This window comes from Pyxidicoccus sp. M6 (assembly GCF_055568925.1).
In genome coordinates, this window is sequence record NZ_CM145714.1 from 3352483 (window position 1) to 3410153 (window position 57671).

Here is a 57671-nt window from a genome sequence, read left to right on the forward strand (position 1 = left end):
GAGGCCCACTCCGGGCCCCTGCCGCCGGCGCACGACGCGGCCTTCCCGCCGTGTGTCGGGCGCATGAACAAAGATGGGACGGAAGTAGGGGGGCAGACCGTCTTCATGCCGCCGTTCGTCTGACCTTCGGACGCTCCGACGTTTTCGGATTCCGAAGAGAGGTCTGACGAATGAACCCCACCCCTGGTGTCATCCTCACCTTCGATGACGGCCCCATCGACGACAAGGGCACGGACTCGGCCCTGAAGACCACCCTGGACATCCTGGATGCGAATCGCGCCCAGGGCGTCTTCTACGTGCTGGGCGAAGAGGTGAAGAAGCAGCCGGCGCTGGTCAGGCTCATCGCCGAGCGCGGCCACATCCTCCAGAGCCACGCCTGGAGCCACGTGCCCCTTCCCAAGCTGCCCGAGGCGCAGCTCCGTCAGGATCTCCAGCGGACGCAGGACCTCATCTTCCAGACCGCGGGCGTACGCCCCAACCGGCTGCGGCCTCCGTACGGCGCGGGTTGGGTGGGCTCCAAGAGCCCGATGCTGCAGAAGGTGGCGGCCGAGCTGGGCCTCCAGCTCACCGGGTGGGACGTGGACACCAACGACTGGAAGGCCCCTCGCGGCCTCGTCGACACGCGCAAGTGCGAGCCCTCTCGCAGCCACTGGAAGGGGCTCTGCGGCAAGTGGGGCCGTCCGCTGGACATCCTCATGCACGTGAATCAGGCCACGGCCCACGACCTGAAGGACTTCATCCTCGGCCTCCATGCGGAGGGCTGGGAGCTCCGGACCTACGGAGACCCGCCGCAGCGGCCGTCCGTGTCTGTCGCCTGAATGGGTTCCCTCGCTTCACCTTTCACGAGGTCTTCCATGTCCACGTCCACGACGCCTGACGATTACAACACGCTTCGCAACACCCGCTTCGGCAACGAGCCCGAGCTGGCGCAGGTGTTCACGGGCCGGGCGATGCTCGGCCGCAATGCCCGGGGCCCGGCCGTGCTGGCCGTGCAGCAGGCCCTCATCGACATGGGCTTCAGCCTGCACGGTGGCGCGGATGGCGCCTTCGGTCCGCAGACGCTCAAGGCGGTCCGCAACTTCCAGGTGCACGCCCGCTCGGCATTCTCCGAGGTCCAGCCCACGGGCGTGGTGGAGGCCGCCACGCTGCGAGCCCTCGATGCGCTCGCGCCGCCCCCGAAGCAGCGTGGGCAGACGCTCAACCTCCCGGTGCCGCGCTACGACGGCAAGCCGCTGCGCGTGCTGGTGGTGAAGAACGAGCACCGGACGTTCCTCTTCGATGCGAAGGGCGGGCTGCAGGGCATCTTCGGCAACGCAGTGGGCGCGCGCGCCACGCCGACGAACACCGGCCTGAAGAAGGTGAACAAGAAGCTGGGCGCGGAGGATGCGCGGGAGCTGGGCCTGAAGCTCTGGGGTGGCCTCGTCTTCGGCCCGCGCATCATCGACCTGTCCTGGGCGGATGGTTCGCGCTCGGGCGAGGAGCTCCACGGCACCAATGCGCCGCCACGGCTGGGCGAGGACGTGTCGCACGGCTGCATCCGCCACGACAACGCCGCCATCCTCGTCCTCTACGATGCCGTGAAGGTGGGGGACTGGGTGGCCATCGTCGACAGCGTGCGTGATTCCCGCCTCGGTGTTCCGGCTTCCTCTCCTCGGGACGTTCCTGATGTCGCGGGTGCAGTGGCCTCGCGTTGAGGGGCCCCGCCGAACGCCTGTTGCGAGCCCGGGGCGCACGTCTCAGAACGTACCGAGGATGGGACGAAGGCCCGGACCATACCCAGCCGTGGCTGTCATTGCCCACGCGCGGCGCGCCATCGACTCGGAGTGAGTCCCATGACACCGGCAAGGTGTCACGGGACCCGTAGCTCACACCTGGCTCCGGTGCCTAATCGAGGGAGCAGGTGAACTCGCTGACGAGCTTCTGGTACTGCGTCACGGTGCCGCTGTCGATTCGCGGCTGCCAGCACCGGCACTGGATGTAACCGACGAGGGTGATGAGCTCGGGCTCGGCGTAGAAGTTCACCCGCCAGTTCTTGTCGCTACACCAGATGACCGCGTCCTCGCGGGTCGAAAGGTTGGCCTCTTCCTCCATGGCCATGTCGGCCTCGGTGCCGCCACAGCCGACCGCGAGGAGTCCTGCCGCGAGCATCACACCGCTGATGAGCTTCTTCGCCTGCATGTGTTTCTCCTGAGAGGGGGAACAGCCTCGCCAGGATAGCTCATCTCGCACGTGTTACCTGTTTCGCCCTTCGAGGCCCCTCCGGGGAGGTTCACTTCACGGTGAGCCAGGACACGAACCGCCGCAGCTCGTTGTCGACGCGCCGGGACGGAGTGCCCACCGTCCCGGACCGGAAGAGCGAGAGTCCCTCCATCAGGGAGACGAGCATCTCCGCTCGCACACGGGCCTCGGCGCGGGACAGTTCCGGCGCCGCCCTGGCGAGCAGCTCCGTCGCCATCTCGGTGTAGCGCGCGTAGAAGCCTCGGAGCTCCTCGGCGATGGCGGGCTCCCGTGCCGCCAGCGCCCACAGGTCATAGAAGAGCCGGTAGCTGTCAGGGTCCTTCTGGTCCTCCAGCAGGAACTCCAATGCATTGTCCAGCGCTCCGGCCGAGCCTCCCGCCGCACCCACCCGCGCCTCGAGCCGCGCAGTCGCCCGCTCCAGGACACGCGCGAGGAGCGCCCGCACCAGCTCCTCCCGGGTCGCGAAGTAGTACTGCAGGTTGCCCAGGCGGATGCCGCTGCGCTGGGCCACCCCGCGCAACGTGAGGGCCGCATGGCCCTCGTCCACGAGCAGCCGCTCCGCCGCTTCGAGGATGGCCTCGCTCCGCTCCTGTCCCTTGCGGGATGCGCCGCGCGTGCTCATGCCGCCCGTCGCTCCGCCGCCGCACCGGATTCCACTTCGAGCTCCACGCCCAGGGAGCGCAGCGCATCGAGCGCGCGCTCGGGAGCGCGGGTCTGCTCCGGGAAGGAGACACCCTGGGGAGGCGCGTCTCCATCCAGCCCCAGCGCGCGCTCCAGCGCCAGGGTGGCTCCTGCCGCGGTCAGGTGGGCCTGCCCGCGCGCATCCACGAGCGTGAGGGCGCGCGAGCCTTCGGGGGAGGAGACCTCGATGCGCACCACGGCCCGGCCTCCCTTGTTCGAGCCTCGCAGCATTGCGCGGCGCAGTCCGCGGAAGCGCTCGCCTCGGAGGAGGTGGAAGAGGCCCAGCCCCTGGAGCGCCTGGAGCGCGAGCGTCGCCGACTCGTCCGAGAAGCCAATGCGCGTGGAGACGGTCCGCGCCCCCAGGACGATGGGAAGCGTGAGCTGCTCGGGCGTGTCGAGCCGGACCACCCGGTGGCGCCGGCCCGCGAGCTCGACCCGGCGCGCCTCGGTCAGCGGCTCCACCACGCGGCGCCGTCCCTCCTCCGTCACCTCGAAGGAGACGTGCATGCGGTCCATGAACTCGATGGAGTCCTCGCCCGCGCGGTCGGCCAGGTCGTAGAGGATGGAGGTGTCGATGGAGGAGGCGCTCCCCAGCTCCCGCGCGAGCGCCGCGCCCACCAGCGGGATGACGCCGCCCATCCATCCGGAGGCGAGGACGACCGGGGCCCGAGGCGGCTCCACCGCCACCACCGCGAGCGCCTGCTGCACGCGAGCCGTCCAGCGGGTGATGTCCACGAAGGGGATGCCCGCGCGGAGGCAGCCACGCAGCAGGCGGTCCACCGGGTCATTCACCAGCGCGACGACGGCACGCGCGGAGAAGTCGAGCGGGGAGGGGCTCGAGAGGTCCATCACCTGAAGCGATGCACCCACTTCCGCGGCCAGGGCTTCGCCCCGTGAAGGTGTCCGGCCGGCCAGCACCAGCGGCAGCGAGGGATGACGGGCCCGGAACATCCGGGCGACTTCCGCGCCGACGACGCCATAGCCACCGGCGAGCACCACGGCTCCCTCGGGAGCGTGTTGGAGGGTGTCCTGAACGGACGATGTCTGAGAGGTCATGGCCCCAATATAGGTCACTTGACCTAAATGCGCATTTCGAAATGATGGAGGTACCCATCCGGCGGTGCGGGGCGCGTCCACATGACCGAGCAACGGTGAGCCGGCGCTCCCGACAACCCTCATGAAGTTTCGCTACCGCGAAGCCAAGAGGGGGAAATCCATGCAGATCCAGAACAAGACGCGTGTGCCCGTTGCCGTGACTTCACCTGCCCCGGCTCCCGCCAAGAGCCAGGCGCCGCAAGCGCCGAAGCCGCCCGCGCCCGCGCCTCAGTCCTTTGGCTCCAGCTTCGAGTCCTCGCGGCCCAGGCCGCTGGTCGCCCTGCAGCCGTCGAGCTTCTCCAACGTCGCGGCCCCGGCCATCCCCGGCAACCCATCGGCAGTGCTGGCGCAGACCGCGACGCCCGCGCCGACGCTCACGCCCACGTCCACGCCACCGCCGTCGCTCACCTACGACGAGGTGGAGGCGGAGTACCGCGAGCGCATCGGCGTCGCGGACCGGGAGCTCGAGGAGGTGGACATGGATGGTGACGGCACCACCGACTATCTCGTCGACGCCGAGACGGACCAGATTGTCGCCTCGGACCGGGACCACGACGGCAGCCTCAACCTGGCCACCGAGTTCGTGGACCTCGACGGCAGCGGCATGGCGGACACCGAGTTCGACCTGGATGGGGACGGCACGAACGAGCACGTCGTCGACTCCACCGGTGATGGCGTGGCCGAGCCCGAGAGCGCCACCATGGGCACCTACTCTGCGCTGACGGCGGAGCACCAGGAGCTGCTCCGGGAGGTGACGGCGGAGCTGGGCTGCTTCCCGCTCGGGCTGGAGAACCTGTCCGAGGACGAGCTGAAGAACCTGAAGGAGTGGCAGGACCGGGGCATCGTGCTGCAGTGGTCCGCCAACGTGCCGAGCGGTACGGGTGAGAACATCCAGGACCTGCTGACGGCCCTGGACCGCATGGAGGCGGTGTTCGGAGACCAGCTACCGGCCCTCCTCGGGCTCGATGGCACGACGACGCTGAACATCGAGATGATTCAGGGCACCAACTCTGGCGGGTTCTACTACCCGGATGGCTCCAATCGCATCCAGCTGTGGCTGCCGCCGGACGGCTCGCAGGCGTCCATCGAGACGATGATTCACGAGATGGCCCACGCCATCGACTTCCACGCGGCGCCAGCGGGAAGCACGCTGTGGTCCGAGGGCTCCGAATGGGACACGGGCAGCGGCTGGGGTGATGACAGCCTGGATTCCACCGAGTCGGCGGGCGCGGCCTCGGACTACGGCGCCACCAGCTCTCCAGACGACTTCGCGGAGTTCGTCGTCTGGTACGTGGAGACGGTGGCCGGAGACGGCACGCAGGGGGCCAGCAACCCGCGCACGCCGAATGATGGGCGGGTGGAGGCGTTCGAGACCTTCCTCGAGGACCGGGGAATCACTCCGGCCACGCTCCCGTAGCGTCGCCAGCCGGGGGGAGCGACTCCGCTCCCGCCCGGCCTCCGGGTCTACAGGTTGACGGCGATGGGGACGTTGAGGGTCGCCACGTAGCCGCTGGTGGTGTTGCCCGTCACGCTCGCCAGCTGGGTGGTCCAGCCGTCACGGAACACCATGTCGGTGGAGAGGGTGATGCGCGACAGGTTGGTGACGCTCGCCGAGTAGCCGGTGGTGGCGTACACCGCGTCGCAGGTGGCCTTCGGCAGCGCGAGCTGCGAGGTGGCAATCTTGTTCGCCGACGACGTCGCGGACGCGAGGCTCGGGTAGATTTCGAAGTGGATGTGCGGCCAGCGCCCCGCGTAGCAGCCGGGGAAGATGCCGGTGAAGGTCACCTGGCCCAGGGAGTTCGTCACCTGCACCCCGCGCAGGTAGTTCTGGTTCGTCGCCCCGGACGAGTAGAGCGAGTAGCGGCCCTCGCGGTCGCAGTACCACAGGTAGATGGCGTAACCGACGAGCGGCGCGCAGCTTCCCGCGGAGTTGATGAGGGTGAGGGTGGTGGTGAGCGGAATTCCTCCCGCGGTCCCCGAGTACGCGCCGAAGCTCGAGCGGATGTTGCTCCGCACGATGCCCGACTGCGTGAGGACGTTGGGGCCGTTGGAGCCGTCCGCCGGGTAGGGCCCCGCGGTCTCCGTCGGAATCGTGGTGCAGGAGGCGAAGTCCTCCTTGAGGCCCAGCACGTCCGTGGATTCGTCGCCGCCGCAGCCCACCAGAGGCAGCAGGCTCGCGCCCACCGCGAGGCGCAGGAGCGTCCGGCGCTCCATGGCCGTGTGGATGAGCTTCAGGTCCTGCTGCAGTCCGCCATCATCGTGCTCGTGATCATGCTCGTGCATCGTGAGTCCTCCCCGTTTGCCCGCCGTGGGCAATGGGAGGGCATTCAGCCCGGCAAATCTTAAGAAAGCCTTAAGAACTGTAATTCATGATTATACAGAATTACAGGCATGGCGAAGTCACGGCTGTTCCGGTAGCAGCAGTGCGTCACGGACCTCCGCGGGCGGATGCGCCGTGAGCGCCAGATAGATTTCGAACCACGCCAGGTTCGCGCGCCAGGAGGGGTTGCGCTGGTCGATGAGGGTCCGGTGCGCCTGGCCCATGCGCTGGGGCACGTCGAAGGGCATGGGCGTGTTGCCCTCCGCGTGCAGCTGCGCCGCGAACCACAGCGCGTCCATCTGCCCGGCTTCGACGGGGGCGTGGGTGCGCTCCCTCAGGGTGTCGGCGTGCGCCAGCGCCTGGCCCAGCCAGGAGGCCGCCCGCGCCGAATCCTTGCGGTCCACGGCGTTCTCGGCCAGCCGCAGCTCCACCAGCGTCGCCGCGCGGAGGTCCTCGTCCCGGTCCGAGTCGTCGAACTGCTCCAGGAACAGCGCCCTCCGCTGTTCGAGAGAGCGCGCGGCGGCGTCCAGGCGCCCGAGCCGCGTCTCCGCGTTGGCGCGCAGCCCCGCGGCGATGATGCGGTAGGAGCGCTGGACGTGCTCGGGCGTGGCGCGAAGCCAGCGCAGCGTGGCCTGCACGGCGGGAGTCGAGAGGTCCTTGTCCACGAGGTCCAGGTCGTCCAGCGCGCGCTGGGGCTGGTTCGCGCCCAGCGCCGCGGCGCAGCGGGCCAGTCGCACCACCAGCCGGTTGCGCAGCCCCTCCGCGTCGAGGGTGCCTGCTTCCAGGAGGGGCAGCTCGCGGTCATGGAGCGCCAACGCCCGCTCGAAGCGCCCCGCGGCGAGGTTGTAGAGCGCGGCGCGGTCCAACACGAGGGGGGTGAACTCCGCCAGCTTCGGGGAGGCCTCCACCATGGCCAGGGCCTTGTCCGCCGCCTGCGCGGAGTCCTGCTCGCGGCCGACGTGCAGCAGCGCCCGGGCGCGGGCCATGGACACCGCCAGCCCCGCGGCGTTGTCCACGTAGGGCAGCGCGTCCCGCTGCTCCAGATAGCCCAGGGCGATGTAGAAGTTGCCCACCTGCGTGTGCAGCAGCCCCAGCGCGCCGAGCAGCATCGCCTTGGAGCGGACGTTGTTGCGCACCAGGTCCAGGGCAATCAGGTAGTGCCGGTTGGCGCGCTCGGCGGCGGCGGAGTCCTGGGTCCGCAGGAAGGCCTCGTGGTGGATGGCGCCGTACAGGGCATGCACCGCGCGCTGGTTCTTCAGCTCCTTCCACGCGGCGCGCAGCTCCTTCACGGCCTGCTCCACCGTCTTCGCGTGGGCGTCGTCATCCAGCTCGGGCAACTGGCGCGCCAGCACGTAGGCCTTCACGAAGTGCGCGAGCGGCCGGGCCATGCTCGCGGAGGTGGTGGTGACTTCCTTCTCCACCACCTCGGGGCGGACGCCGGCCCGCAGCCGCAGGCTCATGGACTCGACGGCGCTCTCCAGCGAGCCCGTCCGCTGCGTCACGAGGTCGAAGTCCGCGCGGGCATCGTCCAGGCGCTCCCGCCCCATTCGGCGGTAGGCGCGGCCCATCAGCGCGCGGCGGAAGAGCCGCTCGGCCCGGCGGCGCTCCTCGGTGCCGGGCGGAGCGTCATCGACGTAGACGGTGGCCAGCGCCTCCAGCACACCGTCGGCGCCGAGGCCCGACGCGCGCTCGACGGCGTCCTGCACCAGCGCGCGCCGCCGGAGCGGGTCCTGCTGCTGACGGTAGAACGCGACCAGGGCGTCACGGACGGGGCGGGGCGGACGCTCCTCGTGCAACGCATTGACGTGCCGACCCATCTCCAGGGCAAACGCATACGCCGAGCCGGCAGGGGCGGACGCGAGCTCTTTGGCCATGACGGCATCCGCCTCGTCATAGGGGCGTCCCCGGTACAGGGCGCGGACGGCCGCACGCGCGAAGTCGAGCTGGTCGTCCGCCTTGAAGACCTTGTTCGCGGAGAGCTGGCGGCCGGCGTCGACCAGGGCCTCGCGGTCATCCAGCTTGCGGTACAGCGCGTCCGCGCGCTCGTGCCAGGCCTCCAGCACCGCGCGCGGCGTGGTGTCCGTGATTTGCGCCGCCTCCAATTCCTGACGCGCCAGCGTGAGGTTGCCGGCGTCATCCGCCAGCTCGCTGCGCACCACGTGCTGGAAGACGGCGGACGGAGGGCTGGGCGCGGCATCGGGTTGGAGCGAGGCCATGCGCTGTCGCTCAATCTCCGCCAGTTCGTCCACCATGCGGCCGCGCTCGCGCTCCTTCATGTCGCGCCGGTGCTGGATGAGGAGCTTCAGCGGCTCCGCCAACCCCGCGGTGGCGGGGTCGCTCACCTTGCACATGTGGTCGGCGTAGAACTCCGCCGCGTCGAAGTCCTCGAAGGTGAGGTGGAGCATGCTCAGGCGCATCATCAGCAGCCGGCGGGGCTTGGGCCGCTCCTCGCGCAGCAGGCGCTGACGGTAGAGCAGGAGGAGGTCCGCGCGCCGGCCGGCCATGCCCAGCTCCTCGTTGAGCCGCGGCACATCCCAATGGCTGGGGACCTGGCCATCCAGCGGCAACTGATACACGTCCAGCGAGCGGTCGCGGGAGCACGTCGTGATGAGGGACTCGGCCGAAGGGGACGGGTACTCGCAGTTCCAGGCCACGCTGGTGAGCTGGTCCGGGCTGGAGGTGGAGGCCAGCGCGGGCGCGTCGTCGCGCTCGGAGGCGAAGGGCACGCGGAACAGCACCCCGCTGTCGCTGGCGTCAATCACCCCGTCCGCATTCGAGTCGGTGAAGAACTGCACCACGTACAGCGAGCGCCCATCGAGCGCGAACACCGGCTGCCCCGTCTGTCCGGGCAAATCCAACGCCAGCGGGACGGGAGCCGCGCCGGGAACATCCAACCGGAGCGCCTCCAGGTGGGGCGCGGCGCGCGCGGCGAAGCCCGGGCCCACCTGCTGCACGGAGCGCTCGACGGGGACGTACACCAGCCAGCGCCCATCGGGTGAGAGGGTGGGGCTGGTCAGGTTGCGCTCGAGCAGGGGGCTCGCGCTCAGCTTCTTCTCCACCGTGACTCGCGACAGCCGCAGGTCGCCCTGGATGGTCGCCCGGCTCACCAGGGCGATGTGCGAGGCATCCATCCACTCCGCCTGCAGCGCGCTGGTCTCCTCTACGAGGCAGCGGCGGCCTTCCGCGTCCGGCAAGTCCCTCACGCACAGCTGCCCGCTGGCCTGTTCCCGGAACGAGATGTAGAGCAGGTGCTTGCCGTCGGGGCTGACGCGCGGCCACGTCACATCCGCGCCCTCGTCGAAGAGGCGGCGCTCGCGTCCCCCTTCCAGGTCCTGGTGGTAGATTTCCGTCGCGATGTTGCGGTTGGACGCGAAGACGAGCGTCTTCCCATCGGGCGTCACCTGCCCCAGGTAGTGGTCTCCCGCGCCCACGGTGAGCCGCGAGGGGGTGCGCATTCCCGTGTCGTTCTCGTCGTCCTGCGCACGGGCGCCGCTCGCGAGGAGCAGGGCCAGGGCCACGAAGCACCAGCCCCGGGGCGTCAGCACTCCTTCTCTCCCCAGGTGCCGTTGGCGGCTTCCACCCAGCCGCCGCAGACCACGCCCTCCGCGTGCACGCGGTGCCAGCTCTGGCGCAGTTGCTCCTCGGGCACACCGGGGCGCACCGTCCGCATCCACTGCCACAGGTGGTGCCGGGCCTGGTTCACCCGCTCAATCAAGTCCACGTCATCCGCCGACATGCGCCCGGCCAGGCATTGGCGCCGCGTGTTCACCAGCAGGCCGTCCTTCCCTTCGCCCACGCAGTGGCGCCGCAGCAACTCGTCGACGCGGTCCGCCTGCGTCCTCCCCAGGTTCTCGATGAGCGGCGCGGGCTGAAGGCCCAGGTCCTCCAGTTGGTTGGGCGTGAGCGGCACCGGCGTCGGGCTCATGCCCGCGCGCGCGAGCCGCCGCTCCACATCCTTGAACGAGCCCGAGGCCTGTTCCTCCAGCGCCGTCGCGCGGTCCACCATGACGATTTCCGGGGCACGGATGCACCCGGAAGCGGCCAGGGCGGCGAGCAGCAGCAACCCGCGGTGGTTCATGGCATGGCCTCCGGAAGGTAGAGCGAGTCGATGACACGGTCGACGATGGGACCCATGGTGATGCCCCGGATTTCGTCGATGCTGATGAGCCGGGCCAGGCCGCCCATGGCGATGCTGAGCCGGCCGAAGCCCTGGTTGAAGCTCACCCGCACGTGCTGCGGATAGCCCAGGCCCAGCGCGTAGCGGACGCGGTTGGTGGCGGGGTCGGCGTGGTGCGGGTCCGCGAGGTCCAGCAGGTCGAGCAGGTGGCGGTTGCCGATGCGCAGGATTTCCGCGCGGCCGTTGACGCTGCGGTCCTTGCCGGAGATGACCATGGCGGCATTGCCGTCGAAGGGCTCGCCCCGGGACGACTGCACGCCCGTCGCCCGCACGTGGGCCTCCAGGGAGGAGCCCTTCCCCTGCCAGTTCAGCGTGCACTGTCCGGTGACGTGCCCGCCCCGGACGCCCATCTCCAGCTGGCTCATGGAGAACACGTTCTGGCTGATGGCCAGGTTGCCCGCCAGCGGAGCGAGGGTGGCGTACGGCGTGCTGATGCGGCCCGCGGACACGAAACCGCTGCGCGAGAGCAGGGGGTGCTGGTCGGCGAAGCGCAGCATCGAATACGGGTTCACGTCGGCGTCGCTCAAGAGCCGCACGCCGTCCGGGGTGAGCTCCACGTTCTCCGTCACCGGCACGTTGCCATCGAGCGCCTGGACCTCGATGCCCGACAGCAGCATCCGCACATTCACGTCCCGGAGGAGGAAGTTGGAGACGGTCCGGAAGACCTTCATGTCGGTGGACGCCACGCGGAAATCCACCGAGGCCTTGCCGCTGCTCTCGAGCACGCCGGGCCGCGTGAGCTTGGACAGGTCCTGCTCCAGCTCACCCCGGACCGCCAGGCGGCGCCGGTGGTCGCCGAGGTCGAGCCGGCCTTCGACCTTCAATTCAGTCCCCGTGCCCGGATTGGACAGTCGCAGGTCGGGGACGTGGATGACGCCATCCGGCTTGCGCCGGGCGGAGAACGCGCCTTCCAAATCCTGGACCGGGTAGGGCAGCGCGGGCTTCTGCTCGAGCGAGCGGACCTTCAGGAGCTGTTTCAGCTCGCTCTCGTTCGTCTCCCACGCCTCGTTGAAGGTGGCGGTGGTGTCGCTGGACAGGCCGGCGAAGGACAGCCGGCGGTCGTACATGCCCACGTTGAGCTTCTCCACCGTCAGTTGACTGTGGATGTTTCGCCGGGGCCCATCGACGCGCGACTCGACCTGCCATTGCAGCGCGGGGATGTTGAGTGACTGGACATCCTTCCGCCAGCGGAAGCCGCGCGCGTCCACCGTGGCCTTTCCGTCGAAGCCGGCGGTCCGCAGCGGGTCGGGCGTCAGGCGCGGGACTCCGTTGGCGGTGATGTCCGTGAGCACGCCGGTCAGCGAGCCGTGCAGCTCGACATCCAGCGCGAGCTTCGAGACATCCAGCTCCGCGGGCACCTGGGCCTTGGCCAGGAGCGGTGCCACCGCGCCTCCGGGCTCGACGCTGCCCTTCACATCACAGCGAAGCGCGCGGGCCTTCCGGTCGAATGACACCGCGGCATCGAGCGTGAGCTTCGGCCCCGCGAGGGTGGTGACGCCCAGCCGGGCTGACGGCCGGCGGCGGTCCACGTCCAGCGTCAGCGTCTGGTGATGAGGGCCTATCTCCTTGTCCCCGACGCGCATCCCCTCGACGCGAACCTCCGCGTCGGCCTGGTGCCGCCAGAGGTCCCCCTTCGAGCGCACCACGACGGTGGCGCTGCTGGCCGACATGTCGTCCCAGCCTGGCCGCTGCAGGCGCAGCTCCGTCCGGTGCTCCTCCCGTGGCGAGGAGGAGAAGAGCGCCGCCAGCCTGCCCGAGGACGTCACGTCCACACCCAGGCGCTGCCAGGGAAGGCGCGCGGCGACGGAGTCCGGAAGGAAGGGCCGGGCGGCCGCGAGGTCCGGCGTCTGGAAGGTCAAGGCGTACGCCACATCGTCGGCTCCCTTGGTGGCGTCCAGCGATGCCTGCATCGCGCCCACGTCGAGCTTCATCCGGGCACGGCCCCGGCTGAGCCGAGGGTCCTCCGAATCAGGGAACACGTCCGAGGCATCGAGCTTCAGGTGCACGGGGCCCTTCAGCACCTCGCGCCCCTCCGCGGTGAGCACCTGGAGTGACTCCACGGGCACGTCCGCCTTCAACGCGAAGGGCGGCCTGCCCGCCAGCGCGGCCTGGAACTGGAACCCCAGCCGTTCCGCCGTCGCACGGAGCTCGGGAGTGCGGACCTCCAATGCGTCCACCTTGCCGGACAACGCGGCATCCCCCGCGACCCTGATGGGCGAGGAGAGGTCGGGCCGGAGCTGCTGACCCGTCAGCTCGCCGGAGACCTTCGGGGCCACCAGCGTGACGGGCCCGTCGATGCCCACCCCCTGGAGCGCGAACGTGAGTCGTGCCTCCAGGCCCGTCCGTGAGTCCGGTGTCGCCACCAGGGAGATGCGGCCATCGCCGAGCGCCACGCGAAGCGCGTCCTGCGAAAGCCGCAGGGTCGCGACGTCGACATCCAGTCCGAGTCGGCCCTGCGCGCCCAGTTGCGGCATGGCACTGAGGGTGACGTCCCGGGCGTCGAGATGCACCTTGCCGCGCTCGAGCGCGAACGGCCGCAGGTCCGCGGGCACCGCTTGCAGCAGCCTCCCGAGGTCCACCTCCGCGAGGGCCTGCGTCAGGACGGGTGGAATCTCCTCCGCATCCGGAAGCACCACCCGCGCCTGCACCTCGGCGCTGTCCGTCAGCCGGGTGCGGTCCAGCTCGACGGTGATGTGCCGCTTCTCGCCATCGAACTTCGCCGAGGCCGAGCCGTGCAGCAGGGAGCGCACGGAGAACCGCGGCTCGAAGGTCTGCTGCGTCACATCGAGGTCCACGCGCACGCGCGCGTCCGCTGCTCCGGCCTCCGCCGAGAGCGCCAGCTCGAGCCGGGCCATGGCCGACGGAAGGGAAGGGCCCTCACGGCCCAGCTCCAGTGGAAGCAGCGCTCCAGGCCGCCCCAGGCTCGCGAAGAGCTTCCATCCCCCGTCCTGCTGCTTCGCCTCGACAGCGAGCGCGAGCCCGCGTAGGGACCAGCGCTCAATCACCTCGCCGCTCCGGACGTGGATGTAGGTCAGCGACACGCCCGATAGCTCGACCATTCCGAAGGGCGGCGCCGAGGCCAGGAAGGCCGCGAGCTGTTGCGAGTTGCCGAGCGGCTCTTCCATGGGGGGCGGCTCGGGAGCCGGCGGCCCCATCACCCCGGAGATGGAGGTGGGCCCCGCCTCATCGGCCACCCAGGCGAGCGCAACGTCCCGCACCGCCACCCGCTCCACCCGAGGCGTGCGGCTCAACAGCTCGCCGGGAGACCACTGCACCTCCAGGGTGCCGACGCGCAGCAACTCGGGCGCGAGGTCCTGGAATGGCGGAGGAGTCCTCACCACCAGCCCTTCCAGGCGCAGGCCCGAGAGCACGGCGACGTGGGCCGTCTGGTAGTCCAGCTTCAGGCCCGTGGCCGCTTCCACCTCGGAGACGATGCGCTGCTTCAACCAGGGAGCGTCGAGGTTGTGCAGCGCGACCCCCACCGCGAGCAGCACCAGCGCGAGGACGCCGACGAACGCCAGGAGCACGCCCGCGATGAGTCGGGCCCACCGCCGACGCGGCCGTCCAGCTCCAGGAGAGTCCATGCGTTGGGGTGGGGAGCTGGCGGTCACCATGTGTCCGGCGAGGCCCGGAGCATAGGCGAAATGCCCTCCGTGGGCCCGCGCGACAGCCTGGCTTCCCGCCGCTCCCACATCCAGCAGCCCGGCAACCTCGGTGGGTCGTCGGGCTTTTTCCTGCCCTGGCCTGGATAGCGGGGTTCAGGGGTCCAGCTTCAGCAGCAGCAGGTCCTGGCCGCGCGAGGGGCCGTACTCCGTGAAGTGCACCTGCACAAGTCCCTCGAACGTGCCGCCGAAGAGCGTGGAGCCGTCGGGCAGCGCGCCCAGCAGCATCGTCTGCAGCGTCGGGCCCAGGGTGCGGGACCAACGGTGCTCGCCCTGCGGCGTGTAGCGCGCCACGAAGGGGCGCTCCTCGTACCAGCTCGGGCCGATGCTGCCGCCGCCCAGGTCCGTGGTGGTCCGGGTGATACCCATCAGCGTGAGGTGGCCCTGCGCGTCCGTGACCAGCTTTCGCAGGTACTCCTGCGACGTGGAGACGCCGCGAGCCCGCGCCCAGCGCTCCGCGCCAGAGGCTTCGAAGAGACCCAGCATCAGGTCCTTCGAGTCCCAGGACGGCTCCGTTTCCGGGTCGCTGTTCGCCACCGTCTGGCCCGCGAAGGTGAAGCCGCCGCCGAAGTGGCCGGCGAAGGCCACCGCGTCACCGGGCAGTGACACGACGCTCGACACCTGGCCGATGCTGCCGTGGAGCACGCGGAACCACAGCTCCACGCCATCCGGGGACAGCTTCGCGATGAACGGGTTCTCCGCGCTGCTGGCCTTCGGGTTGGGCTTGCTGATGGTGCCGCCGAGCAGCACGTTGCCCGCGCTGTCCGTGGCCAGCGCGTGGCCTCGCGTGGGGGCGTTCCCCGCTTCATAGGCGCGGGACCAGAGGTGGTTGCCCTCCCAGGAGAACTTCGCGACGAACAGGCCCGGGCTGGCGTCCTCGTACGCGCGGCTGGTGATGCCCGCGTCCAGGTTGCCGCCGCCCAGGTTGGCGTCACCGAAGAACCACCCGGTGACGATGAGGCTGCCGTTGGCGTCGGTGGCCACCGCCAGCGGGACGATGGGCATGGGGGTCAGCTTGCCGTCGAACGGGGTGCTCGCCCGGAAGCCCTTCACCCAGGTGAGGCTGCCCGCCGGGGAGAACTTCGCGATGAAGGTGGCCGGGTTGTACCCGTCGGCGGTGGGCAGCGGGCCGGTGCCGAAGTCCGGCGTGCCGAAGTAGCTGCCCACCATCAGCACGTTGCCCAGCGGCGTGAGCGTCACGTCCGCGACGGTCAGCGACGCATTGGCCTGGGGGTACGCGCGGGACCACTCATGCGTGCCGTCCGCGCGGAAGCGGCCCAGCATCAGCCCGCCCTGGCTCGGGAAGGTGTCACCGCCGAGCGAGGCGCTGCCGTCGTAGACGCCCGCGACGACGGAGGCGCCCGTGCTGTCCGTGGCCAGGGCCTGCCCCACCTCGTGGCCCGTGCCGCCCTTCAGCCAGGCGCCCTGCACCTCTCCACCCGTGCCCCGGTAGGTGCACTCGGAGAAGGCCTGCGTCAGCACGAGGTGCGGCCGCAGCTCCGTGTTCGCGTCCTCCTTCGACACGAAGTCCACGCCGTTGCCGCCGTCGGGAATCAGGACGAAGCCATACGAGCCGTGGCTCCCCACCGCGATGGTGACGTCGTACTCCACCCAACTGTTGGAGGTGACGCACGTACGCCTCCAGGACGGGTTGTCCGCGCAGGAGGTTTGCACTTGCAGTGCCAGTTGCATTTCCAGGCGTGTGCCCTGGAGTCACAGGCGGAGACGGAAATGAAAGGGATTGCAGCGTGTCACGCCGTTCCGTTCCGTGGCTGGAGGCGGGCACGCGAGAGCAATCCACTGGCCACGCGGTGGGCCCGGCAGCCACGGTGCCCGGGGCATCATCCGAGAGGCCATGGATGCCCATGCGCACGAAGGCCGGCGGGCGGATTGGAGGGCAGGGAAGGGGGCGGTGCCAGCCTGCCCCACTTCATTGATGGCTTCAGTTATTGTAGAATTTTTCGACATATGAGCACGGCACCGTCTGCGAGCCACCTCCGCGCTGCTCCTGAGTTCCTCCTGTCGGATACGCAGGTCTGGAAGGCCTTCGACCTGCTGGCCGACCCCATCTTCATCAAGGACCGGAGCCATCGCTGGCTCTACGCCAACGAGGCCTTCGCCCGGCTGCTGGGGCGGCCCTTGTCGGAGCTGCTGGGCAAGAGCGACGACGCGTACATGCCACCGGAGACGGTGCGCCTGTTCTGGGAGAACGACGACCTGGTCTTCAGCTCGGGCGCGCCGCACGAGAACGAGGAGCCCATCCCGCTCCCGGACGGCACCATCCACACCATCTGGACGCGGAAGTACCCGACGCGCAACGAGGCCGGCGAAGTCACGGGGCTCATCGCCATCATCACCGACATCACCAACCTGCAGAACCGCATCACCTCGCGGGCCGAGTTCGAGCAGCGCGCGCGGGAGAACGAGGTACGGCTCCAGGCCCAACAGTCCATGCTCGACCAGCTCACGGCCCCGGCCGTGTCGCTGTGGAATGGCATCGTGCTGATGCCCCTGGTGGGCGACCTGACGGCGGAGCGCACCACCATCGTCCAGTCGAACCTGCTCGACGCGATTACCCGCCACCGCGCCCGTTACGTCATCATCGACATCACCGGCATCGGCGTGCTCGACACCACCACGGCCACCCGCCTGCTCGGAGCCGTCCGCGCCGCGCGGCTGCTCGGCGCGAAGTGCACCCTCGTCGGCATGTCGCCAGCGCTGGCCCTGACGATGGTGACCACGGGCATCGAGTTCCGGGACATCCCCACGCTGGCCGTGCTGCAGGACGGCCTGTCCCTCGCCTTCCGCGAGCTGGGCTACCAGATTACGCGCTGACGGCGCCGGGCCGCTGGCCCGGGTGTGTCGGCCGTTCCCTTCGCGAAGGGGGGCCTCGTCCCAGATACTGGCGGCTCCGCCAGTGTATTGGAATACCCGCTCGGCCTCAGCATCACCCTGCGAGATGCCAGCGGAAACATGTTCGTCATGACCGAGTGGCATCCGTCCGCGCTCTAGCGAGATGCGCGTCCCGCCCTACTCGCCGGCCGTCGTGGCGGGCTGGCACGGAAGCACCACGGTGAACCTCGAGCCGAGGCCCGGCGTGCTGTCCACGCTCACCGTGCCGCCCAGCGCCTCCGTGAGGCTCCGGACGATGAAGAGGCCGAGCCCGAACCCGCCATAGTGTTGGGTGGGCACCGCGCGCTCGAAGCGCTCGAAGATGTGGGGCAGGCGCTCGGGCGGGATTCCGATGCCGTGGTCTTCCACCACGAGCCTGGCCATCCCATCCCCGCGTGAGATTGCAATCTCGATGGGCCGGCCCTCGCCGAACTTGAGGGCATTGCCGAGGAGGTTCGTCACCACCTGGTCCAGCCTGCTCCGGTCCCACATTCCTTCGATGGGCGCCTCGGCGCGCACGTCCACCCGCGAGCCGGTCCGGTCGGAGGTCTCGCTGAACCGGTCCACCACTTCGTCCACGACGGCCAGGAGGTCCACCCGCTCCAGGTGGAGCTCGAGCCGCCCGGCGTGCAGCCGCGAGACGTCCAGCACGTCGTCCACCAGGCGCATGAGGCGCTGCACCTGCTTGTCCGCCGACTGGAGGACCTGCATGAGCCGCTCCGCGGAGGGGGGCCCTCCGCGTCTGCGCAGCACCGAATGGAGCCCGATGTTCATCGAGGTGATGGGCGTCTTCAGCTCGTGCGCCGCGACGCAGAGGAACTCCTCGCGGACGCGGATGCCCTCCTGGGCCTCCTGGTAGAGGTGCGCATTGTCGATGGCCATCGCCGCCCGGTGGGCCAGCTCCGCGGCGAGCGCCAGGTCCGAGGGCCCGAAGGGACGCTTCGGGTCCGCGCTCCCCAGGGTGATGGCCCCCAACATCCGTCCGCGCGCCACGAGCGGCACGGACATGGCGCTCCGCGTTCCCAGCTCGAGGATGAGCCGGATGTTCTCGCCGTTGCGGCTGTAGTCGCGCATCACGGACTCCGTGAGCGCGGCGAACAGGAGCGGCTTGCCGGAGGTCATGACGCGGATGGCGGGCTGGGGTGAGTTCCAGTCGGGCGGATAGCGCTCCTCCAGCTCGTGCAGGAGCCGCTGCTTCGCGGGGTCGGAGTGGAAGCTGGCCAACCGACGAATCCTGCCGTTCGCTTCAATCACGTCGACGAGGCACCAGTCGGCGAACCCCGGCGCGATGAAGCGCGCCAGGCTCCGGAGCGTGGTCGGATAGTCGAGCGACTCGGCGAGCAGCGCGCTCGCGTCGGACAGGAAGCGCACGGCCTTCTCCGCGCGCGTGCGCTCCTCCACCTCCACCTTCAGCTTCTCGAACAAGAGGCTGTTCTCCAGCGCGATGGCAATCTGGGCGGAGAGGACCTCCAGCACCCGGACGCGCTCCCGCGTGAAGGCGCGTGGGGTCAGGTCGTTCTCGAAGAAGAACGTGCCGAGCAGGCTGTCCTGCCGCCGGATGGGCAGCACCAGGATGGACCTCACGCCGCCGCGGCGCAGGAAGGGGTCGGAAGCGAACCTCGAGTCCCGGGACGCGTCATCGAGCACGAGGACCCGGCGCGTCTGGCGCACGTGCTCGATGACCTCGACGGGGAGCTCGTGCGACGTGGCGAGCGGCGCCCGCCAGGTGGAGACCGGCGGGACGGGGCCACCGACGGCGCGGACGAAGGGGCCTTCCTCCTCCTCGACGACGAGCACGCCCCGCTCGGCTCCGGCGGCCTGGATGCAGACCTCCATCAGCCTTCCCAGCAGGCGCTCGAGCACGATTTCGCTGGAGATGGTCTCCACCGTCTTGAGCAGGCTGAGGGCGTCCAGCGACGGGCCCGGCGCGTACATGGCCGCGGCGAACCCCTCGAGTCCCCCGCCGAGCGCGAACTCCTCCTCGAGCGCGCGCGCCTTGGCCAGGGCTCCCCACCGGACCCAGCCCTGCTGGGCCTCGCGCAGGTACAGGTCCGCGACGCGCGTCCGGCCGAGCGAGAGATAGAGCCGTCCGCAGAGCTCGTTGCCCAGCGCCACGTCCTGGAGGAAGCGGGACTTCATCGCGCCGTCGATGGCCTGGTCATACAGGCCGGCGGCCTCGAGGATGCGGCCCCGGACCCGGGCCAGCTCCGCGTCCACGAGCAGCCGCTTGTGGCGGAAGTTCTCCGCGCAGCCTTCCTCCCATCGCAGCAGCTTCTCCCGCAAGACGGCCACCCGGGCCAGGAGCGCGTCCCGCTCCCCGGCCGCGGGGTTCTCACCGAGCGCCAGGAGGGTCAGCGCGGTGTAGAACGTGTGCTCGGCCAGGGGGATGTAGCCCCCGAGGAAGGCCAGGGGCCTCTCCGCCGCCTCCGCCCACGCGCGTGCCTCGGCCAGGTCCCGGAACAGGAACGACGTCTGGAGGCGCAGGATGTTGTACACGCCTTCCGTCGTCGGGTCCTCCCGGGCCGCCAGGAGGAACGTCGCCTCGTCGAACCCGGCGTCATCGAACGAGCTCCGCCCGCGCGTAAGCCCCATCAGGCAGCGGATGGCCTGCCGGTAGCTGATGTGGTTGCGGACCTGCCCCTGGTTCCCGACCTTCTGGCAGAAGGCCAGGCCATCACCCAGCTCCGCCAGGACCTGCTCCAGGTCCATTCCCGCCGTGAAGGAGTAGATGACAATCATCGCCCGGCCGTAGGCGGCGTGCTCGAACTCACCGAACTGGAGCCCCATCGTGAAGACCTGATGGGCCCCGGCGGCACATGCGGAGAGCGGCTCCAGCCAGGCCCGGATGAAGTTGTTGTAGATTTGGAAGGCCCTCGTTTCCTGGAGCGGGTCCCCGAAGCTCCGGGCGAGCCCCAGGGCCAGGCGGCTGAAGCCCTCCGCGGCCGCGAGCTCTTCCATGCCCAATAGCTGTTGGGCGTGGACCGCGTACGGGAGGATGGAATCACTGCAGGGGCCGTGCTCCAGCGTGAAGCGCACCGCATCCACGGTGAGCAGGCGGAGGAGCGTCCGGTCCACGAACCACGCGGGGGACAGCATGGCGGAGACCAGCTTCATGTACACCCGGTCCTCGGGCCGGGTCATGCGGGGCTGCTCGATGAAGCTCTCGGGCGAGCGTCCGTCCAGGAGCGCGTCGATGGCCTGTCGCTGCGCGGCAATCGCCTCGTCGAAGTCCCGCGTGGGGCGCTCGACTGCGAAGAAGGAGTGCAAGGCCTCCCATCCCCAGCGGAGCGCCAGCTCGTACTCGCCCGTGACGGTCGCGCTCGCAACCCGGAGGACGTGGAGGTCCACGGCCTCGTCCATCGAGCCGGCATGATGGAGCCCTCCGGCCACCAGCGCGCGGCACAGCGCGTGCTCTCCCGTCAACGCGGCGCACTCGGCCGCATCCCGGTGCAGGAGGAACGGGAGCGCGCCGGGGGCCGGGTCCGAGTCCGAGTCCCCTGACAGCAGCCCGAGGCCCGTCCGGAAGTACGCGAGCGCGGGGCCATGGGCCGCGGAGCGGCGCGCCTTCGTCCCGGCCTGGTGGTTCAGCAGCGCGAGCGCGTCGCGCTCCCGGGCGTCCACGAGCAGGTCGACTCCCAGGTCGAGCTGGTCCACGACGTCGAACAGCTTCTCCTCCCGCTTCTCGCCGTGGAACAGCTCCAGGAAGCGGCGGCCAATCCGCAGATGGAGTTGCTTCCGCTGCGCCTCGGACGGGAGCGCATAGGCGGCCTGCTGGACACGGTCGTGGACGAACCCGAAGGTGAGCGCCGAGAGCGGCGCCTGCTCGTTCTCGGGCACGAGCAGCCCCTCTCGCACCAGCTCGCCCAGCCAGGGCGTCATCTCCTCCACGGACCTGCCCCAGGCCGCCGCGAGCGTCGGGAGCTCCATCTCCTTGCCGATGCACGCGGCGACCTGCAGGAGCTCCTGCGCCTCCGCGGAGAGCTTGCGGATGGAGGCCGTCATCAGCTCGATGACGTTCTCGGTGATTTCAATCCGCTCGAGCTCGCGGAGGTCCCACTGCCATGTCCCCCGTTGCTCGTCGAAGACGAGGAGCCCTCCGCGCTGCAGGGAGCGCAGCAGTTGCCGGACGAAGAAGGGGTTGCCCGCCGTCTTGTCACGCACCAGCTCCACGAGAGGCCTCGCCCGTGCGGGCTCGCAGCGCAGCACGTCGGCGAGCAGCGCCATGAGCGCGTCGGTCCCCAGCGGGCCGACCTCCAGCCGCGTGACGGGTGTTCCCACCACCTGGATGTCCCCCAGGGTCCGCAGCAGGGGATGCCTGGCATCCACGTCCCGCGGCCGGAAGGCTCCGAGCAGCAGCACGTGCCGGCTCTCCCGGTCCGTGGCCAGTCCGCGAAGGACGCGGAGCGACGCGGCATCGGCCCACTGCAGGTCATCCAGGAAGAACACGAGCGGCCGGTCCGCGGCCACGGTGCGGATGAAGGCCTGGAGCGTGAGGTGGAAGCGGTTCTCCGCCTCGACCGGACCGAGCGCGGGAACTTCAGGCAGCGCACCGAGCACCGCCTGGAGCTCCGGAACCAGCTCGATGAGCAGGCGGCCATTCCCATGGACGGCCTCGCACAGGCGGCGGGACTCGTCCTCCCGGCGCGCCTCGGACTCGGACACGAGCGCCCGCGCGAGGACGCGCAGCGCCTCCACCACGGAGGCGTAGGGCATGTTCGCCGCACGCAGGTCGACCTTGCCGGACACGAAGCGTCCGTCGCGGCTTGCAACCGCCTTGCGTACGGCGCCGACGAGGGCCGTCTTGCCGGCGCCGGCGTCCCCGGCCACGAGCACGAGCTCCGTCCCATCGTCCGCGACGCGGCCGAGGGCCTCGTCCAGGGCGGCGAGCTCCTGCTCGCGTCCGTAGAGGCGCTCCGGAAAGGGCAGCTCCCGCGCGAGGTCGAGCCGGCCCAGCTCGAAGGGCTCGATGGTGCCCGTCGCGCCCCACTGCCTGCGCGCCTCCCGGAGGTCGGCGGCGAGCGCCTCGGCGCTCTGGTACCGCTGCCGTGGCATCTTCGCGAGGAGCTTCTGGACGATGTCGGAGAGCACGCGAGGGACACGCGGGCTGGCGACGGCGGCGGGCACCGGAACCTTGGCCAGGTGCGCATGCACGAGCTCGAGCGGGTCCGCGGAGCGGAACGGGGGCGCACCGGTGAGCATGGCGTAGAAGGTGGCGCCCAGGGAGTAGAGGTCGGCGCGCCAGTCGATGAGCCAGCTCATCCGGCCCGTCTGCTCCGGTGAGGCCCACGTCAGCGCGGCGAGCTGCTCGTGCTCGGGCGTCCTCGCCAGGCTCGCGAGCTCGGCCGCATCTCCGAAATGGACCAGGGTCGGCGTTCCCCTGGCATCGAGCACCACATGGGACGGAGAGATGGCACGGTGGACGATGCCGCGCGCATGGATGCGCTCACACGCCTCGGCGAGCGGAATGGCCACGCCGAAGAAGTCCGCGAGCGGAAGCGGCCCCTCGGCGAGCCGATGCTGGAGGTCCTCGAGGCCAGCGCTCTCCAGGACGAGGGTGGGCGCATCATCCGGGCCGCGGAGGTCGATGGCCCGCTCGACTCCTGGCACGTCGAGTCTGCGCAGGAACGCGAACTCGTTGCGGAGCAGCAGTGCGAGGCGAGGCGAGGCCCCCCGTCCGGAAACCGTCTTGAGCACGACCGTGCCGCTCGCGGTCGCCTGCCTGCGAAGGACGAAGCGCCGGCAGCTATGAATCTCGAGGGATTCCCCCCTGCTCACGCGATGTCTCCCGAGGCATGGTCCTCGGCTCAAGATGGGGGCGCCCGGCGCCAGCGGCGAATCACAGCCGCCCCGCGCGCCGAGCGGCACTCCAATCACCTGCTCGACCTCATGCCACCGGCCCGTGGCCGTGGGGCGGGATGGCGTTCCTCCGTCAGGCGCCGGGAATATCGCGCACCCCCTCCGTTCTCCTGGCGCAGGGGCACTGCGACGCGCCGGGGCACGACCTCGAAGCGCTGAAGGAAAATCACATGAAGCTCGAGACTCACACTCAACGCCCCGGGCGGCGGACGGTGGCGTATGCCCTGACGACCCTGGGAATGCTGCTGGGCGCCTGCGGTCCGGAGGGGGCCGTCCCCGAAGAGGACCACCTCGTCTCCACCGGCGAGCGCACCCGTGCCGACTTCGAGGCCTGGCGCGCGAAGCACGTCGTCCCCACCGAGGACGGACAGTTCCTCGTCGAGCACGACATGCGCATGCCCGACCTCCAGACGGTCCGCCAGTACTGGTCGGACATCACGGAGAACCCCAACGCGCTCTCCGTGTGGCGGGTGGGAGGCGTCGACGCGGCCTGGAACAGGACGGACCGCTGGAACATCAGCTACTGCATCCGCCCGAGCGACTTCGGCACCCAGTACGACCGCGTGGTGGAGTTCATGCACCGCGCCGCGTCCGGCTGGGAGGCCGCCGCCAACGTGCGCTTCGTGCACGTCAAGTCGGAGGACTCCGCCTCCTGCACCCGCAGCAACACCCACGTCAAATACAACGTCGAGCGCAACTTCAACATGACGGGCCTGTCGGCCGGCATGGGCTTCCCCACGTACGCGCGCACCGGCCGGTACCTCGAGCTCGGCCCCGTCCACGAGTGGACGGACGCGGAGCTCATCGCGGTGTTGACCCACGAGTTCGGCCACGCGCTGGGCTTCGTGCACGAGCACGACACCGCGTCGGGCTGCGGCATGGTGACCACCGGCAGCTACCGGCCGCTGACCTGCTACGACGGCCGCGGCGCGATGCACTACCCGTCCCAGCCGGGGTGGTTGGATTCCAACCGCACGCTGAACTTCATCTCGCAGTGGGACGTGGAGGGCGCGCAGTCGCTCTATGAAGCGCCCACCAACGTGCTCAGCACGACCAACGGTACGGTGTTCGCCCGCAAGCGCTCCACCGGCGACCTCTACCGGCGTGACGCCGCCGGCTGGACGCTCATCGGCAACCCGGGCCAGGCCTTCGTCGCGGTGGGCGACACGCTCTACGGGCAGATTCCGGGTCGCGGTGCCCCGGTGAAGTTCGGGGCCAGCGGCTGGGTCAGCATCGGCGGCCCGGCCGGACAGATTTTCGCGTGCGCCGGCGCCCTCTGCGGCACCGACCCGACCAGCGGCAACATTGTCCGCTACAACGCCACGACGAACACGTGGGCGACCCTCGGCGGCCCCGGCTCGCGCTTCGCCGCGACGACCAGCGCCATCTTCGGCATCGGCCCCTGGCAGGACGACTACGTCGCCCGCTGGCCCAGCGCGTCGGGCTCCTCGTGGTCCGTGGTGGGCGACGGCGCCAGCGAGCTCATCGGCGGTGGCGTGAGCATGTACCGGCTCACCAACGACAAGAGCGCCATCCAGCGGTTCGACGGCGGCACGACGTGGACCACCATCGGCGGCTCGGGCCGGAGCTTCGCCGCGGCGGGGAACAACGTCTACGGGCTGCGGCCGGATGGCTCGTTCGTCATGAAGTACGTGGGCTCGCAGTGGACGTCCATCCATGGAGCGGCGACGAAGATTTTCTCCTCGAACGGCCACCTCTTCGTGACGAACGCCGACGACACCATCGAGCGCTACGACGCCGCCACGAACACCTGGACGAACCTCGGCAAGCCGTGAGCGTCCCCGGCCGGGGGCTGGAGGCGCGGCCTTCAGCCTCTTGCCGGAACCACCGCACCCGAGCGTCCGGCGGGGCGCAGCGCTTCGATGAAGGCCGCCAGGGCCGGCGGCGTCTGACGCCGGCTCGGGTAGTAGAGGTAGTAGCCGGGGAGGGGTGGGCACCACGCCTCCAGCAGGCGCACCAACCGGCCACTCGCGAGGTGCGCCGCTACCTGGGGCTCCCACAGGTAGCCAATTCCCTGTCCGTCGAGGACCGCCGCTTCGACCAGGTCCCCATCGTTGAAGACGAGCGGGCCGTCGACGCGGACCTTGAAGCGCCGGCCGCCTTCCTCGAACTCCCACGCATAGAGGCTTCCCGACGTTGCCAGCCGGTAGTTGATGCAGCGATGGCCGGCGAGCTCACGTGGGGTGCGCGGCGCGGGCCGTGCGGCGAGATAGGCCGGTGACGCGACCACCGCCGCCCGGATGTCCGGTCCCACGCGGACCGCAATCATGTCCTTCTCGACCTGCTCACCGAAGCGGATGCCCGCATCGAACCGCTGCGCGACGATGTCCGTGAAGCCATCGTCGACGTCGACCTCGACCTGGATGTCGGGATGGGCGGCGAGGAAGCCCGGCAGCATGGGCCGGACGAGCGACAGGGCCGCCAGTTTTATCATGGTGAGGCGGACCACTCCCGCCGGCTTCGCCCGCTTCGTGCGGAGGATGGCGAGCCCGGCGGCGATGTCGTCGAATGCGGGACGCAGCGTCCTGAGCAGCTCTTCTCCCGCGGCCGTCGTCGCGACGCTCCGGGTGGTCCGCGACAGCAGCCGCACGCCCAGTCGTTGCTCGAGCGCCTTCATGGCATGACTCAGCGCTGACTGTGACATGCCGAGCCTCGCCGCCGCGCGCGTGAAGCTGCCTTCGGCCGCCAGGACGGTGAACGCCGCGAGGTCATCCAGGTCGCCTCTGCTCATTGATGCACCCGATTCATGAAGCCATTCCGTTCGCGGGCTCTAATCGGCTCATCGGCCCGGCGCTATCTGGATGCAGCGCGGGGCCGCCCTCCCGGTGTCGCCCCGATGCAATGGAGGACTTCCCATGTCGAAAATCTGGTTCATCACGGGCGCGTCGCGTGGCATTGGCGCCGTGCTCGCCCAGGCGGTGCTCGCGGCCGGACACTCCGTCGTCGCCACGGGCCGCAAGGCCGAAGCCGTCGAACAGGCCCTCGGCACCTCCGAGCGACTGCTCGCGCTCGCACTCGATGTCACCCGACCGGGGCAGGCAGAAGAAGCCGTGAAGGCGGCCATCGCACGGTTCGGCCGCATCGACGTGCTCGTCAACAACGCGGGTTATGGGCTGATTGGCGCATTCGAGGAATGCACTGCCGACGAGCTCGCCCGGCAGTTCGCGACCAACGTGTTCGGCCTTGCCGCCGTCACCCGCGCGGTACTACCCACGATGCGCGCACAGCGGTCGGGCCACATCTTCAACGTCTCCTCGGCGGCGGGCATCGCCGGCTTCCCGGGTGCGTCCGCCTACTGCGCGACGAAGTTCGCGGTGGAGGGGCTCGGTGAGAGCCTGGCGCACGAGGTCCGCCCGCTCGGAATCAAGGTCACGCTCGTCGAGCCCGGCTATTTCCGCACCGGCTTCCTCACCGACAGCTCGGCGGCGTACGCGCAGAAGGTCATCGACGACTACGACGCCACGGCGGGCGAGATGCGCCGGGGCTCCCGGGAGATGAATGGCAACCAGGCCGGAGACCCACGCAAGCTGGCCCAGGCCTTCCTCACGCTGGCCGCCTCCGAGACGCCGCCGCTGCATTTCCAGGCAGGCACCGACGCAGTCGAATTGTTGGAGCACACGCTCGCGACCCGGCGACAGGAGTCGCAGACGTGGCGCGACCTCTCCATCTCGCTCGCGTACGACGCGGTACCGGGAAGCGCCCCTCGCTAGTGGACCACCTGGAGCCGGTTGACCACGCGGTCCACGCCCCAGACGTACCAGGCGTCCATCTCGGCCATGTGTCGCTGCTCCGGGCTCGGCACCGCGCCCGTCAACGTGACGATGCTGTGGCGCGTGGCCACCTGGATGTTCCCCGCATTCACGAGAGGGTCCTTCTCCAGGGCAATGCGCACCGCCTCGGCAATCTCGCCATCGTTGTCCTGCTCGCGAGGGTCCACGCCGAGGCCGTTCACCACGTCCCTCACGCCCGGAATCCACCACACGAGCACTTCCGCCAGCCGCTTGGCCCCCAGTCCGCTCACGTCGCCGTCGAGCGTCACCACGCCGTCCTCCACACGGACTTCGATGGCGCCGCCCCGGGAGCCCGGCACCGTGACGCGCAGCTCGCGGACCTCGTGGCCCTCCCGCTCGCGCACGGCGATGTGCTGTATCGCCGGCTCGCCGAGCAGCGCGTCGCACGCATGCTGGCGAATCTCGCCATCCGTCATCCGCCGGGCCGGCCGCACCCGGAGCTTGTCGATGATGCGGTCCACGCCGGGCACGGCGGCCGCTCGTTCGAGCGCCAGCTTCTTCGCGGCCACGTCCTCGAGGACACCCTCCATGACGAGGTCTCCCCACTCCATCCCGAGCCGGATGGGGTGGTGCGGCAGGCCGATGCGCGGCTCGCTCCCCAGCGCGGTGTGAACGGTCCGGAAGAGCTCTTCGGGTGTGGCCACGCTCCACCTCCTGGACGCCGGAGGACCCGCGCGTTCGCGGGCCCTCCAGGTCAAAGGTAGCGACGGCTTCTGGAAGCACAGCGGCAGGCCGGCGGGCGGCCGGAGTGCCCTACGCCTTCCGGAGTCCCACCACCTCGCCGTAGCCGCCGGGGATGAAGAACTCGTGCGTGTCCATGCCCATGATGCGCAGCGCGGTGGTGACGACGTCCGCGGACCGGGGCACGCGCTTCGACGTCTGTCCGGTCTCCTCGACGATGTCCACCGGGACGCCGAGCCCGCGCGTCGTGTACGAGCCCACCTGCCGGTTCCCCGCCACGTTTCCACCCGCGAAGCAGACCGAGGTGTAGGGGTGGTGGTCATCTGGCTGGTAGTAGCTGCCGTCACTCGAGCGCGAGGCCCAGCTCCGGCCGAACTCGCTCATCACCAGCACCAGCGTGTCGTCGAGCAGCGTCTTGCCCGGCTTGCCGGGGGCGGGCGTGGCCTTCATCTCGCCCAGGAAGCGCGCGACGCAGTCCATGAGCCCGCGGCCGTGCGCGCAGCTGAAGGCGTGGCCCAGGCCGTTGTGGGTGTCGAAGTCGAGCTGCAGCGACACGTGCACCGAGGTACAGAGGTCCGACTTCAGCAGGCGCAGCGCCATGTCCATTCGCGGGTCCATCCCCACGAGGTGGAAGTTCGCCAGGCCGAACGTGTACGTGAAGCTCTCGCTCAGGTAGCTGGACAGGTACACGGGACGGTTCGTCTTCAGCGCGTCGATGCCCTTGGTCTTCTCCAGCACGGACACGACGTCCGTCGCCAGCACGCGGGACACGGACGACAGCGAGCCGTGCAGGCCCTCCATGTAGCTGTCCACCTTCGCCGTCGAGCGGCCCATGAACTGCTGGGCGCGCGAGAGCGAGTAGCGCTCCACCGTCGTCGTCTTCAGATTGCTCCCGGTGGGCTTGCCCCGCGCGTCCAGCTCGGGCCCCTCGGTGCGCGCATCCAGTCCCGTCCACCAGGCGTTGTCCGTGGGCTTCGCCGAGAGCATCGGCTTGAGCGCCTCGATGGAGGGCACTCGCACGGGGGAGGCGTGCGAGGGCAGCCCCATGCCGACGGGCATGCCCCGGTCTCCGGTGACGACCACGAACGGCAGCGGCCGTGTCTCCCGGTACTTCTCATACAGGTGGTTCGCGATGACCGAGTGGACGGCGGGCGCCCGGTAGTCCGCACCGGCGACGCCGCACATCGCGGAGATGAAGGCGCTCGCGTGGTCATTGGTGCCCTGGTCGATGCCGTGCAGCACGCTGAGCTGCGACGCCAGCCCGAAGTGCGTGTAGCCGTACATGAGCGGGCTGTAGCTGTAGTTGGCGCGCGAGGCGGGGTCCTGGGGATTCCACGACTGCCACGTCCGCAGCGGCTTGTAGGGGCCGTTGGCGGGAGCGAGGTTCACCAGCTTGCTCGCGTCGAAGAAGACGGGCTCGCTGGCGTAGCCGGCGGGCGGAGGGACGCAGAGCGGGATGTCCGCGTCCTCCATCGGGGTGAAGTAGTACGCCGGCCGGAAGCCGCCCGGGATGTAGAGCACCACGAGCCGGGAGGGAGCATCTGCGTCCGCGGCGTGGGCAACGCCGGAGCCGAGCAGCCCCGCGCGTTCGAGGAGCGCGAGCTGCCCCGCTCCGAGGGCCCACTTGAGCAACGTGCGACGAGAGGTATTGGGCATGGGGTCCTCGGCTCAGTAGGTAATCCACAGCGGGTGACGGATGAGCGACGCGCAGACGCCAATCCAGGCCAGGCGCGTGCTCTGCGTCTCGAGCGGGAGGTAGACCTGCTCGTACAGCGCCTTCGCCTCCGCGTCCGTGGCCGGCTGCCCGAGCATGCGCAGGTAGAGGTAGCGCAGGTTCTTCTGCACCGCGTCCGGGTTCTTGGTGGAGGTGTCCGCGAGCGCGACGTAGCGCAGCACCGCCTTGTTGTTCGCCTTGTCCACCGCGCGCGCGCACCAGGCCTGCGACATCTGCACCAGCGCCTGCCCGGCGGAGGGACCGAAGCTCACGTCCTTCTTGCGGTACAGGAGCGAGTTGCCACCGCCCAGCGCCTCGAAGCGCTCCACGGTGCGCGGGTCGGAGACGTACTCGCCGGAGATGCCGGGCGACCAGTCACCGGGCCACACGAAGAACTTGTTCCAGTTCACCACGTAGGCCCGGTTGCGCCAGTCGGGGTTGCTGGTGCTGACGAAGTCCTCGAGGCCGAGCCCGAGCTGGTCCATCAGGCTGACGACCATCTCCTCGGCGGACAGCCGGCGGACGCGGAACTCCGCGGGCGAGGGCTCCTCCATCCGCTCGGGCGGAGCCGGCAGGTCTCGAATCCACTCCTCCACCTGCGCGATGGTCAGCGTGACCTTGCCGCTGGCGACGAGCTCGTCGTAGTGCTGGCCCGGCGGCATCTGCGGATAGCTCCCGGGGGCGGTGCCCTCGAGCATCTGGACGAGGAGGCTGTTCCCCGGGTCCCCGCGCTTCACGTACTTCTCGTCGTAGACGAGCCCGTTCTCGAAGGCGGTCAGCGAGGCGAAGAAGGGCTTGTTGCCGGTGAGGTGGCAGCCCTGGCACGCGGGCGCGAGCGCGAGACGAATCTCGTCGTTCTTGCTCACCGCCTGGCAGTCCGTGCCGCCGTCCGGGTCGGGGCCCGCGGCGTCAACGACGCGGGCCGTGCCCTGCTCCGTGCAGGCCGTCAGGGTGAGCGCGAGCGAGGCCAGCGCGACGGCTCCCAATAGCGAACGCAGCGTACGCATCACAGGCCCCTCCGCAGCTCGGGCTGCTCGAAGAGATAGCGGATGAAGGGACGGAGCTTGCGCTCCCTCGCGACGAACTCCCTCGCGAGCTTGTCGATGAAGCCCTTCTCCGTGGCCGGGTTCAAATCCCGGCCGATGAACATCGCGTAGAGCCTGCGCGCGGCGCAGCGGTCGAACTCACCGGAGCGCACGAGCAGCTTGCCGAAGCCGAGCGGGCCCATGGTGCCGTCGCCGTGCTCGCCGAGCAGCGTGTAGCTCTCGGGCATCGTGTCGAGCATCACCGCTTCCGGATTGGTCTTGAGCTGCTCGGGGGTGACCGGCGTCAGCACGGTGTTGGGCACGAAGGCGTTCTTCCAGCGGAAGCCCGGCGCGGTGCCGGTGTGCGGATACTGCCCGGACAGCCACTCCTTCGTGATGCGCTGGTTGCCAATGCCCGGGAGGAAGGGCCACGGGACGTAGTAGCTCGAGAAGGGACTGAAGTCCCACCGCTTGAAGGAGATGGCCGCGGGGTCCAGCGTCTTGTGGCAGTGCAGGCACGTGCCACCGGTCGCCGGGTCGATTTCCAGCGGGGGGAAGTGCACGTCCGCGGGCGGCGGCGAGAAGTTCTGGCAGGCGAATATCTCCAGGAAGCGCGCGGCCCGGACGCGCTCGCGGGGGAACGAGGACAACGAGCCCATCATGGTGAGCACGCCGGCGGCGGGAAGGCCCTTGGGCGGCTCGGTCGTGGTGCGCGGGTCGAAGCGGTAGGTGCGGTCCAGGCTGCCCGAGCGCGAGCGGTCGGGGGTGAGCGCGAGGTGGTAGGGCTCCAGGTCCTCCACGACGAACTCGCGCCACGCCTGTGGGTCGTTCGGCGTGGGGTGCAGCGGGTCTCTCGGGGAGCTGTCCTGGCCCGCGCGCCACCAGGTGGTGTTCTCGTTCTCCGGCTTGTTGCCCATCTGCCGGCCGAAGCGCACGTACAGCGTGCGCAGCCAGTTGGTCCCGACCGAGTAGTTGCCGACGACGAGGTCCGAGAGGGGCCGGTCATGCCACGCGAGGTGCGCGAACAGGCGCGCGGGCTCCTCGTACGGGTGGCGCCGTTGAGTGCCCAGGAGGTCGAAGGTGCTCCCTCCGCCCAGGCCGGAGAGCGGCGAGCACCACGCCAGGTTCGGGCCGCAGCCGCACCCCGTGGGCAGCGAGGGGTCGTAGTAGCCGCCGTTCGCGACGCCGCAGTCGTACACCTTCCCATTGTTGGAATCGACGACCTGCTTGACGTCGGAGCCGGCCTTGCCGAGCACGGTGACGGTGGTCCCCGGAGCCCACCAGGGCTCGATGGCGCGGACCTCGGGCACGGCGGCGTTGCCGTCCGCATCCAGGTCCGAGCACTGCCTGGCCGAGTCCTTCGAGGGGCCGAACTCGTTCACGTGGTAGAACGCGCCGGGATGCTTGCTGTTGGCGTCGCACCGGAACAGGTGGCCGGACATGTCGCCCTGGTACGCGTCGCCCTGGGCGCCGGTGGTGTACGCGCCCACCGTGATCCACTCGTGTCCGAAGTTCACCATCCGCTCGTAGAACTTCGGCGAGGCGAGCACCTCGTCGAGCGTCGAGCGCAGGAGCGCGGTGCGTGCTTCGGGCGTGGCCGCGGCCGCCATCGCCTCGTACTGCTCGACGGTCGGCGTGGTGCCGGTGAGCCCGAGCACCATGCGGCGTAGGAGCCGCGTGTCGCTCATCTTGTCATTGAGCGGTTTGTTCGGCTCGGGGTCTTCGGGAATGCATTGCTGCGCGTGCGCGTCGGGCCCGATGAGGCCGGACATCGCGAACAGCACGGTCAGCGTCGCCGCGCTCTTCCAGTGCAGGTGCCAGGGCATGCATACAACGCTAGCATCAAATACTGACGCCGTGCAGACGGGAACGTGTCTGTCATTGCGCGAGAAAGCGGGGTGGACTCCCCTCTACACCTTCCCGTCCTGCACGATGCCCACGGCCGTCATTCGAGGACGCTGGAACTTGCCACCCCCGATGCGGGCGGTTGCGCACCAGTGCTCCGGGCGTCACACCGAGGACACGTATCATGCATCGCGCCATGTGGCGCTGTGAGGACTCGGAAGCGCAACGATGATGCTACGGCAACTAGAAGGCATCCCGGTCCGTTGCGCGCCACACGCTGAAGAGGATTCCGGTGAAGACGCCCAGAGGGATGGCAATGATGAGGAAGACGCCATTGCCGATGCCCGTCGAGCGCGCGAAGAAGCAGGTCCACAGGCACCAGCCGGTCGCGGCGGCATAGGCGAGCCACGAGAGCAACAGGTAGTGCCGCGCGAAGGTGGAAACCGGAGGCGACGCCTTGGCGGCGAGGATTCCCGCGACGACCGGCCCCACACCCAGGAAGTAGAAGGCGAACTGGATCAACACCGAGACATTCAAGGAGGGTCCTTCGTCGAGCAGGAGCCGCGAGCGTATCGCCGTACACCCCGCCCGCGAAGCAGTGGGCCGCGTGCTCGTCCGTGCGCCGCGCCGGCGGGAAGACGCGCCCGGTGACGAGGTGCACGATGACCCGGCCGCGGCCGGCTACGCCGGCTGGAGGAAGCGTCCGTCCACGAGGTGCTCGATGACCTCGCGCGCCGAGTCCGGGTCGAGCCGCTCCTGTTTCCCGAGCTGTGTCACCGCGCTGGAGATGGTGGTGGGGCGCTCGAAGGCGGTGAGGGCCGCGAGGAGGATGGCGCCATCCTCGCCCTGGACGAGCGTTGAATCCGAGAACCGGCGCGGGCTGACGGAAGGTGCGCAGCTCAGCGTGATTCCATCCACCGAGCGCACGACGGTCACGGGCTCGCGCGCCAGCTTCGCGGGAGCCCGGTGGCTGCCCAGCCAGTCTCCCAGGGTGAACCGCTGCGTCGACGGAGCGGTGTTCTTCAGCCGCGTGCGGCCATCGAGGTCCACGCGCTTCCTCGCGTCGCGGTGCTCCCACGCCAGGGCATCCACGCGGTCCGAGTTGCGCTGCACCGCCGCCTCGAGCTCCGCGTCGCGGAAGCGAATCATCGGCACCGACACATCACCGGGCTCGCGCCGCTCGAAGTAGTCGACGAACTCGGTGAAGGTCCGCGCCTCGCTCACCATGTCGAACCGCGCGGGGTGCTCCGTGACGAGCGCCCCGGGTTGCGCTTCGAGCCGCTGGTAGCCCACCACGCAGTCCAGGTCGATGACGCGCTCCACCAGCCGGAGCTCCTCCGCGAGCGTGGCCTTGCTCGCGAAGGGGAGGCCGCCGATGCCGGAGACTTCAATCTCCAGGTTCGGATGGCGGCGGCAGGCCTCGATGAGGTCGAGCAGCTCCCGGTCCTTCGCGCACGGCTTCAGCAGCCCGCGGCTCATCTGCTCCAGGCGCTGCTGCTCGGAGAAGCAGCCGATATCGACCACCATGTAGACGCGCTGGAACGTCCCGGCCAGCGCGTCGACGAGCTCCATCTTCGGTACGCCCCACAGGAAGTACGTGCAGCAGTGGCGCGAGAGGTCCACGCCCGCCCAACTGTTGCCCAGGAACTGGGCCGTGCTCCCGGAGAAGTCGTAGCGCATCTGCCACGTGCTGCTGGCAATCTCCTGGTGGTCCTTGCGAACGCTCTCCTCGGCGCGGAGGAAGGGCTTCGCGCGCCCGAAGTCCGCCTTCTGGTTGCCCCGGGCTCCGCCGCAGTAGAGGCAATTTTCTCCGCACCCCTTGCCGGGCGCGACCCAGCCCGAGAAGGAGTTCTGGTCCAGCCGGCTCAGGAAGATGTCGTTGAAGTGCGAGTAGTAGATGTCCTCGCTGTTGGTGGCGCCCTGCACGTAGGCCAGCGGCAGCCGCCGGGGACGGCCGTCGGAGTACCGCGTGACGCAGTTGGGAGGGGAGGGGTCGCCCTGGCAGAGGGCCAGCAGCGGCCGCTCGCCGTCGCCCAGCACGATGTGGTCGATGCAGTCGAAGGCGCTCAATTCCTTCCACCAGTACGAGGCGGAGTTGCCGCCCACGACGATTTGAATCCCGGGGTCTATCTTCCGCAGCGTCCGTGCAATCCGCAGCGCACGGTCCACATGGTGGAACCACTTGAGGCTGATGCCGACGAGCTTCGGGCGCACGCGGGCGATGAGGCTCTCGAAGGAGCGCGTCACCTCGGCTTCGGTTTCGTCCCCGTCGTACAGCCGCACGAAGGCCTCGATGCCGCCGCGACGCAGGTAGCTCGCCAGGTAGAGGATGCCGCACGTGGCCTCGCCAGTGCCGGCGCCGACGAGGAGAACTGGCGAGAGGACACGACCACCACCCATGAGACAAGCACCCCGACTTTCCGAGACGCGGGCAGAGTAGACGATTCAGCCGGGCCATCGCGGATTGGTTGATGCCCACCATGCAGGCACTCGTGCGGCCCGAGGGCAGCCTGCACACCCGCGGCTCTCGTCCGGTGCCCATGACCGGCTCCTGGGGCATGGAGTCCAGTGACCCGCCGTGAGGAGCAGTCGCTCCGTGGTGGTGAGCTTCCGCGCCACGCGGAGCGTGTCCGAACGACCCCACCGCGCCGGGCACTGCACTTCTCCGGTGACAGCAGAGGCCCCTGCGCCTGACGCCGCGCGGCGGGCGATTTCACTTCAGGGTGAGTCAGGGCGCGGCGTTACCGTGAGTGTCCCGGTGACGTCCCCTCTCCACGACCTTCGTCCCTGACCTCGGGGCCGTGCCCGGTTCGCCGCGCCGCGCGTCACCCGGATGCGTGGCCGAAGCAGGGGAGAGTCCAAGATGAAGCTGATGCCGTCCGCACGGCGGGGCGCGTTCCTCGCGCTCGCGCTGTCGATGCTGGGGAGCAGTGCCTGGGCGCAGGAGCGGGAGCTGGACGAAGAGGAGCGGGAGCGCGAAGGACGCGGCGGGGCTCGTGACGAGAGCCGCGAGATTGAAGAGCGCAAGCGCTGGTTCACGGAGTCGCGCGGGCTGGACAAGGTGCGCGCCAACCCACGGTCCGAGCGAGCGAAGGCCGTCAACGAGCTGCGCCAGCAGAAGCGCGCGCGGGAGAACACGCTCACCCTGGCCGGTGAGGTGTGGACGTCCATGGGCCCGTCGGCGATGGGCATGGGCAGTTGGACCATGGGCCGCGTCTCCGGCCGCGTGAATTCCGTCGTCCCGCACCCCACCGACGAGAACACCGTCTACTTCGGCAGCGCCGCTGGCGGCGTGTGGAAGACCACGAACGCGGGCGCGAGCTGGACGCCGCTGTTCGACGCCGTGGGCACGCTGCCCATCGGCTCCATCTACGTGGAGCCATCCGCGCCCGCCAACGTCTGGGTGGGCACGGGCGACAAGAACGGCGGCGGGTGCGCGGGCTACTTCGGCCAGGGCGTCTTCCTGAGCACGGACAGCGGCGCCACGTGGACGGCGAAGAACGGCTCGGGCGCCACCGCGATGCCCCTGTCCATCGTCAACGCCGTGGCCGTGCAACCCACGAACACCAACGTGGTGCTCGCGGGTGGAGCCGGGAGCTGCACCGGCTCCAGCTCTCCGACGGGGCCCGGGATGTTCCGCTCCACGGACCGCGGGGCCACGTGGACGCGCGTGCTCAGCTTCAACGTGGAGGACATCGTCTTCGCGCCGGGCACCGCGACGGCCTACGCGAGCGTCCCCGGCCAGGGCGTCTACAAGTCCACCGACGGCGGCGCCACGTGGGTCAACTCCAGCAGCGGCATGACGCCGTCGGGCAGCCGCATGCGCCTGGCCATGGCGCCGAGCGACGCGAAGGTGCTCTACGTGCTGCAGGGCGGGCAGGTCTACCGCTCCCTGGACAGCGCGGCCACGTGGACGCTGCGCACCAGCGGCGCGTGCGAGGGCCAGTGCACCTACAACCAGGCCATCGCCGTGCACCCCACGGACGTCAACCAGGTGCTGGTGGGCACCATCCGCCCCGCGCGCTCGTCGGATGGCGGCGCGACGTTCACCTTCCTCACCACCACGTGGGGCTCGGGGCAGACGGTGCACCAGGACACGCACGTCGTCCTGTACTCGCGCACCAACGGCAGCCGCTTCTGGATTGGCAGCGACGGTGGCCTGTGGCGCACGGACGACGGCGGCTCGACGTTCGCCAACATGAACTCGAACCTGAACGTGACGCAGTTCTACGATGTGGCGCTGCACCCCTCCAACGCGGACACCATCTTCGGTGGCGCGCAGGACAACTCGTCCTCGCGGCGGACCACCAGCCCCGTGTGGGACCTGACCTTCGTCAGTGGCGACGGCTTCATGAACGCCGTGGACCCCACGAACACGAACTACGTGTTCCAGACGAGCTATCCCTCCAGCAACCTGCCCAGCATCTACCGCTCCACCACGGGCGGCGCGCCCAACAGCTTCAGCAAGCTGGCGACGACGGGCATCACCGCCTCCGCGAACTTCCCCTGGGTCACCCCCATGGCGGTCGCGAGCAACCGCATCTTCGTGGCCAGTGACACGGTGTATCGCGGCACCACCACCACGAACCCCATGACGTGGACGGCCGTCTCGGCGAACCTGGGCGCCCGCGTCTCGGTCATCACGCCGATGCAGACGGGGACCACGATTCCCACCTTCGTCGGCACTTCCAGCGGCACCGTCTTCTCCACGGCGGACGCGGCGGCCGCGAGCGTGACGTGGACCAACGTCACGGGGAACTTCCCGGGCGGCACCGTGTCCGACGTGGCGCTGACGCCGGGCAATCCGCAGCGCGTGTTCGTCACCCGCGCGGCCTTTGGTGGCAACAAGCTGTATCGCTCCACCACCGGCGGCACCACGTGGACGGCGGTGGGCGCGGGCCTGCCCAACGTGCCGGCCAACAGCGTGGCCATCGACCCGCTCGCCACCAACCGCATCTTCGTGGGCACCGACGTCGGTGTGTACGAGAGCACCGACGGCGGCGACACCTTCGTGCCGTTCTCCGCCGGCCTGCCGCTCGGCCTCGTCGTCATGGACCTGGAGGTGGATGACTCGCCGCACGTCCTCGTGGCCGGCACCTACGGCCGTGGCGCGTGGAAGGCGACCCTGACGGGCGGCACGGCCAACCAGAACCCCGTGGCCAACTTCAACTTCACCACCAGCGGCCTGACGGCGAGCTTCAGTGATACGTCGACGGATGCGGATGGCTCCATTGCCACGCGCGGTTGGGCCTTCGGCGACGGCACGACGTCCAGCGCGACGAACCCGAGCAAGACGTACTCCGCCGCGGGCACGTATGCGGTGCAGTTGACGGTGACGGACAACGCGGGCGCCACCGGCACCGCGACGCAGAACGTGACGGTGAGCAGCGGCTCCACCTGCCCCGGCACCGCGTACTCGGGCACGTTCAGCGGCGCGAATGGACAGACGCAGATACAACCCGGTGGCACCTACTACCAGAGCACCGTGAGCGGCACGCACGCCGCATGTTTCACGGGCCCGAGCGGGACGGACTTCGACCTGTACCTGGACCGCTGGGACGGCACCGCGTGGGTGCAGGTCGCCGCGAGCGAGAGCTCCACCTCGGTGGAGAGCATCTCCTACGCGGGCACGGCCGCGTACTACCGCTACCGCGTGGTGAACTACTCGGGCGTGGGCACGTACCAGCTCGTCATCAGCAAGCCGCAGTAGTGGATCATGCCCGCCCCGGCACGCCTCTCCGGGGCGGGCGTGGCCCGCCGTGCATCGCGGCAGGCTTCGTGTACGAGCGCGCAGGGCCGCGCTCCGCGAAGCCGCGCATCCCTCGCATGCCTCGCGCGGTGCTCGCACCTCAGGTGCAGGGCCTCAGGCGTCCACATCCCACTTGCGCACGTCGAAGGAGTCCGCGTCCGACGTGATCATGCCGGGTGACTGATACAACATGAAACATGTTTCAACATGAATGCAAGTGTGATCCGGGTGCGCTGATCATCCCATGTTGCGAGTTGTAGAGAGCTGCTGCACACGCACGGAATTTCGCGCTCCGTGTCGCAGTGCGAACAACGGATCTTCACGGGCAGCGGGACGTGGGGGGTGGACGCTTTCCAGATCACGACGCAGATCGCGCGGGCCTGGATCACCGACACGTCTCTGTCATAGAGGTTGGCCGCGATCAGCTCACGACCTCTCCGCCCATGTGTCTTCAGGGTGCGACAGGCTGCGGCAGGCATGGGTGGTAACGGGATCGGCGCTTCGAGCGCGGATCATTGGAGGCAGTGAATCGTGGGCGGGTTGGACTGGGTGCAAGTCGACGTGGGCTTTCCCATGAGCCTCGCCGTGGTGGGCGCCGCGCGCCTGCTGGGCATGGAGCGTCGCGCGTTCCTCGGCGCCATCGTCGAGCTTCAGATCTGGGCCGTGCAGGCACTGCCCTCCGGACGCTTCGAACCCTTCCCCGCGTCCGCTGGACGTCCGCGGGACGCGTCCGCGGACGAGGCCATCTGGTGTGAAGCGGTCGAGGGTGCGGTCCGCTGGACGGGCACCCCCGGTGCCTTCTGGGACACGCTGATCCGCACCGGCGTCCTCGTGCGCGAGGGCGACTGCATCCGGCTCACCCTCTGCGACCGCTACGTGCAAGTCCTCGAAAAGAGGAGGAAGGATGCCGAGCGAAAACGAAAAGAGCGTGCCGCGAAGGCTGCCGCGTCCACTGGACGTCCGCTGGACGCGACCGGGACATCCGCCGCTAGAAAGAAGAGGGAGAAGGAGACGGAGAAGAAGAGTCTTCTTTCTGCAGCAGCGGCGGAGGTGATGGACATCGGATCATCCCTGGCGCATCTCGCGCCCGTTCCACCGCCCCCTCCACCGGACGAGGCCGTGTCCGCGGACGATGATCCGGTCCAGCTCGCCCTGCCCGGCACGCACCTCGTTCCGGTGTCCCAGGCCCCCGAGCCCGCGCCGGAGATCCGCGCGCAGGCCTTCTTCGAGAGCTTCCAGAACGAGCGCGCCCGCGCCTTCCGGGGCGTGCCCCGCGAGGACATGCCCTCGGCCTGGACGGACTGGTACCGGCACGCCCTGGAGAAGGTGGGCGGCGACGAGGGCCGGCTGATGGCCGCCTGCCGCGGCTACCTCCAGTCCGACTGGGGACGTTCGCGCCAGCCGGTGGGCACCGCCGTGGCCTTCTGCTCACCCAAGGTGTGGGTACGCTACGTCCCGCACGCGCTGTCCGAAGCCGCCGTCACCGCGGACGCGTCCGCGCCTCCCGCCCTGGACGTGGACGCGTCCACCCCGGCGGGCCTCGCGTGGCATCGATGTCTCACGCGGCTCCATGACCAGGGCAAGCGCTATGCCCTGCTGTGGCTCCAGAAGGCCCGTCCGGTGGATGTGGAGGACGGCCGTCTGATCCTGGCCGTGCCCGACGTCTACTTCCGCCAATGGGTGGAAGAGAACTACGGCGCACTGGTGGAGCTGCTGGTGCGGGACTGCGGCCTGGTGGGCGTGAGCTGGCGTGTGGGCGTCCACGAGGACATGCCGGAAGCAGCGACGGGGCTCCCGCGTTAGCTGGAACGTCTGAGCGAGCCGTGCTCGGCCTCTCGGGGACCAGCCCCGGGCGGAGGGGCGTGCTCGGAGTTAGAATTCGCGAATGAACTCCATCGTCGTGGCGGAGCTGGGCCCCACGAATACGGGGAAGACCCACCGGGCCATCGAGCGCATGCTCGAGCACGACACGGGCATGATGGGGCTGCCGCTCCGCCTGCTCGCTCGGGAGGTCTACGACCGGGTGACCGCCCGGGTGGGCGAGGGACGCGTGGCGCTGATGACGGGCGAGGAGAAGCGCCTGCCTCCGCGTCCCGACTATTGGATCTGCACCGTCGAGGCGATGCCCACGGACAGGCAGGTCGACTTCCTCGCGGTGGACGAAATCCAGCTCGCCGCGCACCGCGAACGCGGGCACGTCTTCACGGACCGGCTGCTCCACGCGCGGGGACGGAAGGAGACGTGGTTCCTCGGCGCGGACACGATGCGGCCGATGGTGCAGTCGCTGATTCCGCAGGCCTCCTTCAAGCGCGCCACCCGCCTGTCGCAGCTGCGCTACACCGGGCGCCGCTCCCTGAAGAGCCTGCCTCCGCGCTCGGCCGTCGTCGCCTTCTCCGCGGACCGCGTGTACGAGCTCGCCGAGGCGCTGCGCCGCCTCCGGGGCGGCGTGGCCGTGGTGCTGGGCGCGCTCTCCCCGAGGACGCGCAACGCGCAGGTGGCGATGTACCAGTCCGGCGAGGTGCAGTACCTCGTGGCCACCGACGCCATCGGCATGGGGTTGAACCTGGACCTCAACCACGTGGCCTTCGCGGCGCTCTCCAAGTACGACGGCGCCGAGCAGCGGGACCTCTTCCCGGACGAGATGGCCCAGATTGCCGGCCGCGCGGGACGCCACCTGAATGACGGAAGCTTCGGCATGCTGAACATGCTGCCCGAGCTGCACCCGCGCCTCGTGTCCTCCATCGAGACCCACCGCTTCTCCTCGGTGCGCAGCCTCATCTGGCGCAACTCCGAGCTCGACTTCGCGAACCCGGAGGCGCTGCTCGACTCGCTCGCGCGGGCGCCGCGCAACAATGCCTTCATCCGCGTGGAGCGCGCGGACGACTTCGACGCGCTCCGCGAGCTGTCGCAGGTCCCCGCCATCCGTGAGGTGGTGACGGACCGCGCCTCGGTGGAGCTGCTGTGGCAGGTCTGCCAGATTCCGGACTTCCGCAAGGGCCTCTTCGGCCAGCACGTGTCGCTGCTGCGCGAGACGTTCCTCCAACTCGCCGACGGTGACGGGAAGCTGGAGCAGGACTGGCTGTCCAGGCAGGTGTCGCCGCTCGACGATGTCTCCGGAGACATCCACACGCTGATGGACCGGCTGGCCGCCATCCGCATCTGGACGTACATCAGCCATCGCTCGAGCTGGTTGCACGACGCCGAGCACTGGCAGGAGCGCACCCGCCGCATCGAGGACGCGCTGGGAGACGCCCTGCACGAGCGGCTGGTGGAGCGCTTCGTCCAACGCGCCGCGCGGAGGAGCGCACGCCGCTTCATCAGGCCTGGCGCGAACCCGCCGCCTCGCTCGGACAGCCCCTTCGCCAAGCTGGGGCACCTGCTGGGCGAGATGCCGGACGCCGACGGCGAGGCGATGACGGAGGAGCAGTTCGTCCAGCGCGTGGTGGACGCCACGCACGACGCCTTCGAGGTGGATGCGCTGGGACGCATCTCGTTCGAAGGCCAGCCCCTGGGCCGGCTGGTGCGCGGCAAGGACCGGCGCTCACCGCTGATTGCTCTGGCGGAGCCGGAGGTGTGGACTGGCGGCGCGCGGCAGCGGCTGGAGCGCCGCTTGGTGGCGCTGGCGAGAGACCTCGTCACCGAGGCCATGGGAGGCTTTCCCGCCGAGGCCCTCACGGGAGCGGGGCGCTCCGCGGCGACGCGAGGCCTCGCGTACCGCCTGGCCGAGGGGCTGGGAGTGATTTCCCAGCGGGAGGCACAGGAGCAGTGGAAGCTCCTGGACGCCGAGGCCCGTGAGCGCTTGAAGGCCGTGGGCGTCCGCGAGGGCCAGCGCTTCCTCTACGTCGCGGAGGCGCTGGCTCCGCACGCGCTGCAGCGGCGCTGCATGCTGACGGCGCTGTTCCAGCAGGCCCCGTGCCCCAAGGGGGCTCCGCAGGAGCCGGTGCTCGACGTCTCGGAGCTGGGCGGCCGGGATGCGCGCGTCTTCGGCTACGAGGTGCTCGGCCCGGTGGCGCTGCGCATCGACATCGTCGAGCGGCTCGCCGAGACGCTGCTCCATCCGCATGGCACCCAGCAGGTGCACTCGCTGATGCACGAGCTGGGGCTGGAGCGTGGGATTCGGACGCGGGTGCTGCAGGCGCTCGGAGGGCAGCCCGGGGGTGCTCAGGCCAAGAAGCGGCGGCGTCGCCGGAGAGGGAAGTCACCGGCGGCGGCGCCCGACAACCGTGGCTCCCATGGGACACCGGCGCACGCGGGCCCGCACCAGAATCCCCGCTCGTCAGTCCCCCGAGCGTGAGCGCTCGCCGCGAGGCGCCGTCCCCGTCGTGTGGGCGGGCCAGCGCTCGCGCAGGAAGTCCACGAAGGCCATCACCTTGGGCACGTGGTGCCGCGTGCTCGGGTACACGGCGTGCACCGGCGTCCCCGTGGAGCCCCACTCCGGCAGCACGCGCTTCAGGTGCCCGGCGGCGACGTCCTCCAGGTAGTGGACGTCCGGCGAGAGGGCGATGCCCGCGCCCGCCCGGGACAGCGCGCGCAACATGTCCGGCTCGTTGACGCACATGCGCGCCCGCACCGCGACCTCCACCGTCTTCGCGCCCGAGTGCAGCTTCCACATCGCACCGCCGACGCTCGCGCCGAAGATGAGGCAGTCGTGCTTCTCCAGGTCCCGGGGCGTCTTCGGCTCCCCGTGCGCCTCGAGGTAGGCCGGCGACGCCACGACGATGCGCTCGATGTCCCCGAGCCTGCGCGCGATGAGCGTCGAGTCCGCCAGCCGCCCCGCGCGGATGGCCACGTCGAAGCCCTCCTCCACCAGGGCCACGGAGCGGTCCGTGCACAGCATCTCCACCTGGATGTCCGGGTAGCGCTTGAGGAACTCGGCGACGATGGGCCCGAGGAAGCTGAAGGTGAGCGGCGTCGTCACGCGCAACAGCCCGTGCGGCGCGGCCTGCATGCGCGTGACGGCGAGCTCGGCCTCCTCGGCCTCGGCCACCACGCGGGCGCAGTGCGCGTAGTAGGCCTGCCCGGCGTCCGTCAGGCGGAGCTGTCGCGTCGTGCGCTGCAGGAGCTGCGCGCCGATGCGCTCCTCCAGCTCGGATACCTTCCGGCTGACGGTGGACTTGGGCATGCGCAGCGCGCGGGCCGCGGCCGTGAAGCTGCCGCCCTGCACCACCCGGGCGAAGACGAGGAGCTCGTTGAGGTCCATGGCGGTTCCTGGGGCGGGGATTGTCCCATGGGTGGAACAGTCCTTCCTGCCGGGCCCGTCTAATCCGGGGGCCCCCCGGCCGCTACCTTTCGCTCATCAAAAACGCGGCACACACGCCGCGGGACACGAAAGGGAGCACGCACATGGCCACCACGAACTGGAACATCGACACCACCCACTCCGGCATCCACTTCAGCGTCCGTCACATGGTCATCGCCAAGGTGCGCGGCAGCTTCCAGAAGTTCAGCGGCACGGTGTCGCTGGACGAGCAGGACGTCACCGCGTCCTCCGTGTCCGTCACCATCGACACGGCGAGCATCAACACGGGCGTGGAGCAGCGCGACAACCACCTGCGCTCGGCGGACTTCTTCGAGGTTGCGAAGTTCCCCGCCATCACCTTCCAGAGCACGAAGGTGGAGAAGGCGGGCGGCAACGGCCTGAAGGTGACGGGCAAGCTGACCATCCGCGACGTGACACGCGAGGTGGTGCTGGAGGCCGAGCAGCTCGGCGTGGGCAAGGACCCGTGGGGCAACACCAAGGCGGCCTTCGAGGCGAAGACGTCCATCGACCGCCGCGACTTCGGGCTGCAGTGGAACCAGGCGCTGGAGACGGGCGGCGTCCTCGTGGGCGAGAAGATTGAAATTGCCCTCGAGGTCCAGGCGGTGAAGGCGCAGGCCCAGCAGGCGGCCTGATGGGCCGGGCGCAACGCGGAGCGCCACGCAACGTGCGTGGCGCTCCAAGGCGTCAGGCTACTCGTAGGTCGGGCCGCACTTGTTGTTCACCCAGACGCAGTGCCAGTTTCCCTGGCTGGCCTGGTTGCACGTCGTGGAGGTCTTGTACTGGGCGCAGAAGCATTCCCAGGCATTGGCCGAGGAACAGATGGCCGTCGCGCTCACGTCACCCGATGCCGGCTGCTGCTCGGCGGGGGTCTCCTCGGCGGGCGGTTGACCACCGCAGGCACTCAGCGCCACCAGCGACATCATCACGAAGAATCGACGCATGACCGACTCCCAGGTGTAGGGGAACGCCGCTCGGGGGAGCGGCACCCTCACGTTGCGACACTGAGTTGCAGAAAGCCAGGACGTCCCATGGGCCGCGAAAATTACGGCGCGTCGAGTGCGTGCTGCTTGAAGAAGTCCCACATGAAGGTGGTGGCATCCGGCCCCGACGGGTCCGCGAACGGGTAGCGGGAGTCACCGCCGGGCCATGCGTGGCCCATGCCCTGGATGACGTAGTGCCGTGCCAGCAATTCGCCGCCGTAGACGTAGTCCTTCACGGTGTAGGAGCGGCCTCCTGGCACGCTGCCGCTCGCCGTCCAGGTCGGCACATAACGCACGCTGTCGTTGTTCAGTCCGTCGTCGCCCTGGTCGCTGGTCTGCAGGAATTGTCGCACCGCCTGCTCACCGTTGACGGGATTGACGACGTCGTCCGCGCTGCCGTGCATGACGAGCACCGGCACCGTGCGGCGCGGCCGGCCCGAGCAGACCCACGCGTCGCGGCCCCGGTCATCCGGCGAGTAGATGCTGCCGAACTCCATGGCCCAGGCCGTGCCGGAGAAGGTGGTGGCCGCCTTGTACATGGCCCCCGCGCCAATCATGCCGGCGGCGAAGACGTCCGAGTAACACGCCATCAGCGTGCCCGCCATGACGCCTCCCGAGGAGACGCCGCCGATGTACACGCGGCGCGCGTCCACCGCGTAGTGCTGCTTCACCAGGTCCACCATGCCGACAATCAGCGCGGGCTCGCCGCTGCCGCGCTCCTGGTTGCTACCGAGCATGAAGTTCCAGCACTGGGTGGGGTTGGCGAACGTCGCCTGGTTTGGATAGAGCACCAGGAACTTCTCCGCGTCCGCCTTCACGTTCAGCCGCGTCAGGCCCGCGAACTGGTCCGGGTTCTGGAAGCAGCCGTGCAGCGCCACCACCAGCGGGAGCGGCGTGTCCGGCGTGTAGCCCTCGGGAACCCAGAGCTGGAGGCCCCGGGTGCCGTAGGTGGCATACACCCAGGAGCCGGCCTCGGCCGGGGCACCGGAGAAGATTGCGAGAGACACGAGCAGCATCCGCGCGAGCGCGCCAACACTCCGACTCATCGACATGGGCCTGCCTCCTTCGGGGGGGAAGTCCGGACCGCTCAGCCGACGCCGCGCGTGGCACCCGCCGCGCCTTCGACGTCGCGGAGGAACGTCTCCACTGCGTCGGCGACCCGCTCGGGCTGGTCCAACGGCGCCGCGTGGCCGGAGTCGCTCAGCACCTGGAGGCGTGCGTTCGGGAGCAGGTCGACATAGGCCTGCTTCTCGGGCAGCGGCGTGTAGTCGCGCTCGGAGTGGAGCACCAGCACGGGGCAGGTGATGTCCCGGATACGCTCCAGCACGCTCCACCCGAGGAGCCCACGCGTCGCGCGGAAGTACACCTCGGGCTCATTGTGCCCGAGGGTGTCGAGCACGAGCTGACGCAGGTGGGCCTGCTCCGGCTTGGGGAAGAGCCTGGGCGCCAGGATTTTCGCCATGCGCATGGGCCCGAGGAACCGAAGCACCACGAACCGCAACGCGAATTCGAACTTCCGGCGCAGCGTCCGTGCCTTCACCTCCGGCCCGCTGTTGACGACGACCAGGCTGCGCACCAGGTCCGGCCGGTCCACCGCGAGCTGGAAACCCATCATCCCGCCCATGGACAGGCCCACCACGTGGACCTGTCGCAGGTTCAGCGCGTCACAGAGCGCGGCGATGTCTCGCGCGAAGAGGGGAACGCCGTACCGCCCCGGAGGTGACTCGCTCCGGCCATGGCCCCGCGCGTCGGGAATGAGGACGCGGTGCCGCGCCGCGAGCCGGGGTTTGACGAGCTCCCAGTCGCGCCCGGAGGAGCCGAGCCCGTGGAGGAGCAGCACCGGAGTCCCGTCACCCGCCGTGTCGCAGTGCAGGGAGACTCCCTCGAGCGGAAGCATCGGCATGCCCGGTCTCCTGGCGGCGGCCGCCGTTCGAACGAACGGCCATTCATGGGTTCGGGTAGAACTGCTCCAGTCTTGGCGGGAACCGTATCTGAACGAACGTTCGTTTTACAAGGTCCTTCATGAAAACCCCGACCCGCTCGCGGCTGCGAGCCCCGCAGTCGAGCCTTCCGCCCTCCGCAGGCCCCGAGGGCACTCGCCGGCGCATCCTGGAGACGGCCCTGCACCTGTTCGCGAGCAGGGGGTTCCACGACACGTCGATTCGGGACCTGGCCGCCGCGCTGGAGCTGCGGCCCAGCGCGCTGTACGCGCACTTCCCCTCCAAGGACCACGTGCTCGCGGAGTTGGTGCGCATCGGCCATGAGTCGCACCACGAGATGCTTCGGGCTGCACTGCTGGAAGCGGGCTCGGACCCGGCGGAGCAGGTGCGCGCGCTCGTCCGCGCCCATACTCGTGCGCATGCGGAGCACCCGCAGCTCGCCCTGGTGGTGAACGAGGAGTTCTACGCGCTGGCGCCGGAGATGGCCGCTCCGGCGCAGACGCTGCGGGAGCAGTCCGCAGCGTTGCTGCTGGAGGTCATCGAGCGCGGCGTGGCGAAGGGACGCTTCGCTCCGCCCCATCCCCTCGTCACCGCGAGAGCGATTGCCGCCATGGGGGTGCGCCTGCCGTACTGGTACGAGCCAGGTGGGGCGCTGGACGTCGAGGCCCTCGCGGAGGCCCATGCGGAGCTCGCGCTGCGCATGCTGGGGAAGCCTTCCCGGCGGTGAGACCCGGACCCGGGTTTTCTCTACGAAGGTGCATGAGGCCGGCGGTGTGGCCACGACACCTCGGCGTGGGGCCTGGACGTACGAAGGAATACTTGCCAGCGGCGCGGCCACGACGCCTCGACGTGGGCTTGGGCACGCAGGTGTTGTGTCGGTTGCCTTACGCGGCACCCCAGGGCGTGAACGGGGCGGAGCGGCGGCGGGGATAATCGGCGCGACGAGGCGGGAAGCCCCATGTGCAAGCCAGACGAAGGCACGAAGGTAGCCCTCTACGCTGGGGCCGTGGCCGCGGTTCTGATCGTGGTTTTCTTCCTGAGTGGCCAATGTCCTGGCAACCGTGATTGCGGCATCCCGGTGGACTGCAAGGACGTGGATGCAGGGGAGGCGGATGCAGGGATGGCGCCGTTGACCCCTGAGGCGTGCGTGCAGCTCCAGCAGGCGATTGCCATGTGCGAGGCGACACGGCTCAGTCGCGTCGTCATCGCCTTCGCCCTGCTCTGTGGCTCCATCGGGCTGGGTATTCTCATTCACTTCGCTGCATCCGCCGCATCCGGTACAGCCGGCGCCGGCCGCCACCCGCCACCCCCTGACGTGCAGCCGGCGCTCGGACCCGGAGGCGTGGGGCTGATGCTCGTCCTCATCGCCGCCTTGATGGCCCTCCTCACTCCCCGGCGCACGGCCCCTCCCCGGGAGGAACCCAGGAGGGCACCTGGAGCCGCGTTCGAAATACAGGTCGGCGGAGCTCCGCCCGCCCAGACACCGGTCTCCGACGCGGGGACCCAGGCCCCGTAGCGCCGCGCACCCGGCACGAGGAACCCCGCGCGAATGGAGACGGCCATCCAGACCATCGTCCAGGCCTTCGAGGGATTGATTCGCAGGGGATTCGCGCCCTCGATGACCTTCTTCGTCTTCGTCGTCGTGGGAGAGCTCATCCGGGCCGAGCTGGTCGGGGTCCCGGCCAGGGAGCAGTTCAAGGCCTGGCTCGCGTATCTGGGGAACAAGGACTTCCAGCCGTCATCGGCCTTCATCGTCTTCTTCATCCTGCTGGCTATCGGCATCAGCTACGCGCTCGGGGCCATCCAGCAGCTCCTCTTCGACAACAGGCTGAAGCGGAACTTCGACCCCGCCACCCGCTTCAGCGTCTCCGCGGCGAGTGAGGCCAAGGCCCTCCAGGAGCTTCGCAAGAAGGTGAAGCAGCGGCTCGCCGATGAGCAGGCGCTCTGGGCGTTTAGAAACGTCGAAGAGGTCACGGACTATGTGCTCTACGAAATCCTCGGCGGCATCGACCCGACGGACACGCGGGGCTTCGTCGACACGGCCAAGTCGATAGGGATTGTCTGTATCTCCGTCATCCTGGTGCTCCTGGGCCATATCGTGGCCTGGCACGAGCAGCTCGGTCCGTGGGTGGCTCCCCTGTTGCTGTTGGTCGTCCTGTTCTACTGGTGGGGCAGGGAGGCCATCGTCTCCCAGTATCGGGCCCGGGCCCTGCGGCTCTACGTCAACTTCCTCGCCATGCCGACAGCGCGGCTCACCCGCCGGCTCGTCCGGCCGTGGGAGGACGCTGCGCCCACTTCGAAGGACAAGGGTTAGGAACCCATGACCGCTCTCATCCACCCGCGCGGTACCTACGTCGCGCTCTACGGCAGCCACGGCGCGGAGTGGCGGCGCCGCGCCAGGGCGCTGCTCGACGCGGCGGGAGTCTCCTGGCACGACCCCAGCGACGCGCGCTGGAACGGCATCACCCATGAGAACGGAGACGCGCACCAGGCGCTCATCGACACGCTGGTGAAGGAGGAGCAGGGCGCCCTCCTCAAGTCGGGCTGCGCCGTCGTCCACTTCGCGGGCGACCAGTCCTCGCTCGCGGCCCGCTTCGAGCTGGGCGTGCTCGCCGGACGAGGCCTGAAGACCTTCCTCCACGTCGAGCCCGACGTGCGGGGACGCAACTATCTCTGGGCGGCGGTGAAGTACCACCAGCCCCACCTGGAGCGCTGCGACTCGCTGGAGGTCGCGGTGCGGCGGGCCATCGCGTGGATGGCGGACGCCTCTCGCCGGTGAGCCGGCCCCGGAGGGCAGGGCACCATCCACCCTCGTACGGTGTGGCGATGATGGACAGTCCTCGCGCACTCCAGCCCGTTGCCGCGCACGCCCCCGGAACCTCAACTGTCCCGTCCACCCGGTCGAGCGCAAGCCTGGAGGAGGGACGACATGGCCAACGACGCCGGAAGCGCCGCTGCCCCACGTTCGAGGTCCGACCCCAGTCCGAGGCCGGAGGCAATGCCGCTCAAGTGGTCCGAGCTCCAGCCGACGACCCAGAAGGCCACGGCGGATCTCATCCATTGGTTGTGCTCGGCCGTCCGCTCACTTCCCTCGAAGGAGGTCGGGGCCACGCGCGAGCCCGACGCCTCGGACAACTCTCGGGCCACCAGTGAGCAGCTCGCGACCAGCGTGCTCGTCGCCGGTGACAGAGGCTTCGGGAAGACGACGGTCCTGTTGTCGGCCGCCTATGCCTTCCGGCGGCCGGATGAGTTCATCCCAGATGCCGTTGCGGACGCGTCCACGAAGGCGAGCGAGCTGCGCAGCCAGCTCAGGGACTTCACGCGGCACATGGTCTGGCTGGAGCCCCTGGACATGGAGCCCCTGGCGGCGGAGGCCAACCTGCTGGCCACGCTGCTGGTGCGCGTGCGCGACTCGCTGGAGCTCGACCTCTCCGGGAGCAAGAGCCAGAAGCTCATCCCCGCCGTCCTTCCCGAAGAGGGTGCGGAGGACCCGTGGGGAAAGGTCGACACGCTCGTCCGGGATGCCACGTTCATGTGGGAGGGGGCGCCGGTGCAGGGGCAGGATGCCCGCCAGCGCGCCGAGTACCAGCTCAAGGCCGCCGAAATCTACGCGGACTTCCGGAGCCGTCTCTTCGGAGCCATCGACGCGGTGTCCAGACACCTTGCGCGGCGTCTATATGGGAGTGAGTCGAAGGAAGGGGTCATCCTCATCCTGCCCATCGACAACGTGGACCGGAGCATCCAGCACCTCCACCTCATCCTCAAATTGACGCGGATGGTGGCCAGCCGGAGGCTCTGGTTCGTCCTCGCCTCTGGACGCCAGGAGTTCCAACTCTTCCTTGAGCGGACCTTCCAGGCGGAGCTGACCGAGTTCGGCAAGGCCACTTCCGGTGCGAAGGAGCAGGACGAGACGCGGTCCATCGCCCGGCGCCAGGCCGCCGCCGCGATGCGCAGGGTCTTGCCTCCGGTGCACCGCATCGAAATCGATCCGCTGACCCCGCGGGCCGTCTGGGACTTCTATGCTCCCGCCTCCATCGCGGGCGCGTCCTCGGACAAGACGCCGCTCTGTGAGTACCTGAAGGGGCTCCACCTGACGGTGAGCGGTTCAGGCCACCATGACCCGAAAGTCCTCGCCGACCTCTTCGAGGTCAAGGACCGCCTCGACGTCGAGGAGGACCATGAGGAGGAAGAAGGACAGGAGGACGGGGAGGGCACGAAGAAGAAGCCCGAGGGGCTGCTGCTGAAGAGCCTCCGCGAGGTTCTGCGAAGAGAAGGTGGGGAGCAGGAGGAGTCGCAGGAGAACGGGCCCGGGCAGACGGCGGAATTCGTGGGGCGCTTCTATCGCGATTCGGAGGGCCGGCTTCGGCTCCTGGAGGAGCTCGGCCAGCAGCAGGAGTCGCGCTCGCGGAAGCCGTCGGACACGTCTCCCGTCTTCACGTATGCGGCGAGGCTCGCCCTGTCCATGTCGGCTCGGACCGCCTTGGACCTCTGGCAGGAGGTGCGCCGCGCCTACCACCTTCAAGAAGCGCGCAAGCAGCAAGACCTGGCGGCGCGCAAGCAGGGCGACCCGGCGACCGCGGACACGCGCGATTTTGGGGTGCTGGCCATAGGCATCGCCCATCGGATGCTGCTGATGGCCATCGACGAGAGTGACCTGCCGAACTGGGCCAGCGAGCAGCTCCTCCACCGTGTCATTCGTCGCAATCCGATGGGACGCGTGACCCTGGACCTGACCGGTGAGCCCGTGCGGCGCGTCAAGCTGTCGGCCCTGTCCGACGCACTGGAGTGGCGTGGCGAATTGGGGTTGAACAACAAGAACGAGAATCGCGACGACCTGGTTCTCAGCAGCGAGCTGCACCTGCGCTATTTCAAGGACGTCATCCTCGAGCTGCACGACCTCGAGAAGTCCGGCCGCAGCATCCCCATGCCTCCCCTCGTGACGGGCTGGTTCATGCTGTTGCACGACCTGCTGGTGATTTCCAACCAATCATTGGTGCTCAACCGCAAGCTGGCGCCTCTCGATGTGACGCCAGAGCTCGTGGTGACGAAGCACGAGGCGGTGCTGCAGAGCGACTCGCTCGTCGAGCTGAACTTCCGCTGGATGCTTCCCCAGTGGGACACCTACTTCGACTCCTTCATCTTCACCACGCAGTGGAAGGCCTTCACCCATCGCTTCGAGAGCATCATCCGGAGCCCGAAGGTCCAGTCCGTCAACGCGGAGCGCTGTCTCTTCCGAATCATCCTGGCGGCGTGGGTCGACAACGTCTGCTCGGTGGCGGGCCGGCGCCGCGGGCAGTGGAGCTGGAGGATGCTCGAGCTTGTCTGCAAGGCGCTGGACCTCGAGGACTTTGACAAAGGATTGCAGGATGCGACCCGCATCTACGAGGCCCAGGTCGCCCGACACGTCCGTCAACTTCATGATGAGAGTCAGTCGCAGCGTGTCAGTTATGGCAGGCCCCGGATTGCTCGAGACTGGCTCGAGCTGGTCCTGCCCCTGATGTTGGGGCCCGAGCTCATGCCCGGCGACAGTAGCGACTCGTTCAGGAGCTGGCTGAAGCCGGGAACGGTCCGGTTGAACCTGCCTGCCCATGCAATCCCGCCTCGCGCCCTGGCGCTCAGGGAGTCCTGGCGCTACCTCCCGTCCCATCTGCGGGTCGTCCCCCTGGTGGACGCCTGGAGCCAGGACAAGCTGCTGCTGACCCAGCGCCGGTACGCGATGGTCCGCGTGGCCGTCCAGGAGGCCTACAACCAGGACACGGCGGGAGGGCTCTCGGAGCCGGACTGGGTCGACGGCGCCTGGAAGGCGTGGCGCAACGCCTGGGAGTGAGCCGCCATGGGCAACATCCTCGCGCCTCCGGGCCTCCCCCTGGCGTCCCGGCGCGTTCCCGAGGCCTACGTCCGGGCGGAAATCGCCAGCTTCCCCCTGGCCCGTGTCGAGGCCTTCCGCAGTGCCCTGGTGGAGCTGGACCCCACGCTCGAGGAGTCGCGTGCGGAGAAGACGCGCGAGCTGTGGGCCGCCTGCGAGAAGGAGCTCGCGCAGCATGCCGGCGGCTGGTCCCTGGACCGGCTCATCATGACGCGGGACTTCTTCTGGTTCGGCTGCGGACCGAACACGCCGCGCAACGTGGCCCCGGGCCCCGTCTCCATGAGCCGCTACCTGCGCGACCTGACGCGGGAATATCTCGACGCGTACCCGGGCATCACCGTCCTCAACCAGCGCCACGACGCCAACGCCTTCGACGCCTACATCCACTATCGCTGGCTCGGCTTCGCGCTGCCGGAGGACCTGCTGCTCGCCGCCTCCCCGGTGGACGTGCCTCCCACGCAGGTGAACGTGGAGTACCCCCTGCTGCTGCAACACCTGGTGGACCGCGGGGCACCGGAGGTGCACCACCACGTGGGCGCGGGCATGGACTTCCCGCTGCTGTGGGCCTCGCTCATGGCGAAGCTGACGGACCCGGCCCTTCCCCCCACCGCGGCGAACAGCCCGGACCTTCCCTTCGATTTGGGGGAGCGGCTGTTGCGCTGGCTGGTGGCCGCCGCCGTGGCCCGCTGCGTGCTCGCCGAGTTCCTCATCCATGACGCGGGCACCGGCGCCAGCCTGAAGGACTTCCTCGAGCGTCTCTTCCGCTCGTCCTCCTGGCCCTATGCCCGCGCCCGGCTGCTGAGCGAGACGCTGCAGGCCCTCTCGCGGGGACAGATTTCGGAGCTGCCCGAGTACTACGCATTGCAGGGCCTCTACGGGAGCGTCCACCCGGCGGCGATCCGGCTCGGCTCCTGGCGGCCCGAGACGGTGGGCGAGGTGTGGCGCTGGTGCGACCCCATCGCCGTGCGGCTGGGGTTGAGCAATCCCAATGGCGGGGAGCGCTGGCTGCTGCGCCACGGGCTGGCGTACCTCGAGCGCGAGCACGCGCGTGCCCGCGAAGACGCGGGCTACCGCTACTTCAACAAGCTCTTCTGGCAGGTGCAGCGGGTGCGGTGCATCTACTACCGCACCGTGGTGCAGCGGCCGCTGACGTCCGGCCTGCAGTGGTTCGTGCGCTTCTATGACCGGCTCTGGTGGGCGCGCGAGCCCCTGCGCGCCGCGCGCGCCGAGGTGTCCTACCAGGTGGCGGGGCGGGGCAGGCCGCTCTCCTCCCTGGAGGTGCGCATCGCCCCGAACGCCAATCCCTTTGCGCTGGCGGAGGACCTCCATGAGCTGACCCGCTCGTGGACGCGGGTGCTGGAGAAGAGCCATGGCCCGCGGTTCGGCGCGCGGGCGCCCGAGTTCGGCGTCATCCTCCACTTCCTCAAGGAGCGGGACCCGGAGCGGCGCTGGGCCAAGGGAGTGCCTCCCGCGGCCGAGCTGGGCACGCATGCCGAGCCCCGCGCCCAGCAGGGACTGCGGCTGGGAGGCCGTTTCGCGTCCTTCTTCTCGGACCAGTCCGTCATGGCCCGGGCGGTGGCGGAGTTGCTGAACGCCGTGCCGCAGGCGCTCTGGCTGGTGCGGGGGCTGGACGTGGCCTCGGACGAGCTGAGCGTGCCCACGTGGGTGCTGGTGCCTCTCTTCCGCTTCATCCACCGTCAGGCGACGCTGGCCTCGATGTCACCCGCGGCCGCCGGTGCGCCCCCGCTGCGGCTGACGGCGCACGTGGGTGAGGACTACCGCCACCTGATGGAGGGATTGCGCCGCGTCTTCGAGAGCATCCAGTATTTGCTCGAGCGCTTCGGGGGACGGCTGGGACACGCCACGGCGCTGGGCGTGGAGCCGCGCCTGTGGGCGGAGTCGACGGGCTCGGTGATGACGACGGCCGAGGAGCGGATGTGGGACCTCGTCTTCGAGTGGCGGCTGTACAGCAGCTACCGCGTCGCGCCCCATTTCCTGGCGGAGGCGCCCCCCGGACGCCCGGAGCGCGTGGAGAACCTCATCCGCGAGCACTCGAGCAACATCTTCGGGAAGTGCCACGAGCCGCAGGTGATGGCCGAGGTCCACCACACCCTGCACCGGCTCCTGTGCCGGCCCGAGTCCCGGGTCGGCAGTCAGGCGGGAGGGCTGGAGGCCTTCACCCGCGCGCTGTACACCCTGGACCCGAAGCACGTGCGCTACGCGGAGGATGTCCGCGAAATCATCCGGGCCCACCGGGAGGATGAGCAGACTTTCAAGCGCGGACAGGAGCTGGTGGACATCACCCTGGATGCCACCGAGCTGGCGGCGCTCTACGCCGTGCAGAACGCGCTGCGCCGGGGCGTGGGTTTGCGCAACATCGTCGTGGAGGTGAACCCGTCCAGCAACCTGCTGACGGGAGACATGCTCGACTTGCGCAACCATCCCATCCTGCGGCTCTTCCCCCCGGAGCGGGAGGAGGGGGCTCCACCGCCGGTACCCATCGCGGTGGGCTCGGACGACCCGATTACATTCAGCACGTGGCTGCTGCACGAGTACTCGCTGCTGTACGAGGCGGCCCTCTCCGCGGGCTACCCGGAGCGTGTGGTGCACACGTGGCTGGAGAACATCCAGAAGATGGGCATGGACGCGCGCTTCACCGTCGCCTGGCAGCCGACAGCCCGGGAGCGCGCGGATGCGCTGCTGCGCGAGCTGGAGCGCTACCTCCTGCTTCCGCAGTCGAGATGACATGACTCAGGAATGACCTGTGGCCCCGTGCCCCCACTTCGCTGGGGAGCGCGGTCCACAGTCATGCGTGGCTTCACGCGCCACGCGCGGCGTCCTCCTCCGAGCGAGCCAATGCCCGTCCGTGGCCCGGGGCTTGCCTGAGCGCGCGCCACCTTCGCGACCGTGAGACATGGCTGAAACACATGACACGGCGCGGGTGGTCTTTCTCGTCTTCAAAGAGCGCGTTGTCCACTGATTGGAGCAAGTGCGTGTCACCACGAAATCATCTACGGGCGTTGCTCGTTGGCGGGCTGTTCGTCACGGGTTCGCTGCCTGCCCTGGCGCAATCATCTCAAGAGCCGCGAGCCACGGGCTTGAAACCCCTGACGGAGCGGGAGGTGGAGCGGCTGCGCGCGGAGGGCCACGAGGTCCGCCGCGTCCTGCCGAACCGCATCGCGCTGGAGCGCATGAATGAGGTCCGGCGTGCGAAGGGACAGCGTGAGCTGTCGCTGTCCACCGCGGCGAAGGTGGGCGAGGAGGCCATCGGTCCGGGCCTGCTCGCGCCGTCCGGCGTCGCGTCGTTCACCGAGCTGCCGGCGCATGTCGACAACAGCGTGCTGGACGCCTTCCCGCCCATTCGCAGCCAGGGCTCGATTGGCTCCTGCACCGCGTGGGCCACGACGTACTACCAGCTCAGCCACACCGTGGCGCTCCAGTATGGCTGGGACGCGAAGCACAACACCGACAACACGCGGCTGTTCTCGCCGAAGTGGACCTACAACTTCATCAACTTCGGCGAGGACGGGGGCAGCTACATCTCCAGCGCCTACAGCCTGCTCGCGGGGCAGGGCGCGACGAGCTGGGCCACCATCCCCTACGACTCCAACTACACGTCCTGGCCCCTGGACGCGGCGGTGTACCGCGGCGCCCTCTCGTTCCGGACGAACCCGGTCCAGTACGTCTACCAGGCGAGCACGACGGACGGCCTGCAGCGAATCAAGGAGCTGCTGGCCAATGGCTACATCCTCGTCTTCGGCACGTACATCAACTCGTGGAGGAGCACGTCCATCAAGAACGACCCGGCCACGCCGGACGATGACGCGTTCGTGGGCAAGGCCGTCACGTATTGGCAGAACGGCTATGCGGGCTCGCACGCGATAACCATCGTCGGGTACGACGACACCATCTGGGCCGACGTCAACGGCAACAGCGTGGTGGACCCGGGAGAGAAGGGCGCGCTGCGCATCGCCAACTCCTGGGGCACGGGCTGGAATGAAGCGGGCTTCACCTGGATGGCCTACGACGCGCTGAGGGCGGTGTCGGCGGTCTCCGGTGGCCCGAGCACGGGCCGCGTCCCCATCTTCCAGGGCGACCTCGTCTACCACCTCACCGTGCGCCCCAACTACACGCCGAAGCTCGTGGCGGAAGTGAAGGTGAACCACCTGAAGCGCAGCCAGCTCGCACTCTCCCTGGGCATCTCGGACGTGGGCTTCGGCATGCCGGTGACGACGTTCCAGAACGCGGTGGCCTGGGCTGACGAGGGAAGTGGCTTCCTCGTGGGGCAGGGCGAGCAGGACGCGGGCCAGCCGGGAGGGCAGGACGCGGGACAGGGCGGTGGGCGCGACGCGGGTGAAGGGGGCGGAGGACGTGACGCCGGGCCGGTGGACCCGACGGTGTGGAGCTCGACGACCATTTTCTACACAGGTGGCGCGAGGGCCTTCAATGGCTCCACGCAGGCGGCCGTGGATGCCACGTTCGTGTTCGACTTCACGGACCTGCTGCCCGCCGTCCTCGGAGAGAAGCGCTTCCTGGTGAGGATGGCGGACAGCTCCGTGGGTGACTCCGCCGTGCTGAAGTCGTTCCGCATCGTGGATGCCGCGAACGGGGATTGGGCCGTCGCCAGCCTGGATGCTCCGCTCACCGTGGATGCGGCGACCGGGTACGCGCACGTCGACTACACGCGGGTGAACCGTGCTCCCGTCATTACCAGCGCGACTCCGGTGGGCCGCGTGAAGCTGGCGCCCGCGGGCTCGGTTGAGTTGGCGGTGGTGGCCCAGGACGCCGACGGTCAGCCACTGTCCTATGCGTGGAGCGTGGACGGCGCTCCCGTGGGGAGCAACACCTCCTCGTTCACCTACGCGCCGACGGTGGCGGGGACGCACTCGGTGAAGGTCGCGGTGTCGGACGGCGTCGGGGGCGTGGCGTCGCAGTACTGGAGCATTGCCCTCAATTCGAAGCCGCTCGCCAACAGCCCGAATGCCACGATGACCGAGGACTCCACCAAGGTCTTCGCCCTCACGGCCTTCGACGCGGATGGAGACGTGCTGACGTGGACCGTGGTGGACCCGCCCGCGCATGGCACGCTCTCGGGCTCGCTGCCGAGCCCGCTCTACCGGCCCGAGCAGAACTACGCCGGGCCGGACAGCTTCACGTTCCAGGCGCATGACGGCATGGAGAGCTCTCCGCTGGCCGTCGCCACCGTGACGGTGACTCCCGTGAATGACGCGCCGACGGTGCGCATCGCCTCTCCGGCCCATGGCACGAACTTCGCCGCCCCCGCGACGGTGACGGTGGAGGTGGCGGCCTCCGACTTGGAGGGCCCCGTCTCGCGCGTCGAGCTGTACCAGGGCTCCACGAAGCTGGGCGAGGACACCGAGGCTCCCTTCACGTTCCAGCTCAGCGGGCTGGTGGCCGGGACGTACGTCCTGTCCGCGAAGGCATACGACGGCAGCGGCGCGGTGACGACGTCCACGTCCAGCTACGTCTATGTCCTGTCTCCCACGGTGAGCGTCTCGGCCTCGGACGCGACGGGCGCCGAGCCGGGGACGGACACCGGCCGCTTCACCATTTCCCGCTCGGGTGGCGTCTCCGGCCAGGTGCTGACGGTGCGGTACGAGGTCACGGGCACGGCCACCTCCGGCGCCGACTACACCGCCCTCTCGGGCTCGGTGACGCTTGCGGCGGGCGTGAGCTCCGTGAATGTCGACGTGCTGCCCGTGGATGACTCGGTCGTGGAGGGGAAGGAGACGGTGGTGCTGACCGTCGTCCCGGATGCGACGTACAAGCAAGGCACCACGGTGAGCGGGACGGTGACGCTGCTGGACAACGAGCTGCCGGTGGTGACGGTGACGGCGCCGGATGCACTGGCGGCCGA

37 protein-coding genes (1 of these 37 running past the window's edge) are annotated in these 57671 nt (G+C 69.5%); 17 read left to right on the forward strand and 20 right to left on the reverse strand.

Annotated elements, in window-relative coordinates; translation table 11 throughout:
• The first annotated feature begins 170 nt into the window (after positions 1–170).
• Together ACVTJA_RS14045 and ACVTJA_RS14050 are read left to right on the forward strand one after the other, a co-directional pair.
• Positions 171–818: a polysaccharide deacetylase family protein gene (locus ACVTJA_RS14045; protein WP_465836867.1), complete on the forward strand. Its 648-nt coding sequence runs from the start codon at positions 171–173 to the stop codon at positions 816–818.
• Between the two features lie 36 nt (positions 819–854).
• Positions 855–1694 (forward strand): L,D-transpeptidase family protein, encoded by an 840-nt coding sequence (locus tag ACVTJA_RS14050; protein ID WP_465836868.1) that lies wholly within the window; start codon positions 855–857, stop codon positions 1692–1694.
• A gap of 190 nt (positions 1695–1884) precedes the next feature.
• Here the strand turns inward: ACVTJA_RS14050 and ACVTJA_RS14055 are convergent, their stop codons facing one another.
• The 3 genes from ACVTJA_RS14055 to ACVTJA_RS14065 form a co-directional block, all read right to left on the reverse strand.
• The gene (locus tag ACVTJA_RS14055; protein WP_465836869.1) at positions 1885–2178 is read right to left on the reverse strand and encodes a hypothetical protein; all 294 of its coding nucleotides are present in this window, start codon (positions 2176–2178) and stop codon (positions 1885–1887) included.
• Positions 2179–2269: 91 nt separating this feature from the next.
• The gene (locus tag ACVTJA_RS14060) at positions 2270–2860 is read right to left on the reverse strand and encodes a TetR/AcrR family transcriptional regulator (RefSeq protein ID WP_465836870.1); all 591 of its coding nucleotides are present in this window, start codon (positions 2858–2860) and stop codon (positions 2270–2272) included.
• Positions 2857–3975, reverse strand: coding sequence for a saccharopine dehydrogenase family protein (locus ACVTJA_RS14065; RefSeq protein WP_465836871.1), 1119 nt, complete (start codon positions 3973–3975; stop codon positions 2857–2859). The genes ACVTJA_RS14060 and ACVTJA_RS14065 overlap by 4 nt, the downstream gene beginning before the upstream one ends.
• 160 nt (positions 3976–4135) lie before the next feature.
• On the opposite strand from ACVTJA_RS14065, the gene ACVTJA_RS14070 reads away from it, so the two are divergent.
• A complete protein-coding gene (locus ACVTJA_RS14070; protein ID WP_465836872.1) occupies positions 4136–5431 on the forward strand; it encodes a hypothetical protein in 1296 nt (431 codons plus the stop codon).
• Positions 5432–5478: 47 nt separating this feature from the next.
• On the opposite strand, the gene ACVTJA_RS14075 is transcribed toward ACVTJA_RS14070, so the two are convergent.
• From ACVTJA_RS14075 to ACVTJA_RS14095, 5 genes are all read right to left on the reverse strand, one after another.
• The gene (locus ACVTJA_RS14075; RefSeq protein ID WP_465836873.1) at positions 5479–6297 is read right to left on the reverse strand and encodes a dioxygenase family protein; all 819 of its coding nucleotides are present in this window, start codon (positions 6295–6297) and stop codon (positions 5479–5481) included.
• 117 nt (positions 6298–6414) lie between these two features.
• Positions 6415–9879, reverse strand: a complete 3465-nt coding sequence (locus ACVTJA_RS14080; protein ID WP_465836874.1) for a hypothetical protein — start codon at positions 9877–9879, stop codon at positions 6415–6417.
• Positions 9873–10412 (reverse strand): DUF1318 domain-containing protein, encoded by a 540-nt coding sequence (locus tag ACVTJA_RS14085; protein ID WP_465836875.1) that lies wholly within the window; start codon positions 10410–10412, stop codon positions 9873–9875. The genes ACVTJA_RS14080 and ACVTJA_RS14085 overlap by 7 nt, the downstream gene beginning before the upstream one ends.
• Positions 10409–14095, reverse strand: a complete 3687-nt coding sequence (locus ACVTJA_RS14090; protein ID WP_465836876.1) for an AsmA family protein — start codon at positions 14093–14095, stop codon at positions 10409–10411. Before ACVTJA_RS14090 ends, ACVTJA_RS14085 begins: the two co-directional genes overlap by 4 nt.
• A 174-nt stretch (positions 14096–14269) precedes the next feature.
• Positions 14270–15847 (reverse strand): DUF7594 domain-containing protein, encoded by a 1578-nt coding sequence (locus ACVTJA_RS14095; RefSeq protein WP_465836877.1) that lies wholly within the window; start codon positions 15845–15847, stop codon positions 14270–14272.
• A 294-nt stretch (positions 15848–16141) separates the two neighbouring features.
• On the opposite strand from ACVTJA_RS14095, the gene ACVTJA_RS14100 reads away from it, so the two are divergent.
• Positions 16142–17008 (forward strand): PAS domain-containing protein, encoded by an 867-nt coding sequence (locus tag ACVTJA_RS14100; protein WP_465836878.1) that lies wholly within the window; start codon positions 16142–16144, stop codon positions 17006–17008.
• A gap of 195 nt (positions 17009–17203) precedes the next feature.
• Here the strand turns inward: ACVTJA_RS14100 and ACVTJA_RS14105 are convergent, their stop codons facing one another.
• Positions 17204–22840 carry an AAA family ATPase gene (locus tag ACVTJA_RS14105; RefSeq protein ID WP_465836879.1) on the reverse strand — a complete coding sequence of 1879 codons (5637 nt, stop codon included), beginning with the start codon at positions 22838–22840 and terminating at the stop codon, positions 17204–17206.
• A 251-nt stretch (positions 22841–23091) separates the two neighbouring features.
• Here ACVTJA_RS14105 and ACVTJA_RS14110 point away from each other — a divergent pair, with 251 nt between their 5' ends.
• Complete coding sequence (locus ACVTJA_RS14110; RefSeq protein WP_465836880.1) at positions 23092–24717, forward strand: matrixin family metalloprotease; 1626 nt, start codon at positions 23092–23094, stop codon at positions 24715–24717.
• A gap of 32 nt (positions 24718–24749) precedes the next feature.
• Here the strand turns inward: ACVTJA_RS14110 and ACVTJA_RS14115 are convergent, their stop codons facing one another.
• Complete coding sequence (locus ACVTJA_RS14115; RefSeq protein ID WP_465836881.1) at positions 24750–25673, reverse strand: LysR family transcriptional regulator; 924 nt, start codon at positions 25671–25673, stop codon at positions 24750–24752.
• A 124-nt stretch (positions 25674–25797) separates the two neighbouring features.
• Between ACVTJA_RS14115 and ACVTJA_RS14120 the strand changes: the two genes are divergently transcribed.
• Positions 25798–26652: an oxidoreductase gene (locus tag ACVTJA_RS14120; protein WP_465836882.1), complete on the forward strand. Its 855-nt coding sequence runs from the start codon at positions 25798–25800 to the stop codon at positions 26650–26652.
• Here ACVTJA_RS14120 and ACVTJA_RS14125 read toward each other — a convergent pair.
• From ACVTJA_RS14125 to ACVTJA_RS14150, 6 genes are all read right to left on the reverse strand, one after another.
• A complete protein-coding gene (locus ACVTJA_RS14125) occupies positions 26649–27377 on the reverse strand; it encodes a BON domain-containing protein (protein ID WP_465836883.1) in 729 nt (242 codons plus the stop codon). The genes ACVTJA_RS14120 and ACVTJA_RS14125 overlap by 4 nt on opposite strands.
• 109 nt (positions 27378–27486) lie before the next feature.
• Positions 27487–29070: a DUF1501 domain-containing protein gene (locus ACVTJA_RS14130; protein ID WP_465836884.1), complete on the reverse strand. Its 1584-nt coding sequence runs from the start codon at positions 29068–29070 to the stop codon at positions 27487–27489.
• Positions 29071–29082: 12 nt separating this feature from the next.
• Positions 29083–30135, reverse strand: a complete 1053-nt coding sequence (locus ACVTJA_RS14135) for a hypothetical protein (protein WP_465836885.1) — start codon at positions 30133–30135, stop codon at positions 29083–29085.
• Positions 30135–31979, reverse strand: a complete 1845-nt coding sequence (locus ACVTJA_RS14140) for a DUF1549 domain-containing protein (RefSeq protein WP_465836886.1) — start codon at positions 31977–31979, stop codon at positions 30135–30137. Before ACVTJA_RS14140 ends, ACVTJA_RS14135 begins: the two co-directional genes overlap by 1 nt.
• 262 nt (positions 31980–32241) lie before the next feature.
• Complete coding sequence (locus ACVTJA_RS14145) at positions 32242–32523, reverse strand: hypothetical protein (RefSeq protein WP_465836887.1); 282 nt, start codon at positions 32521–32523, stop codon at positions 32242–32244.
• Between the two features lie 156 nt (positions 32524–32679).
• Positions 32680–34398 carry a B12-binding domain-containing radical SAM protein gene (locus ACVTJA_RS14150; protein WP_465836888.1) on the reverse strand — a complete coding sequence of 573 codons (1719 nt, stop codon included), beginning with the start codon at positions 34396–34398 and terminating at the stop codon, positions 32680–32682.
• A 463-nt stretch (positions 34399–34861) separates the two neighbouring features.
• Here ACVTJA_RS14150 and ACVTJA_RS14155 point away from each other — a divergent pair, with 463 nt between their 5' ends.
• The 3 genes from ACVTJA_RS14155 (at position 34862) to ACVTJA_RS14165 (ending at position 42041) form a co-directional block, all read left to right on the forward strand.
• A complete protein-coding gene (locus ACVTJA_RS14155) occupies positions 34862–37708 on the forward strand; it encodes a PKD domain-containing protein (RefSeq protein WP_465836889.1) in 2847 nt (948 codons plus the stop codon).
• 570 nt (positions 37709–38278) lie between these two features.
• The gene (locus ACVTJA_RS14160) at positions 38279–39550 is read left to right on the forward strand and encodes a DnaA N-terminal domain-containing protein (protein ID WP_465836890.1); all 1272 of its coding nucleotides are present in this window, start codon (positions 38279–38281) and stop codon (positions 39548–39550) included.
• Between the two features lie 82 nt (positions 39551–39632).
• Positions 39633–42041 (forward strand): helicase-related protein, encoded by a 2409-nt coding sequence (locus tag ACVTJA_RS14165; protein WP_465836891.1) that lies wholly within the window; start codon positions 39633–39635, stop codon positions 42039–42041.
• On the opposite strand, the gene ACVTJA_RS14170 is transcribed toward ACVTJA_RS14165, so the two are convergent.
• Positions 42024–42947, reverse strand: coding sequence for a LysR family transcriptional regulator (locus ACVTJA_RS14170; protein ID WP_465836892.1), 924 nt, complete (start codon positions 42945–42947; stop codon positions 42024–42026). The two genes, ACVTJA_RS14165 and ACVTJA_RS14170, sit on opposite strands and share 18 nt — an antisense overlap.
• Before the next feature lie 143 nt (positions 42948–43090).
• Here ACVTJA_RS14170 and ACVTJA_RS14175 point away from each other — a divergent pair, with 143 nt between their 5' ends.
• Entirely contained in the window at positions 43091–43639 is a 549-nt protein-coding gene (locus ACVTJA_RS14175) for a YceI family protein (protein ID WP_465836893.1), read from the forward strand.
• A 57-nt stretch (positions 43640–43696) separates the two neighbouring features.
• Here ACVTJA_RS14175 and ACVTJA_RS14180 read toward each other — a convergent pair whose 3' ends face one another.
• The 3 genes from ACVTJA_RS14180 to ACVTJA_RS14190 all read right to left on the reverse strand — a co-directional run bounded on the left by ACVTJA_RS14180 (position 43697) and on the right by ACVTJA_RS14190 (position 45890).
• The gene (locus ACVTJA_RS14180; RefSeq protein ID WP_465836894.1) at positions 43697–43948 is read right to left on the reverse strand and encodes a hypothetical protein; all 252 of its coding nucleotides are present in this window, start codon (positions 43946–43948) and stop codon (positions 43697–43699) included.
• A gap of 101 nt (positions 43949–44049) precedes the next feature.
• On the reverse strand, positions 44050–45039 hold the full coding sequence (locus tag ACVTJA_RS14185) for an extracellular catalytic domain type 1 short-chain-length polyhydroxyalkanoate depolymerase (protein WP_465836895.1): 990 nt from the start codon (positions 45037–45039) through the stop codon (positions 44050–44052).
• A 35-nt stretch (positions 45040–45074) separates the two neighbouring features.
• Positions 45075–45890: an alpha/beta fold hydrolase gene (locus ACVTJA_RS14190; RefSeq protein WP_465836896.1), complete on the reverse strand. Its 816-nt coding sequence runs from the start codon at positions 45888–45890 to the stop codon at positions 45075–45077.
• 119 nt (positions 45891–46009) lie between these two features.
• On the opposite strand from ACVTJA_RS14190, the gene ACVTJA_RS14195 reads away from it, so the two are divergent.
• The 7 genes from ACVTJA_RS14195 to ACVTJA_RS14225 form a co-directional block, all read left to right on the forward strand.
• Positions 46010–46654: a TetR/AcrR family transcriptional regulator gene (locus ACVTJA_RS14195; protein WP_465836897.1), complete on the forward strand. Its 645-nt coding sequence runs from the start codon at positions 46010–46012 to the stop codon at positions 46652–46654.
• A 231-nt stretch (positions 46655–46885) separates the two neighbouring features.
• Complete coding sequence (locus ACVTJA_RS14200; RefSeq protein WP_465836898.1) at positions 46886–47443, forward strand: hypothetical protein; 558 nt, start codon at positions 46886–46888, stop codon at positions 47441–47443.
• Positions 47444–47476: 33 nt separating this feature from the next.
• Positions 47477–48241 (forward strand): hypothetical protein, encoded by a 765-nt coding sequence (locus tag ACVTJA_RS14205; protein ID WP_465836899.1) that lies wholly within the window; start codon positions 47477–47479, stop codon positions 48239–48241.
• Positions 48242–48247: 6 nt separating this feature from the next.
• The gene (locus ACVTJA_RS14210) at positions 48248–48706 is read left to right on the forward strand and encodes a hypothetical protein (protein ID WP_465836900.1); all 459 of its coding nucleotides are present in this window, start codon (positions 48248–48250) and stop codon (positions 48704–48706) included.
• Positions 48707–48925: 219 nt separating this feature from the next.
• The gene (locus ACVTJA_RS14215) at positions 48926–51754 is read left to right on the forward strand and encodes a hypothetical protein (RefSeq protein ID WP_465836901.1); all 2829 of its coding nucleotides are present in this window, start codon (positions 48926–48928) and stop codon (positions 51752–51754) included.
• Positions 51755–51760: 6 nt separating this feature from the next.
• On the forward strand, positions 51761–54538 hold the full coding sequence (locus tag ACVTJA_RS14220; protein WP_465836902.1) for a hypothetical protein: 2778 nt from the start codon (positions 51761–51763) through the stop codon (positions 54536–54538).
• Positions 54539–54891: 353 nt separating this feature from the next.
• Positions 54892–57671, forward strand: partial view of a Calx-beta domain-containing protein gene (locus ACVTJA_RS14225; RefSeq protein ID WP_465836903.1) — the 5' portion only. It continues 949 nt past the right edge of the window; 2780 of the gene's 3729 nt are visible here — the first part of the coding sequence; the start codon lies at positions 54892–54894; its stop codon lies beyond the right edge, outside the window.

Coding starts and splice junctions, on each gene's coding strand:
- ACVTJA_RS14045 (WP_465836867.1), top strand. CDS start 171: ATGAACCCCACCCCTGGTGTCATCCTCACCTTCGATGACGGCCCCATC.
- ACVTJA_RS14050 (WP_465836868.1), top strand. CDS start 855: ATGTCCACGTCCACGACGCCTGACGATTACAACACGCTTCGCAACACC.
- ACVTJA_RS14055 (WP_465836869.1), bottom strand. CDS start 2,178: ATGCAGGCGAAGAAGCTCATCAGCGGTGTGATGCTCGCGGCAGGACTC.
- ACVTJA_RS14060 (WP_465836870.1), bottom strand. CDS start 2,860: ATGAGCACGCGCGGCGCATCCCGCAAGGGACAGGAGCGGAGCGAGGCC.
- ACVTJA_RS14065 (WP_465836871.1), bottom strand. CDS start 3,975: ATGACCTCTCAGACATCGTCCGTTCAGGACACCCTCCAACACGCTCCC.
- ACVTJA_RS14070 (WP_465836872.1), top strand. CDS start 4,136: ATGCAGATCCAGAACAAGACGCGTGTGCCCGTTGCCGTGACTTCACCT.
- ACVTJA_RS14075 (WP_465836873.1), bottom strand. CDS start 6,297: ATGCACGAGCATGATCACGAGCACGATGATGGCGGACTGCAGCAGGAC.
- ACVTJA_RS14085 (WP_465836875.1), bottom strand. CDS start 10,412: ATGAACCACCGCGGGTTGCTGCTGCTCGCCGCCCTGGCCGCTTCCGGG.
- ACVTJA_RS14090 (WP_465836876.1), bottom strand. CDS start 14,095: ATGGACTCTCCTGGAGCTGGACGGCCGCGTCGGCGGTGGGCCCGACTC.
- ACVTJA_RS14100 (WP_465836878.1), top strand. CDS start 16,142: ATGAGCACGGCACCGTCTGCGAGCCACCTCCGCGCTGCTCCTGAGTTC.
- ACVTJA_RS14110 (WP_465836880.1), top strand. CDS start 23,092: ATGAAGCTCGAGACTCACACTCAACGCCCCGGGCGGCGGACGGTGGCG.
- ACVTJA_RS14115 (WP_465836881.1), bottom strand. CDS start 25,673: ATGAGCAGAGGCGACCTGGATGACCTCGCGGCGTTCACCGTCCTGGCG.
- ACVTJA_RS14120 (WP_465836882.1), top strand. CDS start 25,798: ATGTCGAAAATCTGGTTCATCACGGGCGCGTCGCGTGGCATTGGCGCC.
- ACVTJA_RS14130 (WP_465836884.1), bottom strand. CDS start 29,070: ATGCCCAATACCTCTCGTCGCACGTTGCTCAAGTGGGCCCTCGGAGCG.
- ACVTJA_RS14135 (WP_465836885.1), bottom strand. CDS start 30,135: ATGCGTACGCTGCGTTCGCTATTGGGAGCCGTCGCGCTGGCCTCGCTC.
- ACVTJA_RS14140 (WP_465836886.1), bottom strand. CDS start 31,979: ATGCCCTGGCACCTGCACTGGAAGAGCGCGGCGACGCTGACCGTGCTG.
- ACVTJA_RS14150 (WP_465836888.1), bottom strand. CDS start 34,398: ATGGGTGGTGGTCGTGTCCTCTCGCCAGTTCTCCTCGTCGGCGCCGGC.
- ACVTJA_RS14155 (WP_465836889.1), top strand. CDS start 34,862: ATGAAGCTGATGCCGTCCGCACGGCGGGGCGCGTTCCTCGCGCTCGCG.
- ACVTJA_RS14165 (WP_465836891.1), top strand. CDS start 39,633: ATGAACTCCATCGTCGTGGCGGAGCTGGGCCCCACGAATACGGGGAAG.
- ACVTJA_RS14170 (WP_465836892.1), bottom strand. CDS start 42,947: ATGGACCTCAACGAGCTCCTCGTCTTCGCCCGGGTGGTGCAGGGCGGC.
- ACVTJA_RS14175 (WP_465836893.1), top strand. CDS start 43,091: ATGGCCACCACGAACTGGAACATCGACACCACCCACTCCGGCATCCAC.
- ACVTJA_RS14180 (WP_465836894.1), bottom strand. CDS start 43,948: ATGCGTCGATTCTTCGTGATGATGTCGCTGGTGGCGCTGAGTGCCTGC.
- ACVTJA_RS14185 (WP_465836895.1), bottom strand. CDS start 45,039: ATGTCGATGAGTCGGAGTGTTGGCGCGCTCGCGCGGATGCTGCTCGTG.
- ACVTJA_RS14190 (WP_465836896.1), bottom strand. CDS start 45,890: ATGCCGATGCTTCCGCTCGAGGGAGTCTCCCTGCACTGCGACACGGCG.
- ACVTJA_RS14195 (WP_465836897.1), top strand. CDS start 46,010: ATGAAAACCCCGACCCGCTCGCGGCTGCGAGCCCCGCAGTCGAGCCTT.
- ACVTJA_RS14200 (WP_465836898.1), top strand. CDS start 46,886: ATGTGCAAGCCAGACGAAGGCACGAAGGTAGCCCTCTACGCTGGGGCC.
- ACVTJA_RS14205 (WP_465836899.1), top strand. CDS start 47,477: ATGGAGACGGCCATCCAGACCATCGTCCAGGCCTTCGAGGGATTGATT.
- ACVTJA_RS14210 (WP_465836900.1), top strand. CDS start 48,248: ATGACCGCTCTCATCCACCCGCGCGGTACCTACGTCGCGCTCTACGGC.
- ACVTJA_RS14215 (WP_465836901.1), top strand. CDS start 48,926: ATGCCGCTCAAGTGGTCCGAGCTCCAGCCGACGACCCAGAAGGCCACG.
- ACVTJA_RS14220 (WP_465836902.1), top strand. CDS start 51,761: ATGGGCAACATCCTCGCGCCTCCGGGCCTCCCCCTGGCGTCCCGGCGC.